We start from the raw sequence: 57,671 nt of genomic DNA, 5'->3' as shown, positions 1-57,671 counted from the left end.
TATTTTCGCGTAATTTTTAGGGAGGATTTCCCTAAAAATCATCTTCAACAAATCTCTCACCGTAACAAAAAACCAAATACTGACTAATCAAGCTGTAACTAGCCAAATCAGGCTACACATAGTTGAAACTTGCTAGTTTTGATCGAATTCAAACCAACTTCTACGTTGTCTATCCACCTTTAGCGTCGCGCTGGCAACATCAACAGTACCTAACCATACCAAATACAACTTAGCTACTTTTAACAATACACCAACACACATCCACCCGATCCAACCATCTTCATAACGCAGTCCTACAGCCTTTAACACCGAACTAGTAGATTTCTGCTGGATCTAGCCACACTGAAGCCGCTCCTAGCTACCTCATAGATCAAACTAACAGACTTCTACCGGATCTCCCCACACCGAACTGAGCCGAAATTATTACTCCCACAAACAACAAACAGCAAACTCCCAAAGCGGGAATTCGCTGTCTATTGTCCCTAAATATCACCACTCATTTGGAACGCATCTATTTAGCTCTATTTAGCTCATCGTGAACGTCTGCTCCATAGCTTGTTCTACCGTAAAATGTTTCTCGCCAAGCGCTTCAGCCACGGCTTGGCAGGTGATTTTACCGTTGGCGACATTTACGCCGCTTCTTAGGCCGGCATTCTCCTGAATCGCCTTGATCACGCCTTTATTGGCAATTTTCAGGGCATATGGAACGGTGACATTGGTTAAAGCGATCGTCGAAGTTTTGGCCACAGCGCCCGGCATATTAGCAACAGAATAATGCAGCACGCCGTGCTTGATAAATACAGGATTATCATGTGTTGTCACTCTGTCGATCGTCTCTACGATACCACCTTGGTCAATGGCCACATCGACAATCACCGATCCCGGCTTCATGGTCTTGACCATTTCTTCTGTAACCAGCTTCGGTGCTTTCGCACCCGGAATCAACACCGCACCTACCAGCAGATCTGCCTCAGCTACCACTTTGGCAATATTGTAAGGGTTAGAGATCAGCGTATTGATCTGTGCCCCAAAAATATCATCTAATTGACGCAATCTTTCTGCACTGAGGTCAACAATTGTAACATCAGCACCCAAACCGATAGCCATTTTTGCAGCGTTTGTACCTACTACTCCACCGCCGATGATGCTAACTTTGCCACGACTAACCCCAGGAACACCGGAGAGAAGAATCCCTTGTCCGCCATAGTTTTTTTGCAAGAACTGAGCGCCAAGCTGAACAGACATCCGGCCCGCCACTTCACTCATCGGTGTTAATAACGGCAAGGTACGTTCATGAACAACTGTCTCATACCCGATGGCAAAGACACCCTTGTCTTTGAGCGCAGCGGCCAGAGAAGGTTCAGGCGCAAGATGCAGATACGTGAACAAAATAAGGCCTGGACGGAAATAAGGGTACTCGCTTTCCAGCGGTTCTTTCACTTTCATCACCATTTCGGCAGAGCTCCAGACCGTAGCTGCGTCCTGAATCAGCTTCGCTCCGGCAGAAGCATACTCTTCGTTCGGAAATCCACTTCCCACACCAGCCCCAGCTTCCACCAGCACTTGATGTCCTTCTTTAATAAGGCTAACTACACCCGCAGGCGTTATGGCTACACGATTCTCATTATTTTTAATTTCTTTAGGCACTCCGATAATCATCATTCATCTCTCCCGTCTAATGTAGATCCCTTATGTAAAGAATAATAACATACGTTTAGCATTCCCAATTTGGTAAAAAATTAAAATATTATCTATCATCATTGTGTTTTTACACAAAGGATTCGACTTAAACCGCCCAGTAACTTTATGTCATTTGGTACCCAACACAACCCTAATCATTATCTCATAAAAAAAGACACTGCTTAAAGTGTCTTTTTGACGATTTTGTATGAAATTAAAGCACTACTTCCATAATAGAATGTTATGTTTAGTGACGCGTATTACTTTGACAGTAATAACAACACCGTTTCTAGGATTACATTTACCCCTTTTTCACAGTCTTCATAGGAGGTAAACTCCTCTTCACAATGACTTTTTCCCTTCACACTAGGTACAAACACCATCGCGGATGGCAGAAAGCTGGCTACGAACTGAGCATCATGCCCTGCGCCACTTGCGATCTTCCGTTTAGAATAACCCAAGGCTTGTGCCGCTTGCTCCACTAAATCACATATCCCCTGGTCAAACCAAACAGTCTCTCTGCCCCAAAGCTTGGTCTTACTTACTCCGCAGTCCAGTAGCATCTCCGGCAAGCTATGAATAATAGCTTCCACCTCACGGACAATCTCCATATCTTTATGTCTAGCCTCAATGGTGAAGATCACTTTATTAGGAATGACGGTATGAATATTAGGAAACACATTCATTCTGCCCATGGTATACACCAGTTCAGAATCGAGCGCACTAAGCTTGTTTCTAAGCTCCGTGATCAAATCCGTGGCAGCGAACAAGGCATCCTTGCGCATTGCCATAGGCGTGGTGCCCGCATGATCCGATTCCCCCGTCACCTCAATCTCATAACAGGCCATGCCAACTACACAGTCCACCAGACCAATCGACAGTTCTTCTTGTTCTAGCACGGGACCTTGCTCGATGTGAAGCTCCAAATAAGCAGTGGCTTCGGTAATACGATTGCTCGCGTCTCCCTCATATCCACTCTCCTCCAGCGCTTCGCCAAAGGTAATGCCCTCCGGATCTTTTTTATTCAACATTTCTGCCTTGTCGAACTTACCGGCCAGCACACCAGAAGCCATCATCGAAGGCTCAAAGCGAGCCCCTTCTTCATTTGTGAAATTCATAATGGTCACCGATAGCTTCGGTTTTATCCCGTGATCCACGAGTGTGCGAACTACCTCTAGTCCAGCGATTACCCCAAGGATACCATCGAATCTGCCGCCTTTTTTCACAGTATCCATATGCGAACCAATCACAATAGGAGGCCCAGACTCTACACCCGCAAGCGTAGCGTACATCGTGCCCATATCATCCACCTTCACAGACATCCCCAATTCTTCACAACAGGATCGAAAATAATCCCGAACCTTAAGATCCTCTTCCGTCAGCGATAACCGGGTCACGCCGTTGTTATCTGTACGCCCATAATCCGCAAATGCCTCAATCGTATTCTTTAATCTCTCACCGTTCACGAATATTTTTTGCAGCTGCATCGTAGGTCCCTCCGCTTCGAGCGTTCATGATTTTATAGACTTTCTATATATGTTATACCAATCGATATGATTGTCATTTTACATACTGTAATAATTATTATTCGCGTAATGTTACAACAAAATAGAGGTAGCAATAAGTAAACTAAAGTAGTATATACAATCTTTTGAGACGGAGGGTAAGCTTAAGATAGCTATTTATCCCGTTCTACCAAGGAAAGGAGCAGCACATGAATCTAAGCATTGTGGTCCCAGTATACAATATAGAACATTATATAACCCCTATGTTTAATTCACTCCTTACCCAAAGTGAACCGCATTTCGAGGTTATTATCGTGGATGACGGATCTACGGATAACACTTACAACGTTATAGCAAATATTCTCGCACTTCACCCCACCCTTTCCTGCAAAGTCATTCGAACAGAGAATCAGGGGGTTAGTTCGGCTAGAAATAGAGGCCTAGCAGAAGCCACAGGGAATTATGTGTTGTTTCTGGATGGAGATGATTATATTTCTGCAGACTTAGTGCGGACCATTCATACCTATATCCATGACGCTGGCCCCGAGATTATCTGCTGGGGTTATAACCATGTTTCAGAGGATGGAGTCACTACTTTGAGTTATACATCCGCTTATAGCGACATAACAGGCAGTGAAGCGCTGACTCATATTTTTGTGGACAAAAGCTTACGAATATGGACAGGGAGCATTGCGTACAAACGGGAATTGTTACTCCTTCATGATCTCCAATATACGGAATGCTGTGTGAATGGAGAAGATCAGGAATTCATCTACAAAGCCTTATCCAGAGCCGCCAGAGTTGTCACGCTTCCGGATATTCTATCGTTTTATTTACAAAGAAACACGTCAATTTCCAACAGCTATAATGTGAAAAAATTTGATGTCGTCGATGTATTCAAACGGGTCGATGCCTACTTTCAGGCACATCCCTTTGAGCAGTTGGATACGATATCCCCTTATATAAGAAATCGTGAGCTGATCGAGAATTACTTTTTCAACATAAAGACCTGTCTAAATGAGACAGAAGGGGTAAGCATTCAGGAGTTACTTCGCGACATCGATCATACCTATCCTGAACTAAATCAAGAAATGTATGAACTCATAAGACGTTATAGGGGCAATGATCGAAGATTAGCCCTTTATATCCGAGCATTCTTAATCTCCCCGCTTCTATATCACAGATTCATTTCTGTGGAGAGAAGCTTATCCAGGTTCAAGCGAAGGGAATCTAGAATATGAAAAAGATGCTGATCTATGCCTATACCGAATTTAATTTGGGCGATGATTTATTCATAAAGGTGTTGTGCGAGAGATATCCGGATACGGAGTTCAGAATCTGCGCTCCACACCTATACAAGCTATGCTTCAAAGAGATCAAGAATCTCAAAGTGATTCCTTCCGATTCCATTTTCTTAAGAGGTATTGCCTATATTTGCAGAAGATTAAAGATACATAATCTGGTGCAAAAATATATGGCAGACCACTCCGATGGCGTTGTTCATATCGGCGGATCGATTTTTATGCAGGCAGAGCATTGGGAAGAGCATTTCAAGAACGCAGAAGCTATTCGGAATAAGAATAAGCCCTACTATTTATTAGGATCGAATTTCGGCCCTTACACAGATAAAGAATATTATGAGGAACACAGGCGGATTTTTAAGGACTATACAGACATCTGCTTTAGAGAAAAGTACTCTTATGATTTATTTGAGGATCTGGATCATGTCCGTTTAGCACCCGATATTATTTTTCAGCTTAACCCGTCAGGTCTTCAAACCGAACCAGAGGATTATATCGTCTTATCCGTCATTAAGCCTTCTGCTAAAGGTCTGAACGGTTTTGACAACCTCTATTATGAAAAAATGAAAGAACTCGCAATTTATTTCATTGAAAAAGGCTACGCTGTTCATTTCATGTCATTTTGTGAACACGAAGGCGATCAGCTGGCGATTGAGGAAATCCGGAATCTTATGGGCCCCTCCTATGAGGATGCCACCCAAGTGCATTTATATAAAACGAATATGGAAGAGGTCTTGGCCGTTCTAGCCCATTCCAGCTTTATCGTAGCTTCAAGATTCCATGCGATGATCCTCGGCTGGGTATTGGGTAAACCAGTGTTTCCCGTCGCTTACAGCAAAAAAATGATCAATGTAATGGAAGATGCCCAGTTCAAAGGGCTATATACCGATTTCACTACACTGGAGCAGCTCCAGCCTGCGCAGGTTTTTGAAAGTATGACTACTCACTATATGGATGTCACGCCGCAAGCCAAACATGCCGAAAGGCATTTCGAGCATCTGGATACGTATTTATCGCTTTACGAAAGGAGGATACGTTATGAGAGCCAAGCGGAGCATTCTTAACTTATCTTTTGGACTCGGGAGTCAGCTCATTACGATCATCCTCGGTTTTTTTATACCCCGACTGATTATGGTCAACTATGGCTCAGAGGCCAATGGTTTAATCGCTTCTATTGTACAAATTATTAGTTATTTGGCACTGCTGGAAGCCGGCGTAGGCGCCGCTTCGATCCAAGCCCTATATAAGCCAGTAGCTTCGGATGATAAGAACCACATCAACTCTATTTTGGCCGCCACCTCTAGCTATTATAAAAAAACAGGCATTTATTATTTCTTCGCCGTCCTTCTAATCGCCACCGTGTATCCATTAGTGATCACTTCTGACATCGATCGATTATCGATTATGCTCATTATTTTACTCACAGGAATGGGCGGAGCGATCAATTATTATTTCCAAGGGAAATTCAAAGTGCTTCTCGCTGCAGAGGGAAAAAGCTATGTAGAGACTTCTATAGTCACCGTAGCTAATATTCTGAACAATGTAATTCGGATTCTGTTATTACTTCAAGGCGTTAACATCATTGCTGTGCAAGCTTCCTATTTCATATTGACCATACTTCAAATCGTCGTCTTCTATATTTATATCAATAAGCATTACAAATGGATCAACCTAAATCTCAAACCAGACTATGAAGCCATTGGGCAAAAAAATTCCGTGCTAGTCCATGAGATCTCCTACTTAGTGTTTAGAAATACCGACGTGCTGATCCTGACTATATTTACGAACTTAAAGATCGTCAGCATTTATGTCATGTACAACATGATTTTTACGATTGTAGATAACATCGTCCAAACCATAAACGGAAGCGTGAAGGCTGCTCTCGGTCAGAGCTTTCATGAGAGTAAAGAAGCCTTTATTAAATTTTATGATGCTTACGAAGTGTATTTTATGGGGCTCATTTTCTCGATTCTAACGGTAGCTTACATTCTAATTCTACCTTTTATGAAACTGTATACTGCTGGGGTAAATGACGTGAATTATATCGATATGTGGCTGCCGATCCTGTTCGTAGTCATCAAATTATTAACCAATGCCAGAGCTTCCTCCAATAATGTGATTACGATCGCCGGACATTTCAAGAACACACAGAACCGTTCCATTCTAGAATCCACTATCAATCTAGTCGCTTCTATTGTCTTCGTTATCTTTATGGGAATTTACGGTGTATTGATGGGGACGATAGCCGCTCTCTTGTATCGTTCCATAGATATCGTGGTCTATGCTAGCAGACATCTGCTGGATCGGAGCCCTTGGGTCACTTTTAGAAGATGGCTAACGAATGCAGTAGTTTTTGTGGGCATTATTCTGATCTCCAACGCCATCGACATCCCTATCCATTCCTATGCAGGAATTATGTTGTGGGGTGTACTGTTAGGGCTTGTGATCCTGCCCGTATATTTCGTAATTGCCTCTTTAATGGAACGGGAAGTATTCCTATATACATGGGGGCATCTCAAAACGTATCGATATAAACTCAAAAGTAAAATTGCAGCTAGACCTAAGGTAAGTGGTTTATCCAAATAACACAGCAGGAGGCCCCCAAATGGATCATAGCGAGGTTTTGCAGCAAGCCTGTTACGTCTTTCTAAATGACCTTAATGATGAAATCAACCATTCATCTGCCCTTCAATTGGATGATCAAGAGATATTCCAACGATGCCGCATGATCATAGATAAAGACCAAAATCCGCAAGTTAAAACCTATCTAGAAATCTTATCTGAGGTGATCCTTGCTTATCTCACAGGGAGAGCTTCAGAAGATGCATTAAGGTTCTATCTGTCAGAGCAATTCAGTATTGTGAACGAAGAAATTGACGGGTTAATCCATGGGATCGTTGCAATCAAACATCAGTCCTCCCATACGGATACTTCACACTCAGCACTCCTTTCCTTTGCCGATTATCCCAAGGTTAGTGTCATTATCACTACTTACAATAGAAAGGCATTTCTATATCAAGCGATCCAAAGCATCTTAAAGCAAGACTATCCTTATATAGAGATCACAGTTATTGATGATTGCTCTACAGATGGCACGGAAGAGTTAATGCATCAAAGCTTCGGAGGCGAGTCACGGGTAATCTACATGCAGAACGAAAAGAATAGCGGGCCGGGAAATAATCGCCGTAAGGCTTTTGCTGCTCATGGTGATGGTGAGTATGTTCTTTTTCTCGATGATGATGACTATCTGATTGACATGAATTATTTAAGTAAGGCTGTGGACTTTCACAATCACCATCCCGAAATAGCATTTGTGGCTGCTAATGTGTTTCTGGAATTTTCAAAGGCCAAGCAACTGAAGATCAGTAGCCTACAGCTAAGCAGGATTATTAAGAAGCAGGATTATTTCATGAATTTCGAGAAAAAAGGATATCCGAAGCCCTCCTCCACCTTAACAACTGTCTTTAAGCGTGAGGCTTTAATGGCTATGGATATCCTGAATATGAACATGGTTAACGATGCTTCTATTTATCTGCGTTCCTTGTTGGTCGGTGATGCTGGCTTCATAGATACCCTTGCCGGTGTGTACAGATTACACGGGGACAACATTACTTTTAATTTGAGTCAGCGATTCTTAATTGAGAATCTGGAGGAGAAGCTGTTAATTAAGAATATGGCCGTTCAGAAATATGGCTATCACGAGCAGGAAATGACGGAATGGTTTAACCATAATGCATATGATACGATCTCATACTATTTATTAAATTCTGCGAAAGACGCCACAGACTTTAAATTCATGTATCATTGGGCCCTTAACCATTGCCCGCCGATCTACAATCAATTAAGAAATGAATTCCGTACAAAGCTTATTAAAAAACAATTATTACGGATCTCATTACTTCGGACGCTGCTCGGAAGATGATTCACGCATTAGCTTATCGAGCAGCAGTAAGAATCCTTTTACCTCTTCTTTAGGGATGTCGGCGTACTTGTCTCCAATACTGATCTCACAATAAGAACTATGTTCTCCCGTTGGTCTTATCGCTGCGCTTAAACCGATTCCTGTTGCCTCATATGCAGAAGACAGGATCGGTTCAATGCTCTCCCTAGACATTTGAAAATGCATATGAAACATGTTGGAGACAGGCTCAGCAGGTAACGTAGTCACCGCATGACATTGATTAACTAAAGCAGCAAGCTCTTTAGCCCCTTCATAATACTGCTGCATCTTATCTACTCTTTGCTGGTAGTAATAATCAGAGGAAATAATGTATGGATACAGACTGATTAGGTCGCCACCATGCCGCCGTTTCCATATCTTCGATTGCTTCGTAAACTCCTCACTGCCTGCAAGAATCGCGCCAGCAATTCCTCCGATTCCTTTATACAGTGAGATATAGACACTATCAAAGAGGGCGCAGATCTCAGCAGCCGTCTTTTCATAATAGGGAAGTGTCTCAAGCAATCTTGCGCCATCCAAATGCAGCTTAATTCCCCGAGCACGGCAATGTGCAGAAATCGCTTCAAGCTCCTGATACTCTGGTAACTGTCCGCCAATCTCACGCTGTGGCAATTCAAGCAGCAGACAAGCAATATCATCCTTCATTTGTAATACATCATCCAAGGTAATTAGTCGATTCTTATCCGCAAGTAGGACAGGCTCGATATGATGCAATTCCTTCAACCCATCCTGCTCATGGATCTCTAAATGACATAAAGGGTGATAGGCGACGCTCTTGAGTCCTTTTTCATCACACCATATTCTTAAAGCGATTTGCTGTGCCATCGTTCCACTCGGAAAGAAGACTGCTGTTTCTTTTCCCAAAAGCTTCGCCATTTCCGACTGGAAATCCTCAATCACCTTTCCCGATCCATAAATATCAGATGGTGTACTATTCTCTACAGCTTCAAAGGCTTCCTTCAAGACTTGAACATCTCGATCCCCATGACCTACGATTCGATAAGTCGTTTCATTAAACGCCTCTTGCACTGATTTTTTTCCGTTCATTGGTAGAATTGCCCCTTCCGTGTTTGCCTTGTCCCTAATATAGACGAATTTCAAAAAATCCCATCTTAATTTTACCCGATCTAAGGTGAAAAAACATGAGCGCTGTGCTACAATATTGGAATTGCAACGGCAATCTTAGGGAGGGTTATTGAATCACATGCTCATCATTGGTATCGCCGGCGGCACCGGCTCGGGAAAAACAACCGTAGCCCGCTCCGTCATTGACCGTCTTGGAACGGGAAAGGTAACTTTCATATCTCAAGATAACTACTATAAAGATCATTCACACCTCAGCTTCGCTGAACGTGAATCCATCAATTACGATCATCCTTTCGCTTTCGATAACGAGCTGCTTATTGAGCATCTTAAATGTCTGCGAGAAGATAGGGCCGCATATGCACCGGTGTATGACTTCACAGTTCATGCCCGCTCCACTACGGAGACTGTAGAACTGAAACCCAACAATATTGTAATCATCGAGGGACTCCATGTTCTATCCGACGAGAACCTCCGCGATATGCTTGATATCAAAGTCTTTGTTGATGCTGATCCTGATGTACGCATCCTCCGCCGGGTACTCCGCGATATCGAGGAACGCGGTCGGAGCATTCAATCGATCCATCACCAATATTTGAGCACGGTTAAACCAATGCACGAAGCTTTTATTGAGCCATCCAAAAAATACGCCGATTTGATCATCCCTGAAGGTGGCCATAATGAGGTCGGTATCCAGTTGTTGTCCATCCTAACTGAGAAACATTTATATAACGACTGGACGTCCTAAAGCTCTTAAATACCTAGTTCTAGCCCTAGCTGTCGAGATTCTCTCGACGGCTTTTTTTTGCATGCTCATCCCCAAACCTGCAGTTGATTATTCAAAGAATAATCCCACCGCATTTTGGTAATAGCTAATTTCACAGCAGCTTGCGGAAGAGGGATAACAACTATGGGATTTCTAAACAGAAACATAACAAAAATATTCAAAAACCCTACATTAGGGCACCCCAACCCCACTAGAGAATTACCTAAAGAACCTCTCAAAGAAAACCTTCAAGAAAATATTGAACATATAAAAAAGGCGCTCGGCAATAGCACAGACCTTGTGATCAGAGATTTCTTCATTGGCTCCAAGCAACAAATGAAAGCCGCTATTTTCTATACAGATGGACTTGCTGACAGTAAAGCTATTCAGGATTTCATTCTGGAGTCTCTTGTCTTAGAAATTCCAGATTTGAGCTTAGAGCCTGATAGTGACAACTATTCCTTATTAAAAAATCACATGCTTACCGTAGGTGATATCAAAGATGCGATGGAGTTCCATTCTTTGCTAAACTCCCTATTATCAGGAGATGTGATCCTTTTACTAGATGGATACGCTAAGGGTTTCACGATTGGCATGCGTGGTTGGAAAGACCGTGGTGTCACGGAAAGTGCTACAGAAACGGTGATCCGCGGACCTAAGGAAGCCTTCACAGAAAGCTTGCGTACCAACACTGCATTAATCCGGCGGAAAATAAAAGATCCTAATCTGTGGTTAGAAACACAACAAATCGGACGTGTGACCCAAACCGATGTATCCATTATGTATATCAAAGGAATTGTAGATGATGGGGTTGTACAAGAAGTACATACACGTTTAGATCGAATCGACATCGATGGCATCTTGGAGAGTGGTTATATCGAGGAATTAATTGAGGATGAAACCTATACTCCATTTCCAACGATTCATCATACCGAACGACCTGATGTTATTGCAGCTGCTCTTATGGAAGGAAAAGTAGCTATTTTAGTAGATGGAACGCCTATAGTCATGACGGTTCCTACTACATTCGTTTCCTTCATGCAGACCGCTGAGGATTACTACCAACGTGCAGATGTTGGTACCTTAGTTCGGATGCTCCGTTATTTCTGTATATTCATTTCTCTTTTAGCCCCATCCTTATATGTAGCTATTACTACTTTCCATCAAGAGATGTTGCCTACAACCCTACTCATTAGCTTAGCTGCTCAACGGGAAGGCGTACCGCTTCCAGCGTTTATTGAAGCCCTCTTAATGGAGCTTGCTTTTGAGATTCTAAGAGAAGCCAGCGTGCGTATGCCTCAAACCATAGCCCAATCTGTCTCTATAGTGGGAACGCTAGTCATTGGAACGGCTGCAGTAGATGCTGGCATTGTTTCTGCCGCCATGCTCATTGTCGTTGCTGTCACGGCAATCTCCAGCTTTGTTCTACCAGCCTTTGATCTCGCCTTGACGGTCAGAATGCTTCGTTTCCCAATGATGTTTCTAGCCGCTTCCTTCGGATTGTTCGGGATCATTATCGGAATTATTGCGATTGTTCTGCACATGTGCAGTTTACGCTCCTTTGGAGTTCCTTATATGAGCCCGCTAGCTCCGTTTAATCTTGTTGATCAAAAGGACACCTTTTTCCGAATGCCTCGTTGGGCTATGTTTACCCGTCCTAAGCTAATCAATCAAAAAAATCTCGTTCGGGAAAAGAGTACACCGCCGGAAAAACCGGGAGATCTGACGGAGGAATAAATCTTGAAACGAAAATCTTTGTGAAATTCGCTTGTTGGGGAAAGTAACTAACTCTTTCTTGGAAGAAATGAAGTAATCATTAGGAGTGAACGAAACCATGTTAGAAAAGGGAAAAATAAGTGCCCGTCAGCTAACCATTCTTGTCATGCTCCTTACTATTGGCGATTCTATCCTTATAATTCCCTCTTCCACTACAGAATACGCCAGACAAAATGCCTGGATTTCCACTTTAATTGGGATGGTAGCAGGTTTATTAGCAGTCTATATGTACAGCAAGTTCGCAAAGTCATATCCCAATTTAACGCTTATTCAAGTGATTCAAAAGGCTTTTGGAAAATGGATAGGAACTATTATATCCCTTACATTTTTAATCTATTTTCTTATGGTTTCCGTTGGAAGTATGCGAGAAATCGGTGATTTTGTGACCTCGGAAATGTTACCTGGAACCCCTATTCCGGCCACTCTAATCTTGTTTATACTGATTATGATTATGGCAATACGACTCGGTATTGAGGTTATAGGGCGAGCTAGCGAGCTCTTCATTCCTATGTTCATTGTCTTATTCCTAATCCAGACGATTGCTATTATTCCCCAGATGGAAATTGTCAGAATACTGCCCGTATTGGAGGACGGAATAAAGCCTGTTCTAAGAGGGGCTATCTCCATCACTACTTACACCTTTTTAGAAACAGTTGTCTTTCTCATGATACTTCCTTATGTAAATCAACAAAAAATGATAACAAAGAGTTTCTTACTGGGTACGCTTCTAGGCGGTATTGTAATTTTTATTACGCTCACCGTCTCCATCCTGGTGTTAGGTCCGGATCTGACGACTAGAGATATCTATCCCAGTTATAACATCGCAAGGCGTATATCAGTTGGCGGATTCTTCGAACGGGTTGAAGCCATGATAGCTCTACAATGGATGTTAACTTTGTTTATAAAAGTAACTTTGTACTTCTATGCTTTCGTTCTGGGGTTGTCCCAATTATTAAAATTAAAAGATTATCGCGTGTTATCCTTACCCACAGGGATGATTTTAGTGGCACTCGCTCCAATCATTGCTCCGAATTTCACTTATTATAACGCTATTTTTGATAATTATTGGGTGTACTATGTTATAACCTTCGGTATTTTTGTACCGTTTGTGTTATTAAGTATGGGCATCTTTCGTAGAGCACTCAGCAAAGACTTAACATCTCGGAACTAAAGATTGTTTGGGAGGTTGTGAACATTGGGTATAGTAGTGATCCTCATCATTGTAGCCGTTATTATAGCCTTCGAAGTGCCTCTTATGCTGAGGAAAAATTTAATCAAGGAATTTTGGGTTTTTTTATTTCTTCTGTTGCTGGGAACTTTTTTTAGTCTGATTTACGTCATGAATATCTCGATCTCAGACCCGTTAGCCTGGATGGTGTTCATCTATAAACCTGTAGCCGATATGGTAAATGCCTGGTTATCTTAAAAATAATGGGACTAAACCCGAGAGATCTAACGGAGGAATACACCATGAAACGAAGATCACTTCTACTTTGTCTTCTTGTTCTCATACAAATTGGGTTAACTGGTTGCTGGAGTCGACAGGAAATGAATGATCTCGCGATTGCCGTAGGGATCGGCATCGATAAGATCGGAGATCAATATCAAGTTTCTGCACAAGTGGTTTTACCCAGTCAAATCGCTGGCTCAAAAGGGGGAAGTCCTCAATCACCCGTTAACCTTTACAAAGAGACAGGAAATACTGTATATGAAGCGCTTAGGAAGATCACAACCATTAGTCCACGTAAAATTTACATCTCTCATCTGCGGATCTTAGTCCTTAGCGAGGCTCTGGCTAAAGAGGGAATCAATGACGTTCTTGATTTCATGTCAAGAGATACCGAAGCGCGAAATGATTACTTTATTGTGGTGGCAAAGGATGCACGGGCAGAAGATACTTTGAAAATATTAACTAGCCTCGAAAAGATTCCTGCTGTGCGATTGTTTTCCAGCTTGGAAACATCGGAGAAAAAATGGGCACCTACATCTACTGTGACATTAGGAACACTGATTACAGAACTTGTAAGTAGGGGTAAGAATCCAGTCTTAACAGGGGTTGTCATCAATGGAAATGTAGATGCAGGAGAAACTCCTAAGAATGTAGAAACCGTAGATTCTCCAACAGAATTGAAATACTCTGGATTGGCCGTATTCAAAGAGGACAAATTGATCGGTTGGCTAAACCAAGAGGAATCAAAAGTGTATAACTATTTAACGAATAAGGTAAAGAGTACGATTTCCTTCATTAATTGTCCCCAAGATAAAGATAAAAAGATATCTCTTGATATATTTAAGGCCGAATCAAAAGTAAAAGGCAGCATGAATGGCAACAACCCAGAAATCAGTATCGAGCAACATATAGAAACAGATTTAGGAGAAGTTCAATGTAGAAATCTAGACCTCACCAATCCAAAGACCATCACCGAATTAGAACAAATCGCTAACGTGAAAGTAGAGCATTTATTCCAGACTACGATTAAAAAAGTACAACAAGAATACAAATCCGATATTTTTGGATTTGGCGAGGTCATCCATCGCTCTAACCCACAGGCGTGGAAAAAACTGAAGGATAATTGGGATCAAACCTTTGTTAACTTACCAGTAAACGTAAAGATGAACATAGAGATTCGCCAGTTAGGGAAAGTAACTAACTCTTTCTTGGAAGAGACGAAGTGATAAATTGGAGGGAACAAAGCCATGCTCGAAAAGGGTAAAATAAGTATTCGTCAACTTACCATTCTTGTTATGCTTCTTACCATTGGGGATTCCATTCTTGTAATCCCCCCTTCCACTACACACTACGCCAAACAAAATGCCTGGATTTCCTCCTTAATTGGAATGATCGTAGGTTTACTAGCCATTTTTTTGTACAGCAAATTCGCAAAGTTATACCCCAACCTAACGCTTATCCAAGTGATTCAAAAGGTTTTTGGAAAATGGATAGGGACTATTATATCTCTTTTGACCTTAATGTATTTTCTCATTGTTACCGTAGGAAGTATGCGGGAAGTCGCTGATTTCGTGACCTCGGAAATGTTACCCGGAACCCCCATTCCGGCCATTCTAATCTTATTTATACTGATTGTCATTATGGCAACACGACTCGGTATTGAGGTTATCGGACGAACGGGTGAGATCTTTACTCCCATGGTTATAATCCTATTTCTAATCCTAACGGTCGCCATTATTCCTCAGATGGAAATAGTCAGAATGCTGCCCATATTGGAGGACGGAATAAAGCCAGTGCTAAGAGGGTCCATCTCCATTTCGGCTTACACCTTCTTAGAACCCGTTGTCTTTCTAATGTTCCTCCCTTATGTAAATCAACAAAAAAAAATAACAAAAGCCTTATTACAGGGCTGTTTCCTAGGTGGGATTATCATCTTCCTGACAGTCACTGTTTCCGTATTAGTACTAGGTCCGGATTTAACGACCAGAGATATATATCCCAGTTATAACATAGCAAGACGCATATCGGTTGGTGGGATCTTTGAGCGGGTTGAAGCCATGATAGCTCTAATGTGGATGTTAACCTTGTTTATAGAAGTAACATTATACTTCTATGCTTTCGTCCTAGGGTTATCCCAATTATTAAACTTAAAAGATTTTCGGGTGCTAACTCTGCCTACTGGGATGATCCTAATCGCACTAGCACCTCTCATTGCTCCGAATTACACCTATTACAACGCGGTGTTTGATAATTATTGGGTGTACTACATTATAACCTTCGGGTTATTTCTACCCTTGGTATTGTTAAGTGTGGGGATGTTTCGAAGTGCACTGAGCAAAGACTTGAAATTTCGGAATTAAATAGGAGCGGCCTTTTTTACCTAATAACAATCCGAATCCGAGTAGGGTCACCGAATGCGGTGAGAAACCGTGTGATGCTGCTGATATCATTAAGTTTAATCTCTTGCGGTTCTATCTCCCCACCCCGATTCGTAAATAAGCTTAAACATATGAACTTTTTGAAACTACAATATAGATCTCGTAGATTCTCTAACGATTAATTCTGCAGGGAAAATCTGATGCGCATGATTTACCTTCTTATTAATGAGATCAAACAAAATCTTAATCGACGCTTCCGCAATTTCTACTACTGGCTGTTTGATGGTAGTAATAGAAGGATTATAATAGAAGGAAATATCCAGTCCGTCATAACCTGCCACAGAGTAATCTTCAGGAACTCGCTTGCCTGCTTCAAATATGGCTTTACAAGCACCGATGGCCATACTATCTGACAAGGTGAAAATAGCAGTAAACTCTTCCCCTGACTCTAGCAACTCTTTTGTAACCGCATATCCATTTTCCATACTATAGCTGTCAATATTCTCTTTCATCCGCCGTACTAGCCGTTCATTATAAGCTATTCCATGATCAGAAAGAGCCTTTTTATATCCTTCATATCTTAATTTACCGATACTCACATCATCTTCAGGCGCGGTAATAACTGCTATTTTTTCATGTCCCAGATTACATAAATAGTCTACAATTTTATAGCTCTCATTAAAGTCATCTACAGATACGGAGGAATAGTTACTTAGATCAAACTCTTCCGTCATCCCAATCGTGCTGAGGACAAATGGAACCGTCAATTGCTGTAATTTTTCTTGAGAGTGTGAGAATAATCCCCCCAGGAACACAATTCCCTTCAGGCGCTTTTCTTTCTCCAGCTCAATTGCCACTTCGATCTCATCTTGATTCTCATCGACTCGCTGTAGGATAAAGGAGTACTTCTTTCGCTGGATCTCTTTTTCAAATACTTTAATCATCGGGCTGAAAAATGGATTTGATATCCCTTTGATCAATACTGCAATCGTTTTCGAATCGGAACGTTTTAAATTTCTGGCACTGTTATTCGGTACATAATGGTTTTCTTTGATGACCTTCATAACCATCGCTTTTGTTTCTTCATTAATATCCGGATGATTATTTATAGCTCTAGATACTGTAGTCACGCCAACCCCACATAATTTGGCGATATCTATGATAGTCAATCTCTCCATTTCTACCTTTCCTTTACACGTTAAATAAGAAAGTAGGGGATTCTTGAAGAGAAGACTCCACAAGAAAAGCACCCTACTCGCTTCTACATACATATTCTATTTAACCCTTAACGGCTCCTGCAACGACACCTTCGATAATATATTTTTGGCAGGTGAGGTAGAAAATGATGATGGGTACAATAGCTAGAACTAGCATCGCCATCATAGCTCCCATATCAATCGATCCGTATCCACCTTTTAGGTACTGTATCGCAATAGGAATGGTTTTGTATTCAGTACCGATCAGTAGGTCGGGCAACAGGAAGTCATTCCATACCCACATTACATTAAGGATCGCTACGGTTACAGCTATAGGCTTAAGGATGGGCAATACCACTTTAAAGAACGCCTGCGGTGGATTACATCCATCAATCATAACCGCCTCTTCAACCTCCAGTGGGATGGACTTCACAAATCCACTAAACATAAATACCGATAGCCCTGATCCAAATCCCAGATAGATCAAGATTATCCCAATCGGATTGTCGAGATGCAGTACATTGGCTGTCTTAGTCATTGTGAACATAACCATTTGGAACGGTACGATCATCGAGAACACAAATGCGTAATACATCAAGTTCGTGAATTTTGATTTCACCCGAGTAATATACCATGCGGTCATGGAAGTGAATAACACGATTACAGCAACCGAACACACCGTGATAAACAAGGACATTCCAAAAGCACTGAAGAAATCAATCTTCGCTATACCGCTAGTATAGTTCTTCAAACCAACAAAAGTAGTTCCATTAGGGAATAAGAAAGGTGTATCACTAATGTAGAACTTACCTTTAAAGGAGTTCATCAGAACAATAAAGATCGGAGATAAGAACGCAATGGCCAAGACCAACAAAATAGTGAATATGGAATAGTCTTTTGCTCTAGTCTGTTGCATTAGTTCTCAACCTCCTTTCTTCTAGTAATGACAAGTTGTACTAAGGCGATTAAGGCTACCAGTGCAAAGAATACGACGGCTTTCGCTTGACCAACACCTTCCCATCCTGTTTTTCCGTAGAAGGTATTGTAGATATCCAGTGCTAACATCGAGGTCTGCTTAGAAGGAGCACCAGCGGTCAACGCTAGGTTTTGGTCAAACAATTTGAATGAATTCGATAACGTTAAGAATAAACAAATGGTAATGGATGGCATTACGAGTGGAATCGTCACATTACGTAAAATCTTTGAACGTGAAGCTCCATCAATTCTTGCGGCTTCTACTATATCCTTAGGCACATTTTGAATACCTGCAACATAGATAATCATCATGTAACCTATCAATTGCCAATTCATAAGGATGATTAATCCCCAAAATCCATAAGTTGCGTCAGAGGTCAAAGTAACTCCAAATTTATACAGAATCCCATTAAAGATCAGCTGCCAGATATACCCTAATACGATACCGCCTATCAAGTTAGGCATGAAAAAAATAGTTCTAAATACGTTAGTCCCTTTTAGCTTTCTAGTTAACAACATCGCCAGTATGAAGGCGAATACATTAATCGTAAGAACAGATAGAACTGTAAACTTAACAGTAAAGCCTAGTGCATTTAGAAATTCTTGATTTGAAAATGCTTTAATGTAATTGCCAAACCCTATCCATTTTGCATCATTAACGGTAGTAAACTCTGTAAAGGATAAATATATACCTAGCAGAAAAGGTACAACAAATGCGATCCCAAAGGCTATTATGGTCGGTAATGCAAAAAGAGCAAAATATTTTCTTATCGATTTTTCCATGGAGTCTTCTCCTATCTCAGGATGGAAAATGATGAAACAGATGAATTCACTCGAATTGTTGCTTAGTGCCACTGAAATTCCAAAGGGAATCCAGTGGCACTAAGCTTTTATCTTTATAACAACTGAGAGTTATTCAATCATTTTTCCATGCATTTATTATTTTGCCTTTTCAGCCTTCCAAGTGTCCTTAAAGATGGTTACAACTTCATCCCAGGTTTTATTGCCTTGAGCATATTGCAAGAGCGCATCACCAAAGACATTTTTGAACTCTTCACTTGGGAATGCCGCAAATGTCCAAGCTACGGAAGTCAGATCTTTTTCCATCCAAGCGGATACTTCTTTAGCAAGTGGATCTGCTGGTTTTTCGCTGTCTTCAAACGTGTTGAATGGAGCGATAAAACCTAAGTCGTTCGTTACATAAGCTTTACCTTTTTCACTGGAGAACAACCATTCCAAAAATGCGATAGAAGCTTGTTGGTTCTCAGCAGAGGCTTTGCTGTTGATTGCCAAATAGTTTTCTGTACCTACAGCCAGACCTTGTTTTTCTTCGCCTTCCATACCTGTGTAGATAGGCAAGAATTTGATGTCCTCAGCTTTAACTACGTTACCATCTACATCATTGATTTGTGACCAAGCCCAGTTACCGTTTTGAACCATTGCTGCGTTACCCAGTGCGAATTCAGCCATGGAGTCCGCTACAGATTTACTACCCAGAAGGGATTCTTTAGTCACAGAGTTTTTGATGTAAAGATCAAAGATGTTTTTGAATTTATCGTTATATTTGAATTCAACTTCCTTAGAAGCTAGACCGGCAAGAACTGTGTTATCAAACTCAGTGTTGTCTTTGAATTCATAGTACAGCGGCAAGTTAGCCAAGTGAGTCTGCCATCTCCATTGTTCACCCGCAGCGAGGGAAGTCGAGGCGAATACGCCTTTGATACCCAGTTGATCTTTTTTAGCGGTCATATCTTCTACTACTGCTTTCAAAGTCTCGAAATTATTGATTTCAGTTGTAGAAGAGATCGAAACAGCTTTGTCAGCTAAAGCAAAGTATTTCTTCATAATGGCGTCGTTGTAGATAATACCGTATCCTTCAACTACGTAAGGGATACCATACACGCCTTCGCCTTCAGTTACAGCCAAGCTTTTGTCGGACAAGTAGCTGTATAGCTTAGTATCTTTCAAATCCAAGGTGTAATCTTTCCAAGCTTGGAAACCAACAGGTCCATTAATTTGGAAGATCGTAGGTGCATCGGACTTAGAAATTTCGGATTTCAATTTGGTTTCGTACGTACCTGCTGCAGCTGTTACGACTTTTACTTTAACGCCTGTCTCCGCTTCGTAATCCTTAGCGATTTTTTCATATATCTCTGCAATTTCAGGCTTGAAGTTTAAAAAGTAAACCGATCCATTTTTACCAGATGAAGCGTTTCCACCATTGGTTGCTGTATTGTTCTCTTTATTCCCACACCCTGCTGCCAAGACTACAACCATAGACATTACCAACATGAGCCCTAGATATTTTTTAATATTCTTCATTTTTCTTCCCCCTCGAACTTTTTATTAAATTACCTCTCTTAAAGACGTCTCCGAGCTTGCTCACCGAGAATAATGTCAGCGTTTTCATTTCACTTAAATATTCTCCGCCTTTTTTCCGGTATCCTTATCGGTAACGTTTTCAATTGAAATATTAGCACACCGTTTGGAACATTTCAATAACCATTTTATTGCAGAAACTCGCCATTACAAATCTTCAAACGTTATAATAGACAAGTATAAACGCCTTCGACTTTCTTATATTTTTTAAAATAACTATGAATAGGTGATGGCATATCTTATCTCTGATCGAAAAGTATGAGTTACAATTCTCTAATAATAATTATTTTGGCGATATCGGGGTAGAGCCCTCTTACTCCATTGTAGAAGGTACTCTTCCTGTCCTTGTGTCTGCTCCGCATGCCATTAACCACTATAGAGAACATGCTGTAAAACCTGCAGATATGTATACAGGCTCTCTTGCGCTGCTATTACAAAAACTCACCAGTTGCTACTGTATCTATTCCAATAGCTTCTCCAAAGAAGACCCCAATTACATCCTTGGCGGAGAATATAAAGCTGCACTTGGAACAATTGTCAAAGAACATCAAATTAACTTTGTTATAGACTTGCATGGTGCCTCTAAGGATAGGGAATTTGATATTGATTTAGGTACATTACACGGAACTTCCATACAAGAAAATAATATAAATGAAGTCGTACGTATTTTTTTCAATAATGGTATTACCAATGTTCATCAAAACCATACATTTTCTGCATCTCATCCGGGAACGGTCACATCGTATTCCGCCAAAGAGCTGTTAGTTCAAAGTATTCAAATTGAAATTAATCGAAATTATCGTAACCCGAAATCATTTGATTTATTCCAAAAAACCATTCATTCCCTCGAACAAATCATCAATCAATTGGGAGGTGCCTAACATAAATATCGAGCAGACCTTCACCCTATTGGACAAACAAAGCTATACTGCCCGGGAAGAACTCACGATGAACCCCGATGAGCTGGCTGAATTAGGCTTAGTCCACCATATCTTTGTCGAGCTTAAAGCAGAGAATGATGCTCAGGTTAGCTGTTTGCTTTTATCTAAAAGTGATATCCCTAGAGGCAGTATTCAATTATCTAAAAGAGCAAAGGACAAGCTAGGAGATTGCCCCATAACAGGATTAACCATTACTAAACCTGAGTACAACACGATCCTTCGGGGAATTCCTAAAGTGGACGAGATTGCCAAACCTTATGTCAAAGCTTGTCCAACGCTCGTCCGCAAATATTCGAACCATGTAGAGCTGATTAATCCTAAGAATGGCTTTCGGGTAAACTTAACGTTAAAAGAGGATGACACAGCCAAGCCGAATGCACTATATTTCAACAGATATATCATGTTGTTACTTGAGACTCATGCCACTGAGGAGGATCAACTAATTATTACCCGTGCAAGAACAAGTCCTCAGTCCAAGCCAGGCATACATAAACTTATACATTCGGGAATCAAACGGCCCTTAACCGCATTAGGAAATCTTTTTATTGGCAAAAGAGAGCTTACGCTAAGAGTAGGACATCCCTACCCTTTTGATGAGCACCAAAATCTATGCCGAATTCACCCCAATGTTAGAAAGCTGCTGGGTATGGAAGAGACCGACAAAATCGTCATCACCTATAACAACAAAGAAATCACCGTCCCCATCTTAGATATAGATACTGAGCATATTGCCCAGTTGATCAAGCTAAATGAGGAGGATGATCAGCTCAAATTTAACGACAGCCACTTATTTATCGGAATCACCGCTTTGTCACGAAATGAACTAGAAATCCCCAGTATCGGCACATCGGTTACCGTAAAGAGAAGTATGAACTCCCTATTCTTAAAACACTTAAATAAGCTGGTCTTGCCTGTAATTGCTCTATTGTTTACAGTAGTACAGCTGTATAAGGATTTGAACTGGAGCATCGCTCTGACCGTTGCTATTTCTCTGATACTACTTCCGATAATCATCTACACGACACTATCTGAAGAACGAGCAAAAATTAACTAAATGGAGCGATGATCGTGGAATTCACTTCACAAGCCCAGGTAGAAGATATGATCTACAGCTCTTATCTAAGAGCCATTAACAACATCACAGAAACTTTGGATGGACAAGTTAGACGACCGGAATTAACCAGAGCATTGCTGGAACTAGTCGGAAATCCGGATCGAGATCAACAATACATACTAGTCACAGGCAGTAAAGGTAAGGGCTCCACCTCAAGGTTTATCTCTTCTTTGTTAAGTCACCTAGGCTATAAAGTGGGCTTGTTTACCTCCCCTCATCTGGTTGATTTCAACGAAAGAATACGGATTGACGGGCGGGCCATATCCACAGAGGATTTTATACGATTAGGAAATGTGGTTCGCGAGGGATTTCAAACGATTGAAGATCAGCTTGCCGCTGATGAGTATCAAGGTCCTGTTGGGGTGGGTCTGGCGATTGCGACGTTGTACTTCAAGGAGAATCATACCGATTTCAATGTAATTGAATGTGGAAGAGGCGGAAGGTTTGATGACACGAATGTCCTGAAGAATGATTGGGCTGTCATTACTCCGATTATGGAGGAACATGTAGCTAATTTGGGACCTGACCTGAACAGCATTACACTACATAAACTGGGCATCGTCAAAAACAAGGCTACTAACGTCTATATCAGCAAACAGAAATCGAGCGTACTTGCGACTATAAAAGCGAACCTCACTTCCAACGCTGTGCAGTATTATGAGGAGCAGTTCTGGGCTAACTCTATTGCAATAACACCCGTTGGAACTACTTTTAATGTTCAGACAAATCAAGCGGTTTACCCGTCCTTAACGATTCCGTTATTGGGGCAATTTCAAGCTCTTAATGCAGCCACTGCAGTCGCACTATGTGAGGATATTACAAGTGGTCCTCTGAATAGGGAACTCGTTCTCAAATGCTTTGCACAATTGCAATGGCCGGGTCGCTGTGAAGTGATCTTCCATGATCCATTAACGATAATTGACGGAGCAATTCATAAAGAATCGGCACGCTATTTGGCTGAGCTTATTCAACTGGTGAATCCTGACCGCAGCCGAGCTGTAACTTCAATTATCGGTGTCCCAAAAGATAAAGATTACCCAGGGGTTATCGAAGTGATGAGTTCGGTCTCGGATCAATTAATCATCACAAAGCCCGATATTAGTCATCTTTCTTTTCCTACAGATGCACTCCATGTTGCCAACCGATTTATCGAACAAAGTTACGAGTTCCCCTATTTAGAGGACGCTCTAACGCACATACAAACTCGCTCGTCTTCCGAGATTATTGTAATTGTCGGCACGCAAACCTTTATCGGAAATGCCAAAAGATTATTCGGACAATCGCTGCTCGATATCGGCTTATAGCTTCTCAAAGCGCTGAAGAATGACTTCCTGATAAAGATCAGATAGAGCTGGCACTTCACTTGGATTCTGCTTACAATACTCATCTAGCATAACCTTATGATTCACTTCGATCACCCTGAGGCCTTGGTCTGTCTCCAAAATATCCACGGAGCAGAAATCAAGGCCCATCGCTTTAGAGGTCTCGGAAGCAAGCGCCGCAAGCGCCGCTCGTTTGGCCTGATCGCTAACCTCAATAGCAACAGCCCCGTTAATCAAATTGTGCTTCCACGAGCGAACTCTTTTTTTTCCAAGGAATACACGCGCCTGGTGATTAAAAGTTACGATTCTATACTCAATCTCCGCTTCATAATAGGGACCTATTGCCCCATTAAGCTGTAAAGAAAATAATAAATCCAGCTTTTCGTGCAGATCCGCTATCTCATTAATTTTGTACACATGGTTTCCCTGTGCCCCGTTATCCTGCTTCATAACTACCACCCCATTGAGCGTTTGGAAATAACGTTCAGCCAATGAATAAGGATTCAAGTTGTTAAATTTGGAGTCAGGATGTGGCAAATAGATATGTTCTACCGCGGGGATATTCGCCTTATGCAAAACGTCATAAGTTAGAGATTTACTCATAGCAATGATCGTAGAAGCACTGTTGTTTAGTCCGATCTCAGCGTCTACCATCACAAATGATTTCAATCCATCCGTAGCTCTATATACGAAATTCGGTGTAACTTCCTCAAAGGTAATCCCTGAGGTTGTAACAGAATGCTGGATCATTTTTAAGTAAGGTCTAGTCGTCATTCAGTTTCCTCATTTCTAACAAAATATGACCAAACCTAATCATAGCATGAGAAATATCAATCGAAAATAACATTAACATGTTATAATTACTATCACAAAAACCTTAGAAATCTTGTTCTAGGGACTTTCCCAAAAAAATAACAGGGTTAATGTTATGTTTAATGACTGATAGCGCTTTTATAGTTAAAAATAAGTATTGATTATTTAGTGATCATCCTCTATGATAAGCTTATCAAGCGAACCAAAAAGTTAAAGCGATTAAACTTTAATACCAAGGTATCTATTATTATTGCTAATTAATAGTATTAGCACGACCAAAAGTTAAAGCGCTTATACTTTAAAATGAGAGGTTGGTGTGTCATGATCAATCGCGAGAACAGGCGGCAGACTTTCTACATGTATCTGTTCATTTCTCCTTGGATTATCGGCTTCCTAGTATTCGCCCTTTATCCTATCTTATCATCGCTTTACTTCAGCTTTACTGATTATGACATCATACACCCGCCTAAGTTTATCGGGCTCGCTAACTACACAGAGATGTTTCACAATGACCTATTCTGGAAATCGGTGGTTGTCACACTGAGATATACCTTCATCGGTGTACCTATCCAGCTTGTTCTCGGTCTTGGATTTGCGCTATTGCTTCACCAGACCATTCCCCTGCGCGGCTTTTTCCGAACGGCCATGTATTTTCCAAGCATGGTATCCGGCGTGGCCATGTCCCTCCTATGGTACTGGATCTTCAACCCGCAGATCGGGCTCTTCAATTACATCCTTTCCTGGTTCGGTATTCATGGACCGGCTTGGCTGATGAACCCGGACACTGCACTATATGCCTTGATCATCATGACCTTCTGGACAGCAGGCTCAGGAATGATTTTATTCCTCGCAGGTCTGCAAGGCGTACCGGCTAGCTTGATCGAAGCCGCTAACCTTGACGGTGCCGGACGCTTCAGAATTTTCTTGAACATTACCTTACCGATGATCTCTCCCGTGCTGCTTTTTCAACTAATTATGGGACTGATCGATTCCTTCCAAGTCTTTACCCAAGCTTTTGTTATGACTCAAGGAGGTCCAAATTACTCTACCTGGTTCTATGTCTATAATCTCTACACCAGTGCTTTCAAAGAATATCGTGCCGGTTATTCCTCAGCCTTGGCATGGGTGCTCCTCATCGTAGTTATGCTGTGCACCGCACTAATTATGAAATTGTCTAACCGTTATGTTCACTACGAAGGAGGCGGACGCAAATGAGTACAGTCAGAGCGCTAAGCCCCCAGACTAAAGGAACCAAACGCCGTCGAAAAGTGGAGCCTGTTAAGATTTTTAGCTTTATTACTTTAGTAGTTACAACATTTCTGATGCTGCTTCCTTTGTTCTTCATGGTCTCCACTTCACTTAAGTCCAAACGTGAGATGCTGAAGTTCCCACCCACCTTTCTTCCAGAGAGCTGGCAGTGGAGCAATTACACAGAAATATTTGATACCCTGCAGTTCGGTACGCTTTACAAAAATAGTTTAATTATCGCCGGTCTCAGCGTTGTAGGCACCTTGATTTCTTCAGCGCTGGTCGCCTATGGATTCGCCAGATTCAGAGGTAGAGGAAATCAGATATGGTTCATCCTATTGTTGAGCACAATGATGTTGCCTTATCCAGCCATTATGATTCCGCAATTCGTACTCTTTTCGCAAATGAATTGGATCGACACCTTCCTACCCTTGATTGTGCCTGCTTTTTTCGGCTCAGCTTATAACATTTTCCTGCTGCGCCAATTCTTCTCCACGTTGCCTGAAGAGCTATTTGATGCCGGACGCATTGATGGATGCGGCGAAATACGGATGTGGGCTACTATAGCACTCCCACTCTCCAAACCCGCCCTTGCAACTGTAGCTATCTTTGCTTTTATCTACAACTGGAACGATCTGCTTACACCGGTGCTTTACCTAAGCTCGTCAGAGAAGTTCACGCTACCCGTCGGGATGGCTTCTCTCACCTCATCGAGATTCCGCATTCCACCTTGGCATTTGCTGATGGTCGCTTCGGTTCTAGCTATGGTTCCTATCGTTACGCTGTTTGCTGTAGCACAGAAACAGTTCGTCGAAGGGATTGTACTTACAGGGATTAAGTAATAATCCGCCATCCGGGCGGCCAAATATACTTGAAATCATGGAGGGTTTAGCTAATGAACAAGAACAGGAAAAGTAGTGCGCTTTTACTTGCAACAACCATGCTTGTTGTTCTGGCATTGTCAGGCTGTAGCGGCGGCAAATCGGCGGGTAACACTCTATCTGAAGGAAATAGTGGCTCGACCAATTCAGGAGGCAAAGCAGAAACGGTAACTATCACCCATTACACAATAGATTCAGAAGACCGGACTTTTGTTGAGAAATTAATTCCTGATTTCGAAAAGCAGCACCCGAACATTAAAGTAAAAGTGGAAAAAGCACCTTATGAGCAGTTCGACAGCAAGCTGCAAACGCTAATTGCCGGTGGCAAATCACCCGATGTGACAAGTCACTGGGGTTATGGAGGTTTCGCAGAATACTACAACAAGGATATGCTGCTCGATTTGACCGACCTTTTAAAAGAGGATGGTTTCAAGGCAGCCGATTACAACATCCCAGAGAACCTGATGAACATTTATAAGGTTAAAGATCACACATATGGTATCCCAGTTAATATGTATGTCACCTTGATGCTCTATAACAAAGACATGTTTGATGCTGCCAAACTGACTTACCCAACAAGCGATTATGAAGATAAGAGCTGGACGTTTGAAAAGATGGTCGACCAGGCTAAACAAATGACTCTCGTCTCCGATGATATTGCCAAAACACAATATGGCGTAGACTTCACCTGGTCTGAACGCGATATGCGGCCATTATATTTTGGAGCGCAGCCTTATTCAGAGGATACATGGACTAATGGAGGCGTGCCTTCCGAGACTTATTTTGATTCCCCTGAAGTGATTGCTGCCTACAACAAACTCTTTGATCTCGTCTTCAAAGATAAAGTCTCTCCTTCCTCCGAGTGGAGCAAAAGCGTAGCCGGACAGAACGGTGATCCCTTTGTTGCAGGCAAAATCGGGATGTCTATCGGTGGCTCATGGAACCTTGCAGGTGCGAATGACTTTCCCTTCAAAATCGGCGTAGCCGCTGTACCATGGGGAGGCAACGATAAGGTCCGCAGCACACTTTACGTCGATCCGCTGCTGATCTTGAAGGACTCCAAACATCCGAAGGAAGCTTTGGAATGGATCAAATATTTGATCACTACCGAAGTGCAGGAGAAATCCATTGAGCTTAGTGGCGGTAACCCGCCAGTCAACACCGAAGCTGCTGAAGCTTACTATAAACATTTTGACGGCATCGATCCACAAGATATCAAAAATGTCTACGAGGGTGCTGTGAACTATGGCTTCGAATCCTACAACCATTTGATCACCAACTACTCGCAAATTAATGACATGTTCATTAATGAATTGCAGCCAGTAGAAACTGGACATAAGACGGTGGAAGAGGTGATGACGACGATTCAGAAAAAAGTTACGGAGATCATTCATCGTTAATATTTGGCAGATATACCGTCCCTTTAGGGACGGTATACCTGTTTGAAATCATACGTTTAGCGGACAGTCTGCCAACCCTGTATACTAAAGGTAGAAAACAGGATCGGAAAATCTGCCGCGAGGAGAACTAGAGATGAAAGTGAGTATTTTTGATGTAGCCAAAAAATCAGGATTATCGGTTGTAACCGTATCTCGGGTCTTAAATGGGGCCGAATCGGTACGCGAGAATAATCGCCAGAAGGTGCTGGAGGCCATTAAAGAGCTGGATTATCGCCCTAATGCAGCGGCACGCAGTCTGGCAAGCGGTAAGACGGGAATTATCGGAATTATTGTCACGACCCTGCAGGATTCTTTTTTTGACGCAGTGGTCAAAGAGCTGAATGAAGTCTTAGCGATGCATGGTTATTTTTTGGCCATCTCCATCTCAGCAGGCATCGAATCGGATGATAGTCATTATTTAATCCAGGAGGATCGTGTAGACGGTTTGTTTCTACTCTCTCCGATGGAAGAGGATAATTATATTGTGGAATTAAAACGGCGCGGCATCCCCTATGTGCTGATTGATAACCAAAAGCCCGAGAATGACACCTACTCTATCACAATTGATAACTTCAAAGGTGGCTACATGGCTACCAGTCATCTGTTAGCGCTTGGTCATACGTCAATTGCTCATCTATGTGGACAGGAGATGTTCCGTAGTACGCGGGAGCGGCGTGCCGGATTCCTACAAGCGCTTGAGGAAAAAGGTCTTACTCCATTTGAGATTGTACATGGTGATTTCGAAATTGGAATGGGATACGAAACCTGCAAGCGTTGGCTGAACGAAGGACAATTACCTACTGCGGTATTCGCTGGCGATGACAATATCGCCCTTGGCGTCATCAACGCGTTAATGGAAGCTGGCATTCGGGTACCCGAACAAGTAGCTGTGATTGGTTATGATGATCATTATATTGCTTCACAGCTTCATCCATATTTAACAACGATCCGTCAGCCTTCGGACAAAATTGGATTAGCAGCTGCCGAAATGCTCTTAAAGCGTATCTCTGGAAAGATGAAGCGCGGAGCTGGAGTAAAGATTGACCCAGAGTTAATTGTACGGGAATCTACTACTTCCAATTAATTAAATCATATAAACAAGGAGTGACAACCATTGACTTACTACTTGGGGATCGATGGTGGAGGCACCAAAACCTATGCTCTGCTATGCGATGAACATGGCAATGTTCTCGGTAAGGGCAGGAGCGGTAACGGCAACCACCAGACAGGCGCACTTGAGGCAGCCAACAGCATTCGAGAGGCCACATTCGGGGCACTAGATGAGGCTGGACTCCGATTGGAGGACATCCAACATACCTATCTTGGGCTTGCCGGTGCTGACCGAGAGGCCGATTATCTCATTCTCCATCCAATGATTCGCGAGATCGGATTTATCAATTACACCATTAACTGTGACACCATGATCGGATTACGTGCAGGGACGACTCGCCCTTATGGAGTTGCACTAATCTGCGGCACAGGCACCAATTCGGCAGGCAGAAACACGCAAGGAGAGCACTATCAGTGTGGTGGCTTTGACTACATGTACGGTGACTTCGGTGGTGGCGGTGCTCTCAACATTGAAGTCTTTCGTTCTGTCATAAGAGCTTGGGATGGACGGGAGCAACCTACCCTCTTGACCGGACTTCTACTCAACTTGCTAGGTTATGAGGAAGTTGCAGATATGTTTAATGATTTCCTCAACCATTGGAAAAGGGTCCCTGTTCATGCTGCTCGATTGCTCTTCGAGGCAGCAGCTGAAGGAGATGCTGTAGCCTTAGAGATACTAAATCGTCAAGGCGTTGAGTTAGGGAAGTCCGCTGCCGCAGTCATCCACAAGCTTGGGATGGAGCAGGACACCTTCGATGTGGTTCTGGCGGGCAGTCTGCTAACCCGTGGGGATCGCGGCTGGATTCGCGGACCTATTGAGAAAGCTGTACAAGCCGCAGCTCCACAAGCAACTGTGGTGACTCTTGCCACAGAGCCTGTAGTAGGTGCCGTATGGTCCGCGATGGATCAAGATGGTTTGACCCTTAGTAATGAAGCGTATGAGACCATGCGACAATTTCAAGATTATGAATCGATCCAACAAACAAAAAAGACAGGAGTGGTTGATCTTGGCAACTAATCAAGGATTAAAGATCGCAGTTATCGGTGGGGGTTCTTCGTATACACCCGAATTGGTAGAGGGATTTATTCTTCATTACAAGGAGCTTCCTGTTCGTGAACTATGGCTCGTAGACATCGAACCTGGACTTCGCAAGCTGAATATCGTTGGAAATCTCGCTAAACGCATGGTTGAGAAATCCGGGCTTCCGATTGAAGTTCATCTTACAACAGACCGCCGGAAGGCTATCGAAGGTGCAGACTTCGTCAGCACTCAGATGCGTGTCGGTATGCTTGATGCCCGCGCACGTGATGAATCGATTCCTCTTAAATATGGTGTCATTGGTCAAGAAACGACAGGTCCTGGCGGAATGATGAAAGCACTGCGTACGATCCCTGTCATTCTGGATGTATGCCGGGATATCGAAGAGCTGGCTCCTAACGCATGGCTGCTCAATTTCACCAATCCTGCAGGAATGGTCACTGAGGCTGTTCTGAAATACTCCAAAGTAAAGAGTATCGGTCTCTGTAATGCACCTATCGGTCTGATCAAACAAGTATCCGCCAAATATAACGTAGCTGCCGACCGTGTTTATGCCGAATTCGTTGGTCTGAATCACTTACACTGGATTACTCGAATCGACGTTGAAGGTGAAGATAAGCTGGATGATATGCTCACAGAGGGCTACAGTGCCAAGAACGTGCCAGCCCGAGAGTGGAATCCAGAATTCCTAAAATCTCTTCGCGCCGTGCCTTCCTACTATTTGAAATATTTCTATATGACGGATGCCATGCTCGAAGAGCAGATGGAATCGTTTAAGCAAGGTATCAACCGTGCTGAAGTCGTCAAACGCGTAGAAGAAGAGCTATTTGAGCTATACGCCAACTTAGAGCTGAGTGAGAAACCGAAACAGCTAGAACAACGCGGTGGTGCTTTCTATTCAGAAGCAGCAGTTAATCTCATGAGATCGCTCTATAACGGTTCAAACGACATCCAGACCTTGAATGTTGCTAACCGTGGCATACTGGACTTTTTGCCAGATGATGCAAGCATTGAAGTGAACTGTGTTGTCACCAAGAACGGACCACTACCTCTACCACTGACTAAGATTCCACCGATGGCCAAAGGGCTTATTCATGCTGTCAAAACCTACGAGCAGCTAGCCATTGATGCCGCTGTGACCGGTGATCGTGCGCTTGCCCTTCAGGCAATGGTGCATCATCCACTCGTTCCATCTGTAGATGTGGCGGTTCGTATGCTGGATGAAATGCTGGAAGCCAATAAAGAGTTCTTGCCGAACTTTTTTACTAAATAACCATAGAGATGAGGCGTCAATATGTCAGCTAAAGCGGTTTGGAAAGGCGATGTGAACCAAGCCATCTGCGCGTTTACATTTGATGATGGGCCTTCCCAGCTTCCCGTTGAATTATGGCTTGATGTTTTGGAGGAGGAAGGTGCTGTCGGCACCTTTTTCTTCACTGGGGAATGGATGGATCGCTATCCAGAGAAGGCGAGATTGATCCTGTCCCGTGGTCATGTGCTTGCTCCGCATACGTACCATCATCGGCGAATGGCCCAAGTGCCAAAGGCGGTATTCTTAGAGCAATTGAAGCTGACTGAGCTGGCCTATCAGGACGCAACCGGTCTCCCTTCTCCCAATTTCATGCGTTTTCCATATTGCTCATTCCGGGAAGAAAATCTCGAGTGGCTGACAGAATGGGGCGATTATCTAGATATTGAAGGCGTTGACTGCGGAGATTGGTCTGGTATTTCTGCTGAAGAGATCGTTGCCAGAGTTGAACCTACGCTTGAGAATGGAACCATTGTAGTCATGCATAGTAATGATGTTGCAAAAGGTTCACCGGATGCACTGAGAGCACTTATTCGGATCGCCAAGCAAAGAGGCTTGGAAAGTGTCGGCGTACCTGAGATCCTTGGGTCCATTGGCGTAGAAGTAAACCACAGACCCTGGAAAATAGTCGTAGACGTTCCCGCAGAGTTAGATCATCTCTTGGAAAATTGGATCCCTTTAGAAAATAGTAAGCAGCTTGCCGACCTCGCGACCCAGACAACTGAGTGGAACATTCCGCAATATACACTGCATTTCACTTCTGAAAAGGAGTGGCTGGAGCATCTGGAGAGTCCACTAGAAGAGGTTGGAGTGACAGAGGATCGCGAGTTGTTTACCATACGGCAATTTGATGGCAGCTATTGGGGATATGTACGCGCGGGTGTCATAGACAATACCCTTGTATTATTAGATTATGCGGCTAAAGAAGCGCAGGCTGATACCTTGGTGTACTTACTTCGCTGGGCTGCGGATACTTCGATCAGATTGGGACTAACCAAGATTGAAGCCAGACTCAATATTCGTAAAATGAGCGAGATGTGCAGACAGTTAGGCTGGCAGTCAGAGATAGTAGAAGATCAATAAGATATAATGTATTTCCTTAAGTCTGCTAAATTAAGCAGGCTTTTTTTATTCACCTCAAGTTTGCTGTAGCTTCTATTGCACCTATTTTATCGTATTTCTCGAATCACCTGTGCAATGCCAGAAGAAATATCAGGCTCTTTTACACTAGATACATTGAGCTTTAGAATTCTCTCTTTTTTCGCAAAATAGGGAAGGTAACCGCTATCCGCCATCTCCACTCGAATGAAATTTTTTTGCAGCCTTTTGATCATCTGCTCTGCTCTAAAGTTATCCTCCAATTTCAGATACGTATGCACACCTAGCTGACTGGCAGGAACATAGGCATAATGCTGTTCAGACGCTGCATTTGCCTCCCTCATAATCGAATCATGGAGGAGCATGGATCTTTTTCCGTAGCAGGAACGCATCTTTTTTCGGTGGCGCTCGAACATTCCACTTTTTAAATACAACTCCAAGGCAGCTTGAGACAGCATAGAACTATCTATATCCATCAGTCTTTTGAATCGGTTAAAGGACTCACAGAGCACCTCAGGAAGTACAGCCACACCAACGCGCAGACCTGGGAATATAATCTTGGAGAAGCTTTTTAAATAGATAACGTGTGATGTATTGTCATAGGCATAAATCGGATCTTGCTTCGTATCCTGCTCCAGATCTGCCATGTAGTCATCCTCAACGATATACACATCGTATTTAGCTGCAAGCTGGGCAATCGCCTTCTTCTGGTTGCGGGTATAGGAAACGCCAAGCGGATTATGAAACCGTGGTACGGTATAGAAGAACTTGAACTGGCCCGTCTTAAATAACCGCTCTAATTCATTCAAATCCACCCCGTCATCCGAACGCTGTATCCCCTCTGTCTCGATGTCGTACGTCTTCAAATACTCCATAAACAGTGGGTAACTCGGCTGTTCAATCAACACACGCTCCCTGCCATTTGGAAAAGGAATACGGGTTAAGAGTCCAAGTGCTTGCTGCACACCAGAGGTGATGAAAATCTGTTTGGAATCAGCAAATACCTGATATGAGGCCAGTTGCCGCTGCATTTCACGGATCAGAGACGGCAGCCCTTGCGGCGTTCCATAGATAAACAAATCCTTACGGTACATATCGATCGCCTTATTAATACAATGTTGAAAATCTAGATACGGAAAAATATCCGGGTCCGGTGCAGATGCTGTAAAATCAATCCAGTGTGCGCCCTCTTCTTTTCGCTCCCCACTGCGTTTCATGACATAATATCCACTCTTTGACGCGGCATAGATTAGATGTTTGTCCTGAAGGTCTTGGAGTGCTCGAATAACCGTGCTCTTATTGCAATCATAACGTAGCGCCAGCTCTCGAATAGAAGGTAACTTGTCGCCCTCACGATATGTATCTTCAGCGATTTGTAATTCCAGATCGTTGATTAACTCCGAATACTTATATATGCCCTTCACCTACCTCCGAGTCTATTTTGTACCGGTACAGATGAACAATAATTACATTGTAGCATAGCTGTTCTAGCCTTAGAATAAAGAGCATAACAGGACCGGTCCTAAATGCGCGCAACACTTTGGAGGTCTTATAGATGAATACATCTTCTACTCAAAAAGCGATAGTAGCTGCTGTCTTGAATGCTATTATTGTCGGGTTTTCTTTTATATTTGTAAAAATGGCTTTAACCGTCTCGGACCCATTCGATACGTTAGCTCACCGCTTCACGTTATCTTTCCTTGCCGCTTCATTATTTACTTTTCCAGGATGGGGGCGGGTGAAGTTTGGTATTTCCAAGGCAGCAGTGGTAATCCCACTCGCTCTACTATACCCATCGTTGTACTTTACACTTCAAGCCTTTGGACTTCTGCATACAACATCTGCTGTAGCGGGCATTATTCAGGCGACCATGCCCATCTTTACCATCATTTTAGCAGCGATGTTCTTGAAAGAAACTACGAGCGGATTCCAGAAGATCTCCACCTTAATCTCGGTTGCAGGCATCATTCTTATCTTTGCCATTCCGGGCGTGAGTATTTCTTCCTCTAGTCTGTGGGGCGTCTTACTCATCCTTATCTCAGCGCTATCCCTTGCCGGCTATAATGTTACGGCCCGAAAGCTGACACGAACTTGGAGTCCTAAAGAGCTCACTTATATGATTACTTTATTTGGATTTATATTTTTTAATGGATTGTCGATCATTAAACATGGTTCGGCAGGAACCTTGAATCAATATTTCACACCTTTTCAGGAGCCAAAATTCATATTCTCCATGATTTATCTCGGTGTGCTATCTTCCCTCGTGACCTCCTTCCTCTCCAACTATGCTTTATCCCGAATGGAGGCTTCACGCGTGAGTATCTTCGGCAGTCTTTCGACAGTTGTCTCTATTCTTGGTGGTGTACTCCTACTGAATGAACAGTTGGAATGGTATCATTGGACCGGCACGGTGATGATCATTGCCGGGGTAATCGGAGTGAATTGGCGGAAAAGAGCAAGGGTTCAAGCAAAAAGCGAGATTGGGTTGGACTAGATACATTTACGTAACAAAAAGACACCCCTCGAGGTGTCTTTTTGCTTTTACCTTTTCATTCTCTCTATTCTGTATCAAGCTGCGGTTATCACTGTTACTTCGACGTTTCTAACGCCTTGATTTTTTCTTTATATTGATCCAATAGTTTAGTTAAAGCTTCCTTAATCACAGTGGAATCTTTGGTTTTAGCCGCGCTATTCAGATCCTCTTGGGCTTTGAAGAAGGCTTTATCAGCCTCACTAAGTTCTTGAATTGAAATCGTAGCTTCAGTTGATTCTACTGCCGCAATTGCAGCTACACCTTTAATTGAAGTAGAGGCAAAACTCTCCATCTTCTGAGCTTCAGGTAATTGGATATCAACGCTGCGACCCGCTTCAATGTAACTCACGGGCAGAGCTTCAGCTGATCCAATCTCTTTCGATAATTGAACTCCCTCCGCCTGCTCAGAAGGTACAAGCTCAGAAACTGCGGTAATGCTAAATCCAGCAGCCTTATAATATTGATCCAAGGTCTTCTTCCAGTCTTCCAGAGTATTAGGTGCGTATGTTTTAGCCAGTTCCAGGGGATCTACCCAATCAAAGCTTATTAAGCTTGCAGAAAGTGATCCACTATTTGCTGGAGTAACCACGGCTGCTACTGTTGTCTTCGCACTTTGATCGTTAGCTCCACTTGCTGCGTTCACTGCAGTCGGTGCGGCAACTGCGGACACTAGTAGGGCGGACAACGCTAACTTTTTAAATATCATCTGTTGATTCATAAATACAACACTCCTCGTCGATTTGAATGATCTTACAAGTCCAAGCTTACAAAATGGGTGTGGCATAACATTGGTTAATTTGTGGAAAAACGATGGCAGACCCCTATACCCACCTATGGATTGATATAATTGCAGAAGAATACTCTGGAGGTAACGAAATGAATACCAACTATCTCATTGCCGTAGTAGACGATGATCAGCATATACGTAATCTTGTAGAAGCCTATTTACAAAAAGAAAATTACCGCACGATCGGCCTTGGCAGCGCTGAGGAAGCATGGACCTTATGGCAGACAAGCCCACCGGATATGTGGGTGCTCGACGTAATGTTGCCTGGCATGGACGGGTACGAGTTTTGTCGGCGGATTCGCAATGAAGCCGAGGTACCGATTATTATGATCTCCGCAAGAGATAATGAAGTGGATAAAATATTAGGCTTAGAGCTTGGCAGTGATGATTATCTGGTCAAGCCATTTAGCCCCCGGGAGCTAGTTGCTCGCATTAAACGCCAGTTACAACGCTGGTATAAAATGAGTAATCCCGTGGAACCCGCAATTAGTAGCCCACACCTATCGACGCAAATTGAGGTTAGCCACCTACAGTTATTATTGGAGGAAAGACGTGTGTTCTGGCACGGTAATGAGATTGAACTCACCAGCAAAGAATTCACCCTTCTAAAAGTTTTTGCAGCTTCTCCAAACCGCGCATTTACAAGAGATGAGCTGTTAACCTATGTTTGGGGAGATGACTATTTTGGGAGCGACCGCGCCGTGGACCATTTAATTAAACGAATGCGAAAAAAACTAGACCTGCTGCCGATTGAAGCCGTTTGGGGACATGGTTATCGTATGCGTATTGAGGAGGGAATGGAGATCAATGAAGCTAGCACATCAGATTAATATAGCTTTTAGCATCGTATTGGTACTGCTCCTGTCTATTACCGCTGTCGTGATCCACTTTGTACTGCTCAATCATTTTGTAGGAACACAAAAGGCGGAATTACGGACCATCGGCTCTGCCATGTCTGCTACTATGGTTCAGGGAGCCGCATACAAGGGAAACATCGAAACTGAGGTCCATGCGCTGCCTGCGATCATCCCCTCCACTGTAGGTACTGCAAGCGTCGAGGCCATTCTTAGCGATGAGGAAGGCAGAGTATTGTCCACCTCATCAAACATGAGTTCAATCGCAGTAAACTCCAATACGCAATTTGTAGCAGGCCAAACCTCTGACCTCCAGAACATTTGGAATGGAACAGATGCAAGATATATAACGGAAGTGAAGTCCACCCCGATAGGCACGCTAACTCTGCTTACACCTATGAGCGCAGTTACAACAATTGAACAAGCTCTGCTCAAAAGACTTCTAATCGTTTTCGGTGCAGCAGGGGCATTCATGCTCCTATTTGGCCTGTTTATCACGAAAAAGCTAATCCAACCTCTAATGAAGCTGCAGCAAGAGCTGAAAAAGGTAAAGGAACGCCACTTTTCAGCCGTTAAGCTAATCAAAGCTGGCGGAGAGATTGGCGCTGTCGCTAAGTCGGTATATGACATGGCTGGCGAATTGAATCGTTTTAACCACGTACAGAAGCAATTTTTCCAGAATGCCTCACACGAATTAAAGACCCCACTAATGTCTATCTCTGGGTATGCTGAAGGGATTAAGGATGGTATCTTCGAGGGGGAAGGGATCGATAAAGGTCTGGATATTATTATGAGTGAGAGTAGTCGTCTGAAGAAACTCGTTACTGAAATGACCCTGCTTGCGAAGCTGGATAGTGAGGAGGATATATTTAGAACTAGCGAGCTTTCTCTGGACGATTTAGTCGTAGAAACAATTGAACGCATGAACCCCCTTTTGATGAAAAAGGGACTGACCCTACATGTATCCTACGATGACTGTGAGCCACTTACGATCCGGGCCGATAGAGATAAGCTATTGCAGGCGCTGCTTAATGTAGTTTCCAATGCAACTCGTTATGCCAACCAGCATATCTACATTCATGCTTCGGTTAAAGATGATCAGGTTCTGCTCTCCGTTAGTGATGATGGCCCTGGCATATCAGAAGACCTGCTTCCATACCTGTTCCACCGATTTGTAAAAGGAAAAGATGGCGAATCAGGGCTAGGACTAGCCATATCCCGCGCGATCGTTGAGCGCTCCGGAGGTCTGATTTCGGCAGGGAACCGTAAGGATGGCGGTGCAGTGATCACCATGGGATTCCCTACACTCTCCCCTACCTAGACAGTTTTATGTCGAGCGAACACCAAAAATCGATCCTCCTAAGCACCTCTAACTGAGTTCTTTCATTGTTAAAGAAGGCGACAAGGTAGCTATGTTGACCATCAAGAGATTTCCTTTAGAGGAGATCTCTTTTTCGTCTTCAAATCTCTTTATCGTTCGTTTAATGGCCTTCGGATTTAGGGTAATAATAAAGCAACATGCTATTTAATGCATAATTTAAAACATCCTGTGTGACCCGGAGGTATTAAAATGAACAAGTTCGACGCTATTATTATTGGTTTCGGTAAAGGCGGAAAGACCCTTGCCACAGAACTAGCTAATCGAAAATGGAAAGTAGCCGTGATTGAACGCTCTAAGAAAATGTACGGTGGAACTTGCATTAACATCGCCTGTATCCCTACGAAATCCTTAGCTTATCAAGCCCATCAAGGGGAAGATTATATAGAAGCGGTCCATAATAAGGATCAGCTTATTTCAAGTCTACGCCAAAAAAATTACGATAATCTAAATCAGAACGAGAATATAGAAGTTATCAATGGTGAAGCTTCCTTCTTATCGGATCACGAAGTCCAAGTAAAGGATGCCGGTGAGACGAAAATCTTAACCGCGGATAAAATCTTCATTAATACGGGCGCTGAAACCATCATTCCTACTATTGATGGGATACAAAATAGTAAGTTCGTATATACCAGCACATCCATTATGGATCTTAAGGAGCTCCCAACTAAACTAGCCATCATTGGTGGTGGTTATATTGGATTGGAATTCGCGTCGATCTACAGTCAATTCGGCTCACAGGTTACGGTGCTGGAGAGTTCCTCGAAATTCATTCCTAAAGAAGACCGCGATGTCGCGGACGCCGTCCTCCAAACCTTTACCAAGAAGAACATTGAGGTCAAACTGAATGCAAAGGTTATAGGACTGAAGGATGTTAAAGATGGAACAGTTATCTCCTTTTCGATAGATGGTGCTATTCAAGAATTGAAAGTCGATGCTGTTCTGGTTGCGACAGGTAGAAAACCAAACATTGAGGGATTAAATTTAGAAGCAGCCGGTGTAGAAGTTACAGATCGGGGTGCTATTAAGGTGAGCCCTTCCCTAAAAACCACCGTTCCCCATATATGGGCCCTCGGAGATGTCAAAGGCGGATTACAGTTTACCTACATCTCATTAGATGATTATAGAATTGTAAGAAATGATCTCTTCGGCGATCATTCCCATACCACAAATGACCGTGACGTTGTTCCATACAGTGTATTTATTGATCCCCCACTATCCAGAGTAGGAATAAGTGAAGAAGCAGCCGTCGAACAAGGACTTGAAATTAAAGTCGCTAAGTTGCCTGCAGCAGCTATTCCACGTGCTCGCTTAATTAACGAAACCGAGGGCTTCCTAAAAGCAATAGTGGATGCAAAAACCAATAAAATCCTAGGAGCTACATTGTTCTGTGCGGAATCTAGCGAAGTGATTAATATCGTGAGCATGGCAATACAAACAGGGCAAGATTTTACCTTTTTGAGAGATCATATCTTTACTCACCCTACAATGAGTGAAGCTTATAATGATTTGTTCTCACAGATCAAAGAATAATTCTACATGCATGGCAAACAAAAAGACACCCACACGGGGTGTCTTTTACTTTTACTATATAACACGATGCCGAACCCACTTCTTACCCATGAAGCGCCGTAGAAATATGAATCCTCTAATTCCCCACTCACAGTTCATAGCTAACCAAACCCCAAGAAGACCGAAATCCAGAACAATACCTAAGATATACCCAAGTACTACGCGGAACAACCACATACTCAGCATAGACACCATAGATGTGAACTTGGAATCTCCTGCTGCTCTAAGCGCTGACGGTGTTATGAAGCTAATAGACCACAGCGGTATTTGTACGATTGTATTGATAAGTACAATTATGAAGATATCCCTCACAATCTCCGCAGGTGGATGGAACATCGACACTAGCGGATGGAAGAAAGGCATAACTAACAATCCCATCACCACAAAAGAAAGGGAAGATGCTACGAGAAACGATTTTATAAATTTCCGGGCATCCTTAACATTATTGCTTCCCATACATTGTCCAACTACTGTAATAATCGTCAAAGACAGCGCATTGCCCGGAATTTGCATAATCCCCGCAAAGGAAGAGGCGATAGCATTTGTAGCAAGCGCGTAAGTACCGAGACTGACGATAAAGACTTGCGTCAGAATCTTACCACCATTAAAGAACATCTGCTCCGCCGCAAACGGCATACCGATGAACATTATTTTTTTGAGCATGGAGAATTGAACTACCAATAAGTCACGAATTCGAATATGCAGTTCATTGTCCATCCGGAACAGATAATACAGAGCGCATATCGCGCCCAAATATCGAGCTATATTTATAGAAATGGTCATTCCTAGAACGCCCATATGCAAAAGATTAATAAATACGAGATTCAAGAGGACGTAAACTAAATTCATAATGAGTGATAGCGCAAGCGAGGCTCTCGTCCTTCCGATTCCCCGAAGAGCACCACACACTGCCTCTACCACAGCTATTCCAAGATAAGAGATACAGCTCCCAATCAAATAGATTCGGGCGTTGTGCATTACCTCGGGTGAAGCTGCTCCAAATAGTAAGTTCAACAGCGGATTATGAAAAAGAATACCAAACATACCAATAATAAAAGCCATAAGGGAAACCGATGAAGTGGCGCCTGCGGTAGCTTTTGATACCATAAGACTATTACCGCTTCCTTTATACTGCGCTACGACAACCGTACCACCTGTTGATACCGCGATAAACACACTAATGAGAAAAAGATTAAGGGAATCAATCATGTTCACCGCACTGATAGCTGCCACACCGGACGAACTGATCATAGCCGTATTCACTAGATTTAGCCCCACTATAAAGGCTTGATCTACCAGAATAGGGATAAATAAAGCAATCATATGGCGATAATCTAACGATTCTCCTGAAAAATATTTTTCAAGAAACCGCACACTTCGCTTCGTATTGACATTTACATTAGGTTCCATCTTCGCTTCACTTCTTTTACATTAGAGTTATCCAGATCTGAAATATCCTTATAAATAGAAAAAGGCTCTTCAGGTTGAAGAGCAATTCAAAAGTACAGCTAATTTATAAGCACTTAGGTATGCGGTCGAGAGGACTCGAACCTCCACGGGGATTAACCCACACGGACCTGAACCGTGCGCGTCTGCCAATTCCGCCACGACCGCACAAAATATAAAAGAATCATGCAGTGCAGAACTAAATTATCATATATTAGCGCAAAGGGCAATACCTAATGTAAAAAGAAAAAGTGTACCGAGTCCCTATTAGGGATCATCGATACACTTTTTAGAAGAACTATCGGATTATGAAGCTTGTTCAAGCATACGGTAGATAATGACTGCCGCTTGAGCGCGGTTAGCTATGCCCTTAGGTGCAAATTTACCACCCTCAACACCGTTAACAATCCCCAATTGGGTCAGTTGTGCTATAGCGTCCTGTGCGTAAGGAGCAATACTGGACTTGTCTGCAAACTTGCCCAGCGCTGCATTCTTATCAATCGGCTGTAGTTTATCTTTCAATGCATTAGCAATCATAATGGCCATTTCTTCACGAGTCACTTCACGACCCGGTTCAAATTTACCATTTCCAGAGCCTTGTACAAGTCCGGCCTTCACCGCAAGGGCAATAGAATCCGTGTACCAAACTCCTTGTTTAACATCGCTGAATGAACTGGTTGTTGCCGAACCCGTCAGATTCAGTGCGCGTACCAGCATAGTAATAAATTCTGCTCTAGTCACTGTTTTAGTTGGCGCAAAAGTATTTGCATCCAATCCTTTTATAATGCCCTTAGCAGCCAATGCTTGAATAGCTTCTTGCGCCCAAGCTACCTTACCCAGATCTTTGAAGCTTGCTGCTGGAGCAGTAGTTGGCGCTGGTGTTGCTGTTGGTGCTGGTGTTGCTGTTGGTTTCACGGTTGGAGTAGGTGTTGGAGTTACAACATTAGAACCTCCATCGCCATTGCCTGATCCCGTATCATCAGCCTTCTCTTTGTTAGTAATACGACCTTCAATTGCCGCCTTGATCTCTTTGCGATCAAACGTCTTCACAATGTAATCGTAGAATACGTCCAAATCAATCGGACCAGCCAGAGAATCACTCGCTTCAGTCAGAACCTTGTAGTTATCTCCACCCGCAGCCATAAAGTTATTCACTACTGCCGTATATTTCTGCATAGGATCAATTGGTGTTCCATTAGTCAAAGTAAGATTCGCAACACGATCCTTTACTGGAAGATACATATTCGCTGTATATTTCAGTCCGGAAATTTGCAGCGTTTTGATATCTGGTGTTCCATCAGCTTTCACATTCCATTGCTGTTGCAGTAACGTTTTAATTTGTGCTCCAGTCAGAGTCAGCTTCACAAGCGTGTTGCCGAACGGCTGAATTTTAGCAAGGTCTCCGAAGGTTACAGGACCCTTCGGAAGATCCGCACGGATACCACCCGGATTCATAAAGGCAAAATCAGCAGCACCTGCTTTGTCATCGAAGTCAGCAGTACGCATAGCGTCAGCGATCAAATTACCAAGTGCGCTTTCTTTGGTGTAAGCATCGGTACGAGTGATAGTTCCGTCTGTTGTACCCACTGGTTGGGTAAGTTCAGGATGCTTCTCAAGGTAAGCATTTACCAGTGCCACACTTTCCGGATCTGGTGTTACACCATCGTGATTGGTGTACGTTACTACAGCAGACTTGTCCTTCACATCACCCGTTTTAGGATCAATGGTCAGCTTAATATCTTCAAATGCCATACCGTAAGAATACGCTTGTACAATCAGCTTACCGTTTACAGTTCCGTTTGCCAGACCATGGTTGTCACCAGCAACGATAACATCAACCGGAGAATCAGCAGGAAGTGCTCTGGCCAGATCAGCAGCTTCACCTGTAGTAACTCCATTTTTAGTAGTGGCAGGATCATGTGCAAGCACAACAATCGTCTCTACGCCCTCAGATTGGAGCTCCTTCGCATATTTTTCAACAGCCGCTACTTCCTCATCAGGTGTGAGGAAATATACACCTTCTGTGCCGGAAGGTGAAACTTTGCTTGGTGTAGCCTTCGTCACAAGTCCAATAAAGCCGATCTTTACACCACCTACTTCTTTGATTACATAAGGTGCAATAATAGGTTCGCGGGTTTCCGCTTTCACCGCATTTGCATTTACATAATCAAAATTCGTACCTTTATGGGTAACGTTCTCGTTCTTAGGGTCCACACCGCCTTTCAATTGTGTCATTAATGCATCGACACCTTGGTCAAATTCATGGTTCCCCAATGATCCAACATCAAATCTCATCATGTTCATCCACTCAATCGTTGGCTCATCGCGCTCAAGTGAAGATACTGGAGCTGACGCACCAACAGAATCCCCATTATGAAAGAGCAAGGAGTTGTCATATTTAGCCTGTGCTTCATTCAGATAAGTTGCAAGAATTGCAGCTGTTCCCACATTTTTGTCATTCACAACAGAAACTGTATCCAGTTGTCCGTGGAAATCATTGATTCCGAGTAGGTGAACTTCAACATCCTTAGCTGGGAGAGCAAGCTTATAAATACTAAACCCCTTAATATCTTTTTCGCCAGTGTCTTCAATGTTGGCTGGCATAGTAACTTTTGCCGCTTCTGGTGATGAAGTAAAGGTGATATTCACATCTTTTAAAATAGGTGCCAATGACCAGTTACCATCCGCAGAAGGATCAATGGTACCTACTTCTCTGATGTAGTCCATAAGGATCTGACGATTCTCATCCTGAGAATCGACTAGAATCTCTGAACCTTTCACACCCGGAAAGTTCCCTCCACCACTTGCGCGGTAGTTGTTAGTCACAACTATGAAATCTTGGTTCGGATCCAAAGTTTTACCTTTATACGTAATTTGCTTCACACGACTCGATAAGGCATCATTAATCTCACCAGAAGGAGTGTATTTTGCAGCTTTGGTTACATCAATTGTGTACTTAATGCCATCAATAACATCGAAGTTATATACAGCAAATTTGTCATTAAGCAGGCTTTGTGGTGCTGCACTCTCCACTTTGATGGTATTAAACGCACCCGCACTCATCTCAACCCATTCCTTAACAACAGAGCCTTTAACTTTAATAGCTTTCAGCGTGTTGTCATACAGATACAAGTCACTTGCACTGCGAATCGTCAGTGGACCTTTCTCAATACTCGTGTACTCCGAAGGACCGTTACGTCCAGCCTTGAAAGGAGCACCTACGCTAAGAATCGGAAGATTTTTATACTGTGGAAGGTTAGTGTTAATATACTTCTCCACATACCACTTTTGGGCATTGGTAACGATTTGCACTGTAGGATCGTCCTGAACCATTGCAAAATAACTATTCATCGAAGCAGTAGTAACGCCTAGCTCTTGACCTGTGTAGTCAATAGTTGCCTGGTGGTCTGCTGCAACAGCAGCATCTATAGCAGGATCTGGTTTTGTATCGGCTATGGAACGGGTCGAGGCTTTAGAGTTTTCTTTGTCGACTTTCCATTTGCCGTTCTCCTTCACTAGGTTAAGATCAATCAGCCCCAGATAACCTCCACCATAACCTGCTTGCACAGCTGGAGTACTATTAATGTGGCCGTAGACATTATCAACAACAGATTGAGCGCTATTATACGGCAGTCCCGTTAGTGGGTCCTTGAAAGAAGCATCGAGGGATTTATTATCACTTGTCGGGAACACTTTGTGGGTGTGTGAGAAGGTAATCGCATCGATGCCGTCAACTTTACTTAAAAGATTAATAGCATTTTCTGCATCAGTACCTGCAACTGCAGTTGCATCGAAGCCGGTATGTGCTATTGCTACGATTACATCGACATTCTCACTCTTCAGGATAGGAACAAATTTCGCTGCAGTTTCTGCAATGTCCTTGACGATGACATGACCTTCCAGATTAACCTTGTCCCATTCCATAATCTGAGGGGTTACAAGGCCAAGCACGCCGACCCTAATTTTCTGAGGTTGGTTATCGCTATCCATAATAGTCTTGTCGATAATGACATAAGGTTCAAAAGCATTTACGTCATTGTCTGGGTTACCATCTTTATCATCAATATATATATTGGCATTTACATAGGGGAAGTCGGCACCACTCAATGGATTATTAGCACTGCCCTTAATAGTACGTTTCAAGAAATCCAGCCCATAGTTGAATTCATGATTACCAAAAGTCGCAACATCATATTCCATAATATTCATAGCCGCAATCATAGGGTGTAGCTTGGTCTTTGATTCCATAAGGTTACTTTCGTTCGCAATGTAAGTCCCCAATGGTGTACCTTGAATCAGATCCCCGTTGTCGAGCAGAAGATTATTAAGAGGATATTCGCTTCTAGCATAAGTAACCAACGTAGCTGTCCGATCGAGTCCTACAGTTGTAGAGGCTGCATTCTTAAAATAGTCCCAGCCGTAGACATTGGTGTGTACGTCCGTGGTGCTCATCAACCGGAGTTTGGCTGTGGCATCGGATGCGGCTTCGGCTTTATCCGGACTCCAAACCGTACCCAAAACGACTCCACCTAGTACCTGTGCTGAAAGCACTGCAGTTGCTAGTACAGAAGCGAGAGGCTTGTTCCATCGTGTCTTCCATCCCATAAAGATTTATTCCCCCTAGTAGTTTTTACATAATTTCGGTGATATTATATCACACAAACATGACGAAAACGTATATGATTGTAAAATTAATATAATTTCGTGTTAAATATATTAACATGTGAAGAAAGACCTAGGTCACATTTTTATTTTATTAGATCAAGAGTCTCTAGACATACAAAAAAACACACCTTATAGAGATGTGTCCCAGGAAAGCGCATACATAAAATCAAAACACGTCGAATCTTTATCTGATAATAACTCTCTCAAGACCCACTCATGATGGCAGTAAACCCAAAACAAATTGCCGTGATTAAAGACAAAGGTGTCATCACAAGTCTTTCTTTTTTACTCTTCGATAATATGTTCATTACGGTATTGAGAATTAGATAGACTGTAAAAAAGTAACATACGCCTCTATCAAAAGGTAATCCAATAGAAATCACGTTGCCTGCCTGCAACAAGTACAAGATTGCAATCAGTTGTATAACAACTGAGATCGCACACGCAATCCTCATCTGTAAGGGCATGATTCTATGTTTGCCACCCATTGCAAATTCACCATAAGGTAATCCTAAAGACAGTAATATGTAAAGAATCGCCGCTCCCGCAAAAGTAATACTCCCAATCCATGCAGATAACATCCTACCACCCCCTTCACTAATTGTTATTCGAATCTTATAAGCGGAAGAACACCTTTATAAATGCAATGGGCTTTCACGAGAGATACTTGGAAATCGATATTTATGTATAACGTCGTTTTCTCATCCATTTTTTGGACTTTCTTTTCATATTAATGATGAACCAGCACAAGCAACACCAGAATATCTGAGTAATATAGAATTAAATAGACCAATGAGGTGATCCACAAATGTCAAACAGAGCAAAAATTCGCAAGCGAGCTGAACAGCTCAAGGGTAGACCTGTATGCGTTACGCTTCATGATGGACGTACGTATGTAGGATGGATAACTGGCCTCGATAAGGATGGATTGACCCTCTCCAAACCACGTAAAAATAAAAATAAAAACAAAAAATCAAAAAAACACTCTTCTTCCCGCTCCCGGAAAGCGAACGTATCAGGACTCATGCCATTATTCGGCTCACTTTTCGGAATGGGAGGAGGGGCTGCTGGCGCTACCGAGGCTGCAAGTTCAGGCGCTTCAGGATTCGGTAGAATTATGGGCTTCGTAGGGATGATCCAAAGAACAATGCCGGTTGTGAAAATGGGCTACAATATGATTAAATCTATTTCCCCATTCTTGAATGGACTAAAGGGTTTAATGGGATAGTCAAAAGACACCCCTCAAGGTGTCTTTTATTTTCTCTCATGAACTTATCAGTTTCTTCAAAAGTCTCCCCGCAGATTTTACTCGTGGGCGCTTTAAATGCTCCTGTACATAGCGATAGTCCGTCAATTCAACACTAGCATCACGAATCGCATAGGTAAAATCATCATCAAAGGGTAGACGGTATTCCCAGACTCGCTTCTCCCAATGTGGTATATTTGCAAGCATCCACGGATCGTCGATTCCGGGATGAATATAGGTTTCACTAACACCATCAGGTAGCGAATACATCTTGGCGATAATGGATTGTTTGAAACGATCGTACGTCTCACCCTCTTCCACACCAAAAGGATGCGACAACAAGTAATCAGGAATCGGGACTCCAAGTGTATCGGCCAGCCCGGATCCAAGTGCAACTGGACGTTCAATATTTTTCAGCGATCCCAGAAGAGGATCTTCTGGATGGATGTATCGGAAAAATCGTGACGGCAATCCCCAGCGCGAAATTCTCCACAACGTCTGCGGAAGCAAGCTGCGTCCCGTTTCCATACCATATAAACTTCCCATATGGTTGTCTACATGACTAATCACTATTCCGAATTGTTTCACTCTCTCATACTGCGCAACAATCTCCTTCAGCACAGCTTTTGTCTGTGCCCCCTGCTCAAACTCTTTTACCGTCTTATATTGATGCCCGCCATCATCATGTAGTGAAGAGTCCCCCGTCAGGCTGCTCCAGCGTAAAGCCTCAAACTCACTAGTCATCGTCAAATGAAGGCCCACATTTCGTTGCTGCCTACGGCTACACCATCTAGCCGCCTCCTCGAATCCAGGGGCCACCGCCATTATCGTCGCTGAAGATACTTTTCCCTCTTCTAATAGATGCATAATCGCCTGATTCATGGCAGGGCTTTGCCCAAAATCATCACAATTGATGATTAATCTTTTGCTCATAGTCAGCATCACCTCTCAATTGCCCCGTAAATGTAAATTTAATAGTAAAAGATATGACAACAGATATCGCTAGCAGACATAACGGTACCACGCTTATTAAATACCGGAACGTTGCTTCTGGATCAGACCCTGGATCATCGCCACCCTTGTAACCAAAGATCATCCCTACAATGAAAAAAGCCAGCGCCGAGATTAATCCGCTCGAGCGAGTAATGAATCCACTTACCGCGGTATAGATGCCTTCTCTTCTCAGACCTGTCTTCTCCGCATCCTCATCAATAATTTTGCCACCTACGATTGCCGGGGTTACTAGAAATCCTGCTAGTCCGAAACCGACAACAATGCCAGCGGCCACACCACTTACAAGATCATACCCGAACCATAGCGGAATGACAGATAAAGCATATAGGATAAGCGATAGCCGCCATGCCTTGACCCCATCCATTTTACGAATAATCCAATACCACACGAACACTAATGGAATGACCGAGACAAAGACAGCCGCGAGCATAATAGATACCTGTGCTTCTGAAATATGTAGAACATATTTTGCATAAAAGGGAATCATCGAGCTTACAAGTCCATTAACCGTTTGGGCAAAAGAGTTCGAAATATTAAACACCCAGAACTTCTTATTCCGAATCGTTTCCCGAAAAGCCGGGATGAGCTTCAACGGTTCAGTCTTAGTGGTCTCTTTCTTCTCTTGGACATTCATCATACATAAAAACATAAACACGCCGAAGACACAGGCATACACAATAGCCATATTAGAGAAGTTAATTGCTGCGAAAAGTTTTGGCGTTAGAGCCGTACCGATTAACAGAGCAACCACTTGATACCCTTGCTGAATCACCGAGGCTTTTGCCCGAATACGATCTCCACGGAAGAGCTCCGGAAGCAGTGCGCCATAGTTCACCCACAAGACCGTAGCGACAGCCTCATAGAAAATAAGTGTCACTAGAAACCAAGTGAAGAGTCCATTTTCAGATAATCCGCCGGGTGGAGAGAACACCAGCACAAACGCCAGCATAAATAGCGGAATCGAGCCGAACACCCAGGGTCTACGCCGACCATAGCGGGTATTTGTGCGGTCTGACCAGTATCCAAACAGCGGATTATTCACCGCATCCCAGATCAGAAAGATTGTTCTGGCCAGTGTAGCAAGTCCAATGCCCAAGCCCAATTTCTCCACATAAAAATAACTGTAAAAAGAACTAAAAGCCTGACTGGGAACCATCATCGCAAACATCCCTAAAGCAAAGGTGTACGGCGAGTTCATCCATTTATGCTTCACTCACATACCTCCCATATGGTAATCGTCTAATTGTAATATATTACCACAATCTCTGGGAGTGTAGGGATAAAAAGTCTAAGAAATAGCGAAAGGGGATGTCCTAATAGCCATGAACATTGGCTATGGAACATCCCCTACTGAATACTTAATGGAGCCAGAACAGCAGCTATGCTACGCCGGATATCCTAGTTATAAAAATACGATCATGGACAGGATGAACATAAAGACTACACCCACAAGCATTGGCACAGATGTGCGTTTTACAATCTCAATCGGATTTTTCTTAACAGAGCCAGCTACAATAAGAACAACGGCCGCGACTGGAGAAACTGCTCTAAACAGGTTACCTGCAAGACCCATTGGCACTGTAACTGCAATCGGGTTAATACCCGCAGCGTTAGCAAGAGGAACCAATAAAGGAATCATCGAATAGAAGAGCGCCGTACCGCTACCGCTCAAAATAACGATTAGAGCAGTCAAGGCAACGAGAATGAGTGGAAGAATAAATCCAAGGCTGGAACCGTGAATACCAGTCATCGCTGTTTCCAAGGATTCAATAAGTCCAATTGATTTCAATCCAGTAACGAATACAGAAGCCGCAACCAGCAGAACAACAATTGGAACCGCGCTGCCCATGCCTTTAAAGAAATGCTCTGTACCATCTAACACTTGCTTTGCATTCCTTTTACGGATTAATTCACAAACAATCGCAATAGCGAAAGATAATAAGGCAACTACCTCAACGCTTATATTAATAGTCATACTAGATGCAGATTGAAGTATAAATACTACGATCAAGAACAGGATAGGAAGCACTGGCAACAAAGCGTAAACCGTTGTAAACAGCTTTCCACCTTCCACTAGCTTAACATCCTTTAGTTCAACTTCTGCGTGTTCTGTGTCGACGCCCATCTTTTTATCCATACGTTTTTGCCAGAAATAATGTACAACAGCCATTACTAATAATGTAGGGATGGAGACTAACGCGTGGTAACGGAATACATAATCTGTTACGGTCAAACCTGCATACTCAGCATATTGTGCTAATTCAGTTGCAATTGCCACGTTATCCCCACCCATTGGCGTTGGTACGATGGTCGCAGATGTAGCAATAATCGCAGCTGCGGATAACGTTGACATTCCAGCTTTTTTCAACACAGGGAATAATGTTGCAAGTAAGATTATAGCCAGGTTTGAGGCACTAGGTATTACAAGAGACAACAAATTTCCTAGCAAAAAGACTACTGGCACAAGAATATATACCGATTTAATTTTACCTAGTGGTTTCGTTAATACATTGACGGTCACATCATTCGCATTAATATAGGACATGTATGCTGTATATCCACCAAGAATAAGAATGATAAAACCAGCAGATGTGAGTGATGATTTAAACTGGTCTGCTATGGCTACCAATGGATCTAACCATACAGCACCCGAAGATTCAAACCCTTTAGCACTTATTCCATTACCCATTAGTATTCCAATGAACATTAGAACAATACCAATGAAGAATAGTGTAATCTTAATATCCATCTGCTTTATTAACATATATACAATAATAACAATCGCCAGAATCGCAGAGCCGTACATGATTATGTCCATCGCGCTGTCCCCCATTTAGTTGGTGTTAGTTCGTTAGTTGCACTTTCTCAAGCTATCTAATAGCCATTCTCGAAATAATTGCTGATCGATATCAAGACACACTTTAGCATTATTAGGTTTACCTAAATATCCTTTCAAATCAACGATTGTTGTTCCTGCTGTCATACTGCCGTTCAGTTCGATATCCACGTGAGTATCAATCGTTTCAAACATTTCTGGTTTTAACAAATAGGCAATGGCACAGCTATCATACATTTTTAACCCGGTCTTCATGCTGCCGCCACGGTACCGCTGAAAGAGGCTGTGAATCATTTTCCCAACATCGTTCATGTTTTCTAATTGGGCAGAGTCTTCTGGTAATACAAGCGCTTTCCATCCAACGTCTAAACCAGCCATAACAATCGGAAGTCCACTATCAAACACAATTTTTGCAGCTTCCGGATCCACATGAATATTAAATTCAGACATTACCCCCATATTTCCTCTGGAGGCTGATCCCCCCATTAGAACGATATCTTGAATGTTATTTTTTACCTCGGGATAAATTTTCAACAATAATGCAATATTCGTAAGCGGTCCAATCGGAACAAGCGTAATCGGGGTTGTACTTTCTTTAATCACCTTATACATGGCATTAACTGCATTCTCTTCAAGCAAAAGATCATTTGTAGGTTCTTCAAAATCAAAACCTTCCATTCCGCTAACACCATGCACATTACTCGCATCTTGAGGTGTTCTAATCAGCGGGGCAGCCGCACCCATGGCAACGGGAACTTCCTTTTTAAAATATTTCAGCAGCTTTAATGCATTGTTTGTTACTTTGTCTACGCCCACATTCCCTGCTACAGTTGTGATTAGCTTGACATCAAGTTCTTCACTATACAAAGCAATAGCTATAGCTACTGCGTCATCAATCCCAGGATCTGTATCAATTATAATTGGTCTTTTTAACATATTATTTATCCTCCATCGGGTTATCAATTTTATATGATTTATCTACAAATTTAACCATTCCGTGGCCAAAATCCTGATTAGGACGTTGAATAAATCCGAATTTCTCGTAGAATTTCTCTGTATTCGGCGTAGCCATTAAACCTATATATGCGTTCTCGCACGCTTTTTCCTGAATGTAATTCATTAAGGAATGCATAATAGTATATCCAATTGATTGCTTCTGGTATTCAGGATCAACTACTACATCCTTAATGAAGAACACAATTCTATCGTCACCGACAATTCGACCAATACCAATTGGTTTATGATCATCGAATATAACAACTGAAAATAGCGTCTTCTCTAAGGCCTGTGCGACATCTTCTAATGAATATTCTTGAAAATCCACTTTTCGGCGAAGCTCAGCATACATCTGTGGTGTTAATGCGTTTGGTTCTTTTCTTAGCATTAAAGAATCGCCTCCTAGTATACCCTCAGCCCATGAATTGTTTCAGCTCTTTTAATAAAGGCATCCCTCCTTGAGCACCGACCCTGCACCCATGGTATCTACTGTTTGAACCTCTGGCGCTTTGATGAAAATATTTTCTCCATTTTTGTAATAAATAATTCCATCTTTTCCGTTTGTGACAATTAGCTTTTCTTTCTACTTTTCGCGAAAACCAAGGGACTTCATAAGCATTTCTGCTTCTTGCTCGTTTGGAGAAATAATGACGGATGAGACTCCTGTTGAGGTATGTGGAACCGGTTCCACATTCTTAAAAAAAATATGATTCCTCTTTAAGATGCGACAAGTATATGTGATTTTATGATTGTCCAAATCTAGGTAACCGGTTACATATATCATATGAAATCGCATTCATTCTGTCAAAGGTAAAAATTATCATAAAAAGTAAAAGACACCCTAAGATGTCTTTTACTTCACTACACCCGTTACACCATGTTTTTATTTCAGTGGCTTCCACACCCAGTTCTCTATTTCTGGTAAATCATTTCCCTCTTCACGAATGTATTGATGATGTTTCTTAAGGATCGCATCCATTTCATCCAAGATGGTCTTATGTTCATCCGCATCAGGCAAGCTGAGAATAGTCTCCTTCGTCAGGTCAAAGCGATCCATCTGATTCAATACACGCATATCGAATGGAGTTGTAATGTCCCCATTCTCACGGTATCCATGTACATGCAGGTTATGGTTATGACGCTCAAAGAAAAAGTCTCTAATCAGACCTTCATAACCGTGGAAAGCGAAGATAACAGGTTTGTCTTTTGTAAAAAACTGATCAAACTCTTCGTCAGATAAGCCACGAGGATCCTGTTTTCGACTTCTTAGTTTTAATAAGTCCACCACGTTGATATATCGAATCTTAAGTTCAGGCAGTTTCTCATGCAGGATGGAGATTGCTGCCAAGCTTTCAATTGTTGGTTCTGTACCTGCAGAAGCAATGACAACATCCGGCTCTCCACCTTGATCGGTGCTTGCCCAATCAATAATCTTCAGGCCTTTTCCAACCAATTCTTGTGCTTCGTCAGCACTAAACCACTGTAGTCGCGGTTGTTTGGACGTAACGATTAGGTTTATTTTTTGACGGTCGTTTAAGACAGTATCAAAGACAGCCAGCAAGGAGTTCGCATCCGCAGGTAAATACTCACGGATAAATTCAGACTTCTTGTCAGCTAAGTGACCTAATATCCCTGGATCTTGGTGAGTGTAACCATTGTGGTCTTGTTGGAATACGGTTGAAGTTGCCACCACATTTAAGGATGGGATATCTGCACGCCAGCTTTGATCCTTTGCCTTACGCAGCCATTTGAAATGTTGAGTAATCATAGAATCGACCACACGCAAGAAAGCTTCATAACTTGCAAAGAAACCATGACGGCCAGTCAACACATACCCTTCAAGAAAACCTTCTGCCTGATGCTCGGACAATTGAGAATCGATAACACGTCCATAAGATGAGAGAAATTCATCATTTGGTTCCTTAATTTGATCCAGCCATTGCCGGTTGGTTACTTCAAAGATAGGTCCCAGACGATTAGACATCGTTTCATCCGGTCCGAAAATTCTGAAATTGCGATTTCCTTCGTTAAGAGTAATAACTTCCTTCAGGTATTTACCCAGAACAGACATATCTTGTGCAATAACTTGACCTGGTACGGAATTATCAAGCGCAAAGTTGCGGTAATCTGGCAAATGCAGGTCTTTAATCAGGTTGCCGGCGTTAGTTACAGGATTCATTGCCATACGGCTGTCTCCTGAAGGCAGGATCTCGGCAATTTCAGCTTTCAAACGGCCATTGTCGTCGAATAACTCTTCCGGTCTATAGCTGTTCAGCCACTCCAGCAACGCTGGCGCGTATTTCATATTTTTTTGGTCAACCGGAATTGGCACTTGATGGGCACGGAACGAATTTTTAATGGGCACACCTTCCCATTGCTCTGGACCTGTCCAACCCTTAGGAGAGCGGAAGACCAGCATTGGCCAGACCGGACGAGTAAGATTATTGTTCTCACGCGCATTTTTTTGAATCTCTTCAATTCTTTCGACGATAGTATCGAGCACCTTGGCCATTTCTGGATGCATTAGATCAGGATCTTCACCTTCAATAAAGAATGGTTGCCACCCCATACCTTTAAAGTAGGCGGTAATTTCTTCTTTCGATTGACGAGATAAGATCGTTGGGTTACTGATTTTGAATCCATTCAAGTGCAAGATCGGCAGGACCGCACCATCGGTAACTGGGTTGATGAATCTGTTGGAGAACCATGAAGTAGCTAGTGGTCCAGTTTCAGCCTCGCCATCGCCAATCACAACAGCCGATATCAAATCGGGATTATCCAGTATGGCACCGACACCATGAGAAAGAGAATAACCTAATTCACCGCCCTCATGAATAGAACCAGGTGTTTCAGGAGCGGCATGTGAAGCAATCCCACCTGGGAATGAGAATTGTTTGAACAATTTCTTCATACCTGTGATATCTTGCGTAATTTCAGGATAAATTTCCGTGTAACTACCATCCAGATAGGAATTTGAAACCATAACCTGACCACCGTGACCAGGACCTTCAATATAGAACATGTTCAAATCATATTTAGTAATTACACGATTCAAATGGGCATAAATAAAGTTTTGGCCAGGAATAGTGCCCCAGTGTCCGATGGGCTTAATCTTTAAATCTGCATCCTTCATTGGCTCCTTTAACAACGGGTTATCTTTTAAATACAGTTGACCTACGGAAACATAGTTCGTAGCACGCCAATAGGCATTGAGTTTTTCTAAATAAACTTTTGATGAGTAATCACATTCCATGGATAATACCATTTTTCCACTCCCAAAATTTTATTTTTTTGCTTTTACTTTGCCGTATTTTAAATATCATAAAAAATATAGAGACACTTTTTTTCGATAAGGTTATGCTTGATCGCTTAACTCTATTTTGTACAAAACAAAAAAAATAAGACCGAGAAAAATTCCCCAGTCTTACTCTTAGTCACCGATATCTATAATGGAATTAGGGCATAATTTCAACCGGATGGATCGGATTCTAGAAATCTGTTCGTTATTTTCGACGGCGAATGTTCATGCGATTATACATCACTAAACCGGCTATGACCATGCCCAGCGTACCTATACTACTCGCTACTTCAGTCTGCATACCAAACAAAATACATACGTTAGTCACCAGGCTTCTCGTAAGCAACGCGACAATAATTAGCATGATCGGACGCCAAAAGTTATATCTTCTCATTTCAGTAACACTCCTAATCCATTTTTCTTAAGCGCTTAACCTAATTTATCTATATGTATTATAGCATAAGTAAGTAACCGCATACATTTTACGTAATCCTAACAATTATGATCTAATCAGGGTATAATTCAGCACCCACTCTCCTTCTTTGTTCGACTTTAGGTATAGACTTATCATTTTTTACGGATTATAATAACAAACGAACACCAAAAGACGAACATTAAGGCGGAAATCATGACTGAATATATGCAAATATTCCTAGGCACTTCATTTTCAAGCAATTCACCAAAGGAAATTCAAATTTTAAAAGACCATCTCTACTGCATTAATACAGATGGAATGATAGAAAAGATCGTTTCACCAGAAGAACCCGACTATCAAACTTTACTAGCTACTTATCAAGGCCAAGACAACTTCCATCGATTAGCTGAAGGTCAGTATTTTTTGCCTGGCTTTATCGACTTGCATGTTCACGCCCCGCAGTGGGCTCAATCTGGAACTGCATTAGATATTCCACTCTATGATTGGTTAAATACGTACACCTTCCCACTGGAGTCTAAGTTTTCGGACCTGAATTTTGCTAAAAAGGTCTACTCTGATGTGGTTGATACTTTACTTGCGAACGGAACTACTACAGCCCTTTATTTTGCAACGGTGCATAAAGAAGCCAGTTTACTATTAGCCCAAATATGTGCGGATAAAGGGCAACGCGGACTCGTTGGAAAAGTGGTAATGGACGACCCTCAAGGAAATCCAGAATACTATCGCGACACTGACACCGACACCGCACTTAAAGATACAGAAGAATTTATACTAGCGGTAAAAGAACTAGCCAAATCTACTAAGCAAGGCGTTTATCCAGTAGTGACACCTAGGTTCATTCCTAGCTGTACAAATGAGGCTTTGCAAGGTTTAGGAGACTTAGCCGCCAAATATGATACTCATATTCAATCGCACTGTAGTGAAAGTGATTGGGCACATGGTTATGTACAAGAACGATTCCAGAAGAACGATGCTTTTGCCTTGCATGATTTCGGTCTGCTCCGTGATAAATCTGTAATGGCGCATTGTAATTTTTTAGAAGAAGACGATGTAGAGTTATTTGCAGAGACAGGAACGGCTATTGCGCATTGTCCGATATCAAACGCTTATTTTGCCAATAGTGTCATCCCTATCGCTCATTTCCACTCCAAAGGTGTAGAGATTGGTTTAGGGTCTGATATTTCTGGCGGTTTTTCACCTAGTCTCTTCGATAACATAAGACAAGCTGTAATGTCTTCAAGAATGCTAGAGGATGGCGTTAATCCTTCCCTTCCTGCACAAGAGCGTGGATTATTAGGATCACGGATTAAGATTGATGAAGCTTTCTATCTTGCTACTGCTAGCGGTGGTAAAAGTTTAAGCTTACCTATCGGTCGGATACTAGAAGGCTATACATGGGATGTTCAAATTATTGATACGAAATTACCATCGGCTAGATTGCCTATTTTTGATGGGAATGAAGATTTAGAGGACGTGTTTCAAAAGATGATGTATTTAGCTCGACCTGAGAATATCCGTGAAGTCTGGGTACAGGGTGAAAAGGTTCATTCACGTTAAGGATCGATAAAACTAGAAAATATAAGGTGGGCATCTGAGTGGAAACACAAGCAAACGTACAAGATCAAGCGCCATTGAAGTCACAACTATTAACCGTTCTACCTGATGAAAAAGTTTCCTTCGGTAAATCCATCATCCTAGGCTTTCAACATGTATTGGCAATGGACGTTTATGTAGTTCCTTTCCTGATTGCAATGTTAATCGGCTTACAACCGAATCAGTCAAGCGCGTTGATTCAATCTACCTTTATTGCTGCTGGACTTGCAACGATTGTGCAGACTTATTTCTG

The 57,671-nt window shown here is 42.5% G+C and carries 49 protein-coding genes and 1 tRNA gene (1 of these 50 cut by a window edge); 27 read left to right on the top strand and 23 right to left on the bottom strand.

The window, feature by feature from the left end; genetic code table 11:
* Positions 1-132: 132 nt before the first annotated feature.
* From MHI27_RS01345 to MHI27_RS01335, 3 genes are all read right to left on the bottom strand, one after another.
* Positions 133-309, bottom strand: a complete 177-nt coding sequence (locus MHI27_RS01345) for a hypothetical protein (protein ID WP_405175407.1) — start codon at positions 307-309, stop codon at positions 133-135.
* 216 nt (positions 310-525) lie between these two features.
* A complete protein-coding gene (gene ald, locus MHI27_RS01340; RefSeq protein ID WP_405176680.1) occupies positions 526-1,659 on the bottom strand; it encodes an alanine dehydrogenase in 1,134 nt (377 codons plus the stop codon).
* Positions 1,660-1,940: 281 nt separating this feature from the next.
* Positions 1,941-3,167 carry a Zn-dependent hydrolase gene (locus MHI27_RS01335; RefSeq protein WP_405175406.1) on the bottom strand — a complete coding sequence of 409 codons (1,227 nt, stop codon included), beginning with the start codon at positions 3,165-3,167 and terminating at the stop codon, positions 1,941-1,943.
* A gap of 227 nt (positions 3,168-3,394) precedes the next feature.
* Here MHI27_RS01335 and MHI27_RS01330 point away from each other — a divergent pair, with 227 nt between their 5' ends.
* Genes MHI27_RS01330 through MHI27_RS01315 form a run of 4 tightly spaced genes read left to right on the top strand, consistent with a single transcriptional unit; the run spans position 3,395 to position 8,408 of the window.
* Positions 3,395-4,426, top strand: a complete 1,032-nt coding sequence (locus MHI27_RS01330) for a glycosyltransferase family A protein (RefSeq protein WP_339244342.1) — start codon at positions 3,395-3,397, stop codon at positions 4,424-4,426.
* On the top strand, positions 4,423-5,550 hold the full coding sequence (locus MHI27_RS01325; protein WP_339244341.1) for a polysaccharide pyruvyl transferase family protein: 1,128 nt from the start codon (positions 4,423-4,425) through the stop codon (positions 5,548-5,550). Before MHI27_RS01330 ends, MHI27_RS01325 begins: the two co-directional genes overlap by 4 nt.
* Positions 5,525-7,072, top strand: coding sequence for a sugar isomerase (locus tag MHI27_RS01320; RefSeq protein ID WP_405175405.1), 1,548 nt, complete (start codon positions 5,525-5,527; stop codon positions 7,070-7,072). Before MHI27_RS01325 ends, MHI27_RS01320 begins: the two co-directional genes overlap by 26 nt.
* 19 nt (positions 7,073-7,091) lie before the next feature.
* Positions 7,092-8,408, top strand: coding sequence for a glycosyltransferase family 2 protein (locus MHI27_RS01315; protein ID WP_405175404.1), 1,317 nt, complete (start codon positions 7,092-7,094; stop codon positions 8,406-8,408).
* On the opposite strand, the gene MHI27_RS01310 is transcribed toward MHI27_RS01315, so the two are convergent.
* Entirely contained in the window at positions 8,382-9,494 is a 1,113-nt protein-coding gene (locus MHI27_RS01310; RefSeq protein WP_405175403.1) for a threonine aldolase family protein, read from the bottom strand. The genes MHI27_RS01315 and MHI27_RS01310 overlap by 27 nt on opposite strands.
* 157 nt (positions 9,495-9,651) lie before the next feature.
* Between MHI27_RS01310 and udk the strand changes: the two genes are divergently transcribed.
* From udk to MHI27_RS01280, 6 genes are all read left to right on the top strand, one after another.
* Entirely contained in the window at positions 9,652-10,278 is a 627-nt protein-coding gene (gene udk / locus MHI27_RS01305; RefSeq protein ID WP_042123429.1) for a uridine kinase, read from the top strand.
* A gap of 162 nt (positions 10,279-10,440) precedes the next feature.
* A complete protein-coding gene (locus tag MHI27_RS01300; RefSeq protein ID WP_405175402.1) occupies positions 10,441-12,033 on the top strand; it encodes a spore germination protein in 1,593 nt (530 codons plus the stop codon).
* Between the two features lie 97 nt (positions 12,034-12,130).
* Positions 12,131-13,243, top strand: a complete 1,113-nt coding sequence (locus MHI27_RS01295) for an endospore germination permease (RefSeq protein ID WP_076286653.1) — start codon at positions 12,131-12,133, stop codon at positions 13,241-13,243.
* A 24-nt stretch (positions 13,244-13,267) separates the two neighbouring features.
* Positions 13,268-13,498, top strand: coding sequence for a hypothetical protein (locus MHI27_RS01290; RefSeq protein ID WP_339244335.1), 231 nt, complete (start codon positions 13,268-13,270; stop codon positions 13,496-13,498).
* A 44-nt stretch (positions 13,499-13,542) separates the two neighbouring features.
* On the top strand, positions 13,543-14,748 hold the full coding sequence (locus tag MHI27_RS01285) for a Ger(x)C family spore germination protein (protein ID WP_341059028.1): 1,206 nt from the start codon (positions 13,543-13,545) through the stop codon (positions 14,746-14,748).
* A 21-nt stretch (positions 14,749-14,769) separates the two neighbouring features.
* The gene (locus MHI27_RS01280) at positions 14,770-15,882 is read left to right on the top strand and encodes an endospore germination permease (RefSeq protein ID WP_339244332.1); all 1,113 of its coding nucleotides are present in this window, start codon (positions 14,770-14,772) and stop codon (positions 15,880-15,882) included.
* A gap of 164 nt (positions 15,883-16,046) precedes the next feature.
* Here MHI27_RS01280 and MHI27_RS01275 read toward each other — a convergent pair whose 3' ends face one another.
* The 4 genes from MHI27_RS01275 to MHI27_RS01260 form a co-directional block, all read right to left on the bottom strand.
* Positions 16,047-17,078 (bottom strand): LacI family DNA-binding transcriptional regulator, encoded by a 1,032-nt coding sequence (locus MHI27_RS01275; RefSeq protein WP_042184130.1) that lies wholly within the window; start codon positions 17,076-17,078, stop codon positions 16,047-16,049.
* A 100-nt stretch (positions 17,079-17,178) separates the two neighbouring features.
* A complete protein-coding gene (locus MHI27_RS01270) occupies positions 17,179-18,012 on the bottom strand; it encodes a carbohydrate ABC transporter permease (RefSeq protein ID WP_042184128.1) in 834 nt (277 codons plus the stop codon).
* On the bottom strand, positions 18,012-18,854 hold the full coding sequence (locus tag MHI27_RS01265; RefSeq protein ID WP_042184126.1) for a carbohydrate ABC transporter permease: 843 nt from the start codon (positions 18,852-18,854) through the stop codon (positions 18,012-18,014). The genes MHI27_RS01270 and MHI27_RS01265 overlap by 1 nt, the downstream gene beginning before the upstream one ends.
* Before the next feature lie 156 nt (positions 18,855-19,010).
* Positions 19,011-20,393, bottom strand: a complete 1,383-nt coding sequence (locus tag MHI27_RS01260; RefSeq protein WP_076286658.1) for an ABC transporter substrate-binding protein — start codon at positions 20,391-20,393, stop codon at positions 19,011-19,013.
* Positions 20,394-20,797: 404 nt separating this feature from the next.
* Between MHI27_RS01260 and MHI27_RS01255 the strand changes: the two genes are divergently transcribed.
* The 3 genes from MHI27_RS01255 (at position 20,798) to MHI27_RS01245 (ending at position 23,809) form a co-directional block, all read left to right on the top strand.
* Positions 20,798-21,331, top strand: coding sequence for a hypothetical protein (locus MHI27_RS01255; RefSeq protein ID WP_405175401.1), 534 nt, complete (start codon positions 20,798-20,800; stop codon positions 21,329-21,331).
* A gap of 67 nt (positions 21,332-21,398) precedes the next feature.
* On the top strand, positions 21,399-22,445 hold the full coding sequence (locus MHI27_RS01250) for a hypothetical protein (protein WP_405175400.1): 1,047 nt from the start codon (positions 21,399-21,401) through the stop codon (positions 22,443-22,445).
* A gap of 14 nt (positions 22,446-22,459) precedes the next feature.
* Positions 22,460-23,809, top strand: a complete 1,350-nt coding sequence (locus MHI27_RS01245) for a bifunctional folylpolyglutamate synthase/dihydrofolate synthase (RefSeq protein ID WP_405175399.1) — start codon at positions 22,460-22,462, stop codon at positions 23,807-23,809.
* Here the strand turns inward: MHI27_RS01245 and MHI27_RS01240 are convergent.
* Positions 23,804-24,601: a hypothetical protein gene (locus tag MHI27_RS01240; protein ID WP_339799751.1), complete on the bottom strand. Its 798-nt coding sequence runs from the start codon at positions 24,599-24,601 to the stop codon at positions 23,804-23,806. The genes MHI27_RS01245 and MHI27_RS01240 overlap by 6 nt on opposite strands.
* Positions 24,602-24,961: 360 nt before the next feature.
* Between MHI27_RS01240 and MHI27_RS01235 the strand changes: the two genes are divergently transcribed.
* The 7 genes from MHI27_RS01235 (at position 24,962) to MHI27_RS01205 (ending at position 32,749) form a co-directional block, all read left to right on the top strand.
* On the top strand, positions 24,962-25,855 hold the full coding sequence (locus MHI27_RS01235; protein ID WP_042184117.1) for a carbohydrate ABC transporter permease: 894 nt from the start codon (positions 24,962-24,964) through the stop codon (positions 25,853-25,855).
* On the top strand, positions 25,852-26,730 hold the full coding sequence (locus MHI27_RS01230; RefSeq protein WP_042184115.1) for a carbohydrate ABC transporter permease: 879 nt from the start codon (positions 25,852-25,854) through the stop codon (positions 26,728-26,730). The genes MHI27_RS01235 and MHI27_RS01230 overlap by 4 nt, the downstream gene beginning before the upstream one ends.
* 53 nt (positions 26,731-26,783) lie before the next feature.
* Positions 26,784-28,169, top strand: coding sequence for a sugar ABC transporter substrate-binding protein (locus tag MHI27_RS01225; RefSeq protein WP_341126458.1), 1,386 nt, complete (start codon positions 26,784-26,786; stop codon positions 28,167-28,169).
* A 133-nt stretch (positions 28,170-28,302) separates the two neighbouring features.
* Positions 28,303-29,292 (top strand): LacI family DNA-binding transcriptional regulator, encoded by a 990-nt coding sequence (locus tag MHI27_RS01220; protein WP_042184112.1) that lies wholly within the window; start codon positions 28,303-28,305, stop codon positions 29,290-29,292.
* Positions 29,293-29,322: 30 nt separating this feature from the next.
* The gene (locus MHI27_RS01215; RefSeq protein WP_339268219.1) at positions 29,323-30,336 is read left to right on the top strand and encodes a BadF/BadG/BcrA/BcrD ATPase family protein; all 1,014 of its coding nucleotides are present in this window, start codon (positions 29,323-29,325) and stop codon (positions 30,334-30,336) included.
* Complete coding sequence (locus tag MHI27_RS01210; RefSeq protein ID WP_042184108.1) at positions 30,284-31,630, top strand: 6-phospho-beta-glucosidase; 1,347 nt, start codon at positions 30,284-30,286, stop codon at positions 31,628-31,630. Before MHI27_RS01215 ends, MHI27_RS01210 begins: the two co-directional genes overlap by 53 nt.
* A 21-nt stretch (positions 31,631-31,651) precedes the next feature.
* Entirely contained in the window at positions 31,652-32,749 is a 1,098-nt protein-coding gene (locus MHI27_RS01205; protein WP_405175398.1) for a polysaccharide deacetylase family protein, read from the top strand.
* A gap of 86 nt (positions 32,750-32,835) precedes the next feature.
* On the opposite strand, the gene MHI27_RS01200 is transcribed toward MHI27_RS01205, so the two are convergent.
* Entirely contained in the window at positions 32,836-34,179 is a 1,344-nt protein-coding gene (locus MHI27_RS01200; RefSeq protein ID WP_405176679.1) for a PLP-dependent aminotransferase family protein, read from the bottom strand.
* 140 nt (positions 34,180-34,319) lie between these two features.
* Here MHI27_RS01200 and MHI27_RS01195 point away from each other — a divergent pair, with 140 nt between their 5' ends.
* Positions 34,320-35,258, top strand: a complete 939-nt coding sequence (locus tag MHI27_RS01195; RefSeq protein ID WP_405175397.1) for a DMT family transporter — start codon at positions 34,320-34,322, stop codon at positions 35,256-35,258.
* Between the two features lie 94 nt (positions 35,259-35,352).
* Here the strand turns inward: MHI27_RS01195 and MHI27_RS01190 are convergent, their stop codons facing one another.
* A complete protein-coding gene (locus tag MHI27_RS01190; RefSeq protein WP_341059037.1) occupies positions 35,353-36,015 on the bottom strand; it encodes a hypothetical protein in 663 nt (220 codons plus the stop codon).
* A gap of 158 nt (positions 36,016-36,173) precedes the next feature.
* Between MHI27_RS01190 and MHI27_RS01185 the strand changes: the two genes are divergently transcribed.
* The 3 genes from MHI27_RS01185 to MHI27_RS01175 all read left to right on the top strand — a co-directional run bounded on the left by MHI27_RS01185 (position 36,174) and on the right by MHI27_RS01175 (position 39,849).
* Complete coding sequence (locus MHI27_RS01185; protein WP_341126462.1) at positions 36,174-36,914, top strand: response regulator transcription factor; 741 nt, start codon at positions 36,174-36,176, stop codon at positions 36,912-36,914.
* On the top strand, positions 36,892-38,259 hold the full coding sequence (locus MHI27_RS01180; RefSeq protein ID WP_341126966.1) for a HAMP domain-containing sensor histidine kinase: 1,368 nt from the start codon (positions 36,892-36,894) through the stop codon (positions 38,257-38,259). Before MHI27_RS01185 ends, MHI27_RS01180 begins: the two co-directional genes overlap by 23 nt.
* A 249-nt stretch (positions 38,260-38,508) precedes the next feature.
* Positions 38,509-39,849 (top strand): FAD-dependent oxidoreductase, encoded by a 1,341-nt coding sequence (locus MHI27_RS01175; RefSeq protein ID WP_341126965.1) that lies wholly within the window; start codon positions 38,509-38,511, stop codon positions 39,847-39,849.
* A gap of 54 nt (positions 39,850-39,903) precedes the next feature.
* Here MHI27_RS01175 and MHI27_RS01170 read toward each other — a convergent pair whose 3' ends face one another.
* From MHI27_RS01170 to MHI27_RS01155, 4 genes are all read right to left on the bottom strand, one after another.
* The gene (locus MHI27_RS01170) at positions 39,904-41,298 is read right to left on the bottom strand and encodes an MATE family efflux transporter (RefSeq protein WP_405175396.1); all 1,395 of its coding nucleotides are present in this window, start codon (positions 41,296-41,298) and stop codon (positions 39,904-39,906) included.
* 120 nt (positions 41,299-41,418) lie between these two features.
* Positions 41,419-41,502 (bottom strand) — tRNA-Leu (locus MHI27_RS01165).
* A 138-nt stretch (positions 41,503-41,640) separates the two neighbouring features.
* Complete coding sequence (locus MHI27_RS01160) at positions 41,641-45,939, bottom strand: bifunctional 2',3'-cyclic-nucleotide 2'-phosphodiesterase/3'-nucleotidase (RefSeq protein WP_405175395.1); 4,299 nt, start codon at positions 45,937-45,939, stop codon at positions 41,641-41,643.
* Positions 45,940-46,202: 263 nt separating this feature from the next.
* Positions 46,203-46,580, bottom strand: a complete 378-nt coding sequence (locus tag MHI27_RS01155) for a hypothetical protein (protein ID WP_339244305.1) — start codon at positions 46,578-46,580, stop codon at positions 46,203-46,205.
* 227 nt (positions 46,581-46,807) lie between these two features.
* On the opposite strand from MHI27_RS01155, the gene MHI27_RS01150 reads away from it, so the two are divergent.
* Entirely contained in the window at positions 46,808-47,227 is a 420-nt protein-coding gene (locus MHI27_RS01150) for a hypothetical protein (protein WP_076286675.1), read from the top strand.
* Positions 47,228-47,263: 36 nt separating this feature from the next.
* Here the strand turns inward: MHI27_RS01150 and MHI27_RS01145 are convergent, their stop codons facing one another.
* The 8 genes from MHI27_RS01145 to MHI27_RS01110 form a co-directional block, all read right to left on the bottom strand.
* Entirely contained in the window at positions 47,264-48,178 is a 915-nt protein-coding gene (locus tag MHI27_RS01145; RefSeq protein ID WP_341059041.1) for a polysaccharide deacetylase family protein, read from the bottom strand.
* Positions 48,150-49,472 (bottom strand): MFS transporter, encoded by a 1,323-nt coding sequence (locus MHI27_RS01140; protein WP_076286677.1) that lies wholly within the window; start codon positions 49,470-49,472, stop codon positions 48,150-48,152. Before MHI27_RS01140 ends, MHI27_RS01145 begins: the two co-directional genes overlap by 29 nt.
* A 189-nt stretch (positions 49,473-49,661) precedes the next feature.
* The gene (dcuC, locus tag MHI27_RS01135; RefSeq protein ID WP_076286678.1) at positions 49,662-51,077 is read right to left on the bottom strand and encodes a C4-dicarboxylate transporter DcuC; all 1,416 of its coding nucleotides are present in this window, start codon (positions 51,075-51,077) and stop codon (positions 49,662-49,664) included.
* A gap of 33 nt (positions 51,078-51,110) precedes the next feature.
* The gene (gene rihC / locus MHI27_RS01130; RefSeq protein WP_405175394.1) at positions 51,111-52,031 is read right to left on the bottom strand and encodes a ribonucleoside hydrolase RihC; all 921 of its coding nucleotides are present in this window, start codon (positions 52,029-52,031) and stop codon (positions 51,111-51,113) included.
* Position 52,032: 1 nt separating this feature from the next.
* Positions 52,033-52,479, bottom strand: a complete 447-nt coding sequence (locus MHI27_RS01125; protein WP_076286680.1) for a GNAT family N-acetyltransferase — start codon at positions 52,477-52,479, stop codon at positions 52,033-52,035.
* A gap of 51 nt (positions 52,480-52,530) precedes the next feature.
* Positions 52,531-52,662, bottom strand: coding sequence for a PfkB family carbohydrate kinase (locus tag MHI27_RS01120; RefSeq protein WP_081393254.1), 132 nt, complete (start codon positions 52,660-52,662; stop codon positions 52,531-52,533).
* A 312-nt stretch (positions 52,663-52,974) separates the two neighbouring features.
* Positions 52,975-55,356: a phosphoketolase gene (locus MHI27_RS01115; protein ID WP_405175393.1), complete on the bottom strand. Its 2,382-nt coding sequence runs from the start codon at positions 55,354-55,356 to the stop codon at positions 52,975-52,977.
* 238 nt (positions 55,357-55,594) lie between these two features.
* Positions 55,595-55,783 (bottom strand): hypothetical protein, encoded by a 189-nt coding sequence (locus MHI27_RS01110; RefSeq protein WP_042184077.1) that lies wholly within the window; start codon positions 55,781-55,783, stop codon positions 55,595-55,597.
* Positions 55,784-56,017: 234 nt separating this feature from the next.
* On the opposite strand from MHI27_RS01110, the gene guaD reads away from it, so the two are divergent.
* On the top strand, positions 56,018-57,382 hold the full coding sequence (gene guaD / locus MHI27_RS01105) for a guanine deaminase (protein ID WP_405175392.1): 1,365 nt from the start codon (positions 56,018-56,020) through the stop codon (positions 57,380-57,382).
* 38 nt (positions 57,383-57,420) lie between these two features.
* Positions 57,421-57,671, top strand: partial view of a uracil-xanthine permease family protein gene (locus MHI27_RS01100; protein WP_042184073.1) — the 5' end (the start) only. The gene runs 1,102 nt beyond the window's last position; the window shows 251 of its 1,353 coding nt (coding positions 1-251); it begins with the start codon at positions 57,421-57,423; the stop codon falls past the right edge of the window.

Origin of the sequence: Paenibacillus sp. FSL H8-0261 (genome assembly GCF_045040645.1) — a bacterium.
Lineage (GTDB): Bacteria > Bacillota > Bacilli > Paenibacillales > Paenibacillaceae > Paenibacillus_AQ.
The sequence above is the reverse complement of the archived record's forward strand: the minus strand, read 5'-3'. Positions and strand labels throughout refer to the sequence as shown.

Bases quoted from the DNA above. Each gene is read 5' to 3' on its own strand.
- ald (WP_405176680.1), bottom strand. From the start codon at position 1,659: ATGATTATCGGAGTGCCTAAAGAAATTAAAAATAATGAGAATCGTGTA.
- MHI27_RS01335 (WP_405175406.1), bottom strand. From the start codon at position 3,167: ATGCAGCTGCAAAAAATATTCGTGAACGGTGAGAGATTAAAGAATACG.
- MHI27_RS01330 (WP_339244342.1), top strand. From the start codon at position 3,395: ATGAATCTAAGCATTGTGGTCCCAGTATACAATATAGAACATTATATA.
- MHI27_RS01325 (WP_339244341.1), top strand. From the start codon at position 4,423: ATGAAAAAGATGCTGATCTATGCCTATACCGAATTTAATTTGGGCGAT.
- MHI27_RS01320 (WP_405175405.1), top strand. From the start codon at position 5,525: ATGAGAGCCAAGCGGAGCATTCTTAACTTATCTTTTGGACTCGGGAGT.
- MHI27_RS01315 (WP_405175404.1), top strand. From the start codon at position 7,092: ATGGATCATAGCGAGGTTTTGCAGCAAGCCTGTTACGTCTTTCTAAAT.
- MHI27_RS01310 (WP_405175403.1), bottom strand. From the start codon at position 9,494: ATGAACGGAAAAAAATCAGTGCAAGAGGCGTTTAATGAAACGACTTAT.
- udk (WP_042123429.1), top strand. From the start codon at position 9,652: ATGCTCATCATTGGTATCGCCGGCGGCACCGGCTCGGGAAAAACAACC.
- MHI27_RS01300 (WP_405175402.1), top strand. From the start codon at position 10,441: ATGGGATTTCTAAACAGAAACATAACAAAAATATTCAAAAACCCTACA.
- MHI27_RS01295 (WP_076286653.1), top strand. From the start codon at position 12,131: ATGTTAGAAAAGGGAAAAATAAGTGCCCGTCAGCTAACCATTCTTGTC.
- MHI27_RS01285 (WP_341059028.1), top strand. From the start codon at position 13,543: ATGAAACGAAGATCACTTCTACTTTGTCTTCTTGTTCTCATACAAATT.
- MHI27_RS01280 (WP_339244332.1), top strand. From the start codon at position 14,770: ATGCTCGAAAAGGGTAAAATAAGTATTCGTCAACTTACCATTCTTGTT.
- MHI27_RS01275 (WP_042184130.1), bottom strand. From the start codon at position 17,078: ATGGAGAGATTGACTATCATAGATATCGCCAAATTATGTGGGGTTGGC.
- MHI27_RS01270 (WP_042184128.1), bottom strand. From the start codon at position 18,012: ATGCAACAGACTAGAGCAAAAGACTATTCCATATTCACTATTTTGTTG.
- MHI27_RS01265 (WP_042184126.1), bottom strand. From the start codon at position 18,854: ATGGAAAAATCGATAAGAAAATATTTTGCTCTTTTTGCATTACCGACC.
- MHI27_RS01260 (WP_076286658.1), bottom strand. From the start codon at position 20,393: ATGAAGAATATTAAAAAATATCTAGGGCTCATGTTGGTAATGTCTATG.
- MHI27_RS01250 (WP_405175400.1), top strand. From the start codon at position 21,399: ATGAACCCCGATGAGCTGGCTGAATTAGGCTTAGTCCACCATATCTTT.
- MHI27_RS01240 (WP_339799751.1), bottom strand. From the start codon at position 24,601: ATGACGACTAGACCTTACTTAAAAATGATCCAGCATTCTGTTACAACC.
- MHI27_RS01235 (WP_042184117.1), top strand. From the start codon at position 24,962: ATGATCAATCGCGAGAACAGGCGGCAGACTTTCTACATGTATCTGTTC.
- MHI27_RS01230 (WP_042184115.1), top strand. From the start codon at position 25,852: ATGAGTACAGTCAGAGCGCTAAGCCCCCAGACTAAAGGAACCAAACGC.
- MHI27_RS01225 (WP_341126458.1), top strand. From the start codon at position 26,784: ATGAACAAGAACAGGAAAAGTAGTGCGCTTTTACTTGCAACAACCATG.
- MHI27_RS01220 (WP_042184112.1), top strand. From the start codon at position 28,303: ATGAAAGTGAGTATTTTTGATGTAGCCAAAAAATCAGGATTATCGGTT.
- MHI27_RS01210 (WP_042184108.1), top strand. From the start codon at position 30,284: ATGAATCGATCCAACAAACAAAAAAGACAGGAGTGGTTGATCTTGGCA.
- MHI27_RS01205 (WP_405175398.1), top strand. From the start codon at position 31,652: ATGTCAGCTAAAGCGGTTTGGAAAGGCGATGTGAACCAAGCCATCTGC.
- MHI27_RS01195 (WP_405175397.1), top strand. From the start codon at position 34,320: ATGAATACATCTTCTACTCAAAAAGCGATAGTAGCTGCTGTCTTGAAT.
- MHI27_RS01190 (WP_341059037.1), bottom strand. From the start codon at position 36,015: ATGAATCAACAGATGATATTTAAAAAGTTAGCGTTGTCCGCCCTACTA.
- MHI27_RS01185 (WP_341126462.1), top strand. From the start codon at position 36,174: ATGAATACCAACTATCTCATTGCCGTAGTAGACGATGATCAGCATATA.
- MHI27_RS01180 (WP_341126966.1), top strand. From the start codon at position 36,892: ATGAAGCTAGCACATCAGATTAATATAGCTTTTAGCATCGTATTGGTA.
- MHI27_RS01175 (WP_341126965.1), top strand. From the start codon at position 38,509: ATGAACAAGTTCGACGCTATTATTATTGGTTTCGGTAAAGGCGGAAAG.
- MHI27_RS01170 (WP_405175396.1), bottom strand. From the start codon at position 41,298: ATGGAACCTAATGTAAATGTCAATACGAAGCGAAGTGTGCGGTTTCTT.
- MHI27_RS01160 (WP_405175395.1), bottom strand. From the start codon at position 45,939: ATGGGATGGAAGACACGATGGAACAAGCCTCTCGCTTCTGTACTAGCA.
- MHI27_RS01155 (WP_339244305.1), bottom strand. From the start codon at position 46,580: ATGTTATCTGCATGGATTGGGAGTATTACTTTTGCGGGAGCGGCGATT.
- MHI27_RS01150 (WP_076286675.1), top strand. From the start codon at position 46,808: ATGTCAAACAGAGCAAAAATTCGCAAGCGAGCTGAACAGCTCAAGGGT.
- MHI27_RS01145 (WP_341059041.1), bottom strand. From the start codon at position 48,178: ATGAGCAAAAGATTAATCATCAATTGTGATGATTTTGGGCAAAGCCCT.
- dcuC (WP_076286678.1), bottom strand. From the start codon at position 51,077: ATGGACATAATCATGTACGGCTCTGCGATTCTGGCGATTGTTATTATT.
- rihC (WP_405175394.1), bottom strand. From the start codon at position 52,031: ATGTTAAAAAGACCAATTATAATTGATACAGATCCTGGGATTGATGAC.
- MHI27_RS01125 (WP_076286680.1), bottom strand. From the start codon at position 52,479: ATGCTAAGAAAAGAACCAAACGCATTAACACCACAGATGTATGCTGAG.
- MHI27_RS01115 (WP_405175393.1), bottom strand. From the start codon at position 55,356: ATGGTATTATCCATGGAATGTGATTACTCATCAAAAGTTTATTTAGAA.
- MHI27_RS01110 (WP_042184077.1), bottom strand. From the start codon at position 55,783: ATGAGAAGATATAACTTTTGGCGTCCGATCATGCTAATTATTGTCGCG.
- guaD (WP_405175392.1), top strand. From the start codon at position 56,018: ATGACTGAATATATGCAAATATTCCTAGGCACTTCATTTTCAAGCAAT.